The 55,492-nt window shown below is 65.6% G+C and carries 55 protein-coding genes, 1 tRNA gene and 1 riboswitch (1 of these 57 cut by a window edge); of the genes, 20 read left to right on the forward strand and 36 right to left on the reverse strand.

Going from position 1 to position 55,492, the window contains the following annotated elements:
• Positions 1–312 precede the first annotated feature (312 nt).
• From C7I84_RS23760 to C7I84_RS23770, 3 genes are all read right to left on the reverse strand, one after another.
• A complete protein-coding gene (locus tag C7I84_RS23760) occupies positions 313–1,470 on the reverse strand; it encodes an ABC transporter substrate-binding protein (protein WP_106774708.1) in 1,158 nt (385 codons plus the stop codon).
• Positions 1,471–1,534: 64 nt separating this feature from the next.
• On the reverse strand, positions 1,535–2,380 hold the full coding sequence (locus C7I84_RS23765) for an ABC transporter permease (RefSeq protein WP_106774709.1): 846 nt from the start codon (positions 2,378–2,380) through the stop codon (positions 1,535–1,537).
• A gap of 12 nt (positions 2,381–2,392) precedes the next feature.
• Entirely contained in the window at positions 2,393–3,205 is an 813-nt protein-coding gene (locus tag C7I84_RS23770; protein WP_106774710.1) for an ABC transporter ATP-binding protein, read from the reverse strand.
• 304 nt (positions 3,206–3,509) lie between these two features.
• Here C7I84_RS23770 and C7I84_RS23775 point away from each other — a divergent pair, with 304 nt between their 5' ends.
• Complete coding sequence (locus tag C7I84_RS23775; protein ID WP_106774711.1) at positions 3,510–4,451, forward strand: MurR/RpiR family transcriptional regulator; 942 nt, start codon at positions 3,510–3,512, stop codon at positions 4,449–4,451.
• A 20-nt stretch (positions 4,452–4,471) separates the two neighbouring features.
• Here C7I84_RS23775 and C7I84_RS23780 read toward each other — a convergent pair whose 3' ends face one another.
• Complete coding sequence (locus C7I84_RS23780; RefSeq protein WP_106774712.1) at positions 4,472–4,981, reverse strand: GcrA family cell cycle regulator; 510 nt, start codon at positions 4,979–4,981, stop codon at positions 4,472–4,474.
• Between the two features lie 334 nt (positions 4,982–5,315).
• Between C7I84_RS23780 and C7I84_RS23785 the strand changes: the two genes are divergently transcribed.
• The 4 genes from C7I84_RS23785 (at position 5,316) to C7I84_RS23800 (ending at position 9,427) form a co-directional block, all read left to right on the forward strand.
• Positions 5,316–6,503 (forward strand): aspartate aminotransferase family protein, encoded by a 1,188-nt coding sequence (locus C7I84_RS23785; protein ID WP_106774713.1) that lies wholly within the window; start codon positions 5,316–5,318, stop codon positions 6,501–6,503.
• Positions 6,504–6,516: 13 nt separating this feature from the next.
• A complete protein-coding gene (gene argF / locus C7I84_RS23790; protein ID WP_106774714.1) occupies positions 6,517–7,434 on the forward strand; it encodes an ornithine carbamoyltransferase in 918 nt (305 codons plus the stop codon).
• A 102-nt stretch (positions 7,435–7,536) separates the two neighbouring features.
• Positions 7,537–8,532, forward strand: coding sequence for an Hsp33 family molecular chaperone (locus tag C7I84_RS23795; protein ID WP_106774769.1), 996 nt, complete (start codon positions 7,537–7,539; stop codon positions 8,530–8,532).
• Positions 8,533–8,800: 268 nt separating this feature from the next.
• Positions 8,801–9,427 carry an antifreeze protein gene (locus C7I84_RS23800; RefSeq protein WP_106774715.1) on the forward strand — a complete coding sequence of 209 codons (627 nt, stop codon included), beginning with the start codon at positions 8,801–8,803 and terminating at the stop codon, positions 9,425–9,427.
• A gap of 212 nt (positions 9,428–9,639) precedes the next feature.
• On the opposite strand, the gene apaG is transcribed toward C7I84_RS23800, so the two are convergent.
• Positions 9,640–10,032: a Co2+/Mg2+ efflux protein ApaG gene (gene apaG / locus C7I84_RS23805; protein WP_106774716.1), complete on the reverse strand. Its 393-nt coding sequence runs from the start codon at positions 10,030–10,032 to the stop codon at positions 9,640–9,642.
• 73 nt (positions 10,033–10,105) lie between these two features.
• Positions 10,106–11,296, reverse strand: a complete 1,191-nt coding sequence (locus C7I84_RS23810; RefSeq protein WP_106774717.1) for an O-succinylhomoserine sulfhydrylase — start codon at positions 11,294–11,296, stop codon at positions 10,106–10,108.
• A 57-nt stretch (positions 11,297–11,353) separates the two neighbouring features.
• Positions 11,354–11,431, reverse strand: a riboswitch (SAM riboswitch).
• Between the two features lie 73 nt (positions 11,432–11,504).
• On the opposite strand from C7I84_RS23810, the gene C7I84_RS23815 reads away from it, so the two are divergent.
• The gene (locus C7I84_RS23815; RefSeq protein WP_106774718.1) at positions 11,505–12,593 is read left to right on the forward strand and encodes a 2'-deoxycytidine 5'-triphosphate deaminase; all 1,089 of its coding nucleotides are present in this window, start codon (positions 11,505–11,507) and stop codon (positions 12,591–12,593) included.
• Positions 12,594–12,683: 90 nt separating this feature from the next.
• Here the strand turns inward: C7I84_RS23815 and C7I84_RS23820 are convergent, their stop codons facing one another.
• Positions 12,684–13,121 (reverse strand): hypothetical protein, encoded by a 438-nt coding sequence (locus tag C7I84_RS23820; protein ID WP_106774719.1) that lies wholly within the window; start codon positions 13,119–13,121, stop codon positions 12,684–12,686.
• A 27-nt stretch (positions 13,122–13,148) separates the two neighbouring features.
• Positions 13,149–13,943, reverse strand: coding sequence for an ion transporter (locus C7I84_RS23825; RefSeq protein WP_106774720.1), 795 nt, complete (start codon positions 13,941–13,943; stop codon positions 13,149–13,151).
• Between the two features lie 440 nt (positions 13,944–14,383).
• Here C7I84_RS23825 and C7I84_RS23830 point away from each other — a divergent pair, with 440 nt between their 5' ends.
• From C7I84_RS23830 to C7I84_RS23860, 7 genes are all read left to right on the forward strand, one after another.
• Positions 14,384–15,208 (forward strand): hypothetical protein, encoded by an 825-nt coding sequence (locus tag C7I84_RS23830; RefSeq protein WP_106774721.1) that lies wholly within the window; start codon positions 14,384–14,386, stop codon positions 15,206–15,208.
• Between the two features lie 174 nt (positions 15,209–15,382).
• Positions 15,383–17,839, forward strand: coding sequence for a DNA ligase D (gene ligD / locus C7I84_RS23835; RefSeq protein WP_106774722.1), 2,457 nt, complete (start codon positions 15,383–15,385; stop codon positions 17,837–17,839).
• Between the two features lie 25 nt (positions 17,840–17,864).
• Positions 17,865–18,740 carry a non-homologous end joining protein Ku gene (gene ku, locus C7I84_RS23840; protein WP_106774723.1) on the forward strand — a complete coding sequence of 292 codons (876 nt, stop codon included), beginning with the start codon at positions 17,865–17,867 and terminating at the stop codon, positions 18,738–18,740.
• Positions 18,737–19,813 carry a tetratricopeptide repeat protein gene (locus C7I84_RS23845; RefSeq protein WP_106774724.1) on the forward strand — a complete coding sequence of 359 codons (1,077 nt, stop codon included), beginning with the start codon at positions 18,737–18,739 and terminating at the stop codon, positions 19,811–19,813. Before ku ends, C7I84_RS23845 begins: the two co-directional genes overlap by 4 nt.
• A 1-nt stretch (position 19,814) precedes the next feature.
• Positions 19,815–20,456: an alpha/beta hydrolase family protein gene (locus C7I84_RS23850; RefSeq protein WP_106774725.1), complete on the forward strand. Its 642-nt coding sequence runs from the start codon at positions 19,815–19,817 to the stop codon at positions 20,454–20,456.
• Between the two features lie 72 nt (positions 20,457–20,528).
• Positions 20,529–20,819: a hypothetical protein gene (locus C7I84_RS23855; protein WP_106774726.1), complete on the forward strand. Its 291-nt coding sequence runs from the start codon at positions 20,529–20,531 to the stop codon at positions 20,817–20,819.
• Positions 20,820–20,842: 23 nt separating this feature from the next.
• Positions 20,843–21,622: an exodeoxyribonuclease III gene (locus C7I84_RS23860; protein ID WP_106774727.1), complete on the forward strand. Its 780-nt coding sequence runs from the start codon at positions 20,843–20,845 to the stop codon at positions 21,620–21,622.
• A 111-nt stretch (positions 21,623–21,733) separates the two neighbouring features.
• Here the strand turns inward: C7I84_RS23860 and C7I84_RS23865 are convergent, their stop codons facing one another.
• From C7I84_RS23865 to C7I84_RS23920, 11 genes are all read right to left on the reverse strand, one after another.
• The gene (locus tag C7I84_RS23865; RefSeq protein WP_120785128.1) at positions 21,734–23,923 is read right to left on the reverse strand and encodes a tetratricopeptide repeat protein; all 2,190 of its coding nucleotides are present in this window, start codon (positions 23,921–23,923) and stop codon (positions 21,734–21,736) included.
• A gap of 86 nt (positions 23,924–24,009) precedes the next feature.
• Positions 24,010–24,924 (reverse strand): Hint domain-containing protein, encoded by a 915-nt coding sequence (locus C7I84_RS23875; RefSeq protein ID WP_106774730.1) that lies wholly within the window; start codon positions 24,922–24,924, stop codon positions 24,010–24,012.
• A 251-nt stretch (positions 24,925–25,175) separates the two neighbouring features.
• A complete protein-coding gene (locus tag C7I84_RS23880; protein WP_106774731.1) occupies positions 25,176–25,736 on the reverse strand; it encodes a hypothetical protein in 561 nt (186 codons plus the stop codon).
• Between the two features lie 60 nt (positions 25,737–25,796).
• Positions 25,797–26,798, reverse strand: coding sequence for a DUF2950 domain-containing protein (locus C7I84_RS23885; RefSeq protein WP_106774770.1), 1,002 nt, complete (start codon positions 26,796–26,798; stop codon positions 25,797–25,799).
• A 19-nt stretch (positions 26,799–26,817) separates the two neighbouring features.
• The gene (locus C7I84_RS23890; RefSeq protein ID WP_106774732.1) at positions 26,818–28,230 is read right to left on the reverse strand and encodes a DUF3300 domain-containing protein; all 1,413 of its coding nucleotides are present in this window, start codon (positions 28,228–28,230) and stop codon (positions 26,818–26,820) included.
• Positions 28,231–28,259: 29 nt separating this feature from the next.
• Positions 28,260–29,051: a DUF481 domain-containing protein gene (locus C7I84_RS23895; RefSeq protein ID WP_425351391.1), complete on the reverse strand. Its 792-nt coding sequence runs from the start codon at positions 29,049–29,051 to the stop codon at positions 28,260–28,262.
• A gap of 68 nt (positions 29,052–29,119) precedes the next feature.
• Complete coding sequence (locus C7I84_RS23900; protein ID WP_106774771.1) at positions 29,120–29,884, reverse strand: hypothetical protein; 765 nt, start codon at positions 29,882–29,884, stop codon at positions 29,120–29,122.
• A gap of 138 nt (positions 29,885–30,022) precedes the next feature.
• Positions 30,023–30,985, reverse strand: coding sequence for a formylglycine-generating enzyme family protein (locus tag C7I84_RS23905; protein ID WP_245428587.1), 963 nt, complete (start codon positions 30,983–30,985; stop codon positions 30,023–30,025).
• A 206-nt stretch (positions 30,986–31,191) separates the two neighbouring features.
• Complete coding sequence (locus tag C7I84_RS23910; protein WP_106774734.1) at positions 31,192–32,166, reverse strand: HAD family hydrolase; 975 nt, start codon at positions 32,164–32,166, stop codon at positions 31,192–31,194.
• An 80-nt stretch (positions 32,167–32,246) separates the two neighbouring features.
• Positions 32,247–33,857 carry an arylsulfatase gene (locus C7I84_RS23915; RefSeq protein ID WP_245428590.1) on the reverse strand — a complete coding sequence of 537 codons (1,611 nt, stop codon included), beginning with the start codon at positions 33,855–33,857 and terminating at the stop codon, positions 32,247–32,249.
• Positions 33,858–34,107: 250 nt separating this feature from the next.
• Positions 34,108–34,353 (reverse strand): hypothetical protein, encoded by a 246-nt coding sequence (locus C7I84_RS23920; RefSeq protein WP_106774735.1) that lies wholly within the window; start codon positions 34,351–34,353, stop codon positions 34,108–34,110.
• 173 nt (positions 34,354–34,526) lie between these two features.
• Between C7I84_RS23920 and C7I84_RS23925 the strand changes: the two genes are divergently transcribed.
• Positions 34,527–36,323: a tetratricopeptide repeat protein gene (locus tag C7I84_RS23925; protein WP_120785129.1), complete on the forward strand. Its 1,797-nt coding sequence runs from the start codon at positions 34,527–34,529 to the stop codon at positions 36,321–36,323.
• Positions 36,324–36,501: 178 nt separating this feature from the next.
• Here C7I84_RS23925 and C7I84_RS23930 read toward each other — a convergent pair.
• Positions 36,502–36,575: transfer RNA gene (locus C7I84_RS23930), tRNA-Gly, on the reverse strand.
• A 127-nt stretch (positions 36,576–36,702) separates the two neighbouring features.
• On the opposite strand from C7I84_RS23930, the gene C7I84_RS23935 reads away from it, so the two are divergent.
• A complete protein-coding gene (locus tag C7I84_RS23935) occupies positions 36,703–36,966 on the forward strand; it encodes a DUF6460 domain-containing protein (RefSeq protein ID WP_106774737.1) in 264 nt (87 codons plus the stop codon).
• 60 nt (positions 36,967–37,026) lie between these two features.
• Here C7I84_RS23935 and C7I84_RS23940 read toward each other — a convergent pair whose 3' ends face one another.
• From C7I84_RS23940 to C7I84_RS23955, 4 genes are all read right to left on the reverse strand, one after another.
• The gene (locus C7I84_RS23940; protein ID WP_106774738.1) at positions 37,027–37,929 is read right to left on the reverse strand and encodes a histone deacetylase family protein; all 903 of its coding nucleotides are present in this window, start codon (positions 37,927–37,929) and stop codon (positions 37,027–37,029) included.
• A gap of 103 nt (positions 37,930–38,032) precedes the next feature.
• The gene (locus C7I84_RS23945; RefSeq protein WP_165816193.1) at positions 38,033–39,223 is read right to left on the reverse strand and encodes an ATP-grasp domain-containing protein; all 1,191 of its coding nucleotides are present in this window, start codon (positions 39,221–39,223) and stop codon (positions 38,033–38,035) included.
• A 176-nt stretch (positions 39,224–39,399) separates the two neighbouring features.
• Positions 39,400–40,476, reverse strand: coding sequence for a quinone-dependent dihydroorotate dehydrogenase (locus tag C7I84_RS23950; protein ID WP_106774740.1), 1,077 nt, complete (start codon positions 40,474–40,476; stop codon positions 39,400–39,402).
• Positions 40,473–40,817, reverse strand: a complete 345-nt coding sequence (locus C7I84_RS23955) for a DUF952 domain-containing protein (protein ID WP_106774741.1) — start codon at positions 40,815–40,817, stop codon at positions 40,473–40,475. Before C7I84_RS23955 ends, C7I84_RS23950 begins: the two co-directional genes overlap by 4 nt.
• Before the next feature lie 112 nt (positions 40,818–40,929).
• Here C7I84_RS23955 and C7I84_RS23960 point away from each other — a divergent pair, with 112 nt between their 5' ends.
• Entirely contained in the window at positions 40,930–41,364 is a 435-nt protein-coding gene (locus C7I84_RS23960; RefSeq protein WP_106774774.1) for a hypothetical protein, read from the forward strand.
• A gap of 232 nt (positions 41,365–41,596) precedes the next feature.
• Here the strand turns inward: C7I84_RS23960 and C7I84_RS23965 are convergent, their stop codons facing one another.
• From C7I84_RS23965 to C7I84_RS23980, 4 genes are all read right to left on the reverse strand, one after another.
• Positions 41,597–43,375 carry an NAD(P)/FAD-dependent oxidoreductase gene (locus C7I84_RS23965; protein WP_106774742.1) on the reverse strand — a complete coding sequence of 593 codons (1,779 nt, stop codon included), beginning with the start codon at positions 43,373–43,375 and terminating at the stop codon, positions 41,597–41,599.
• A 279-nt stretch (positions 43,376–43,654) separates the two neighbouring features.
• Positions 43,655–44,368: a phosphate signaling complex protein PhoU gene (gene phoU / locus C7I84_RS23970; RefSeq protein WP_106774775.1), complete on the reverse strand. Its 714-nt coding sequence runs from the start codon at positions 44,366–44,368 to the stop codon at positions 43,655–43,657.
• A 194-nt stretch (positions 44,369–44,562) separates the two neighbouring features.
• Positions 44,563–45,828, reverse strand: a complete 1,266-nt coding sequence (locus C7I84_RS23975) for an ATP-binding protein (RefSeq protein ID WP_106774743.1) — start codon at positions 45,826–45,828, stop codon at positions 44,563–44,565.
• Between the two features lie 160 nt (positions 45,829–45,988).
• Positions 45,989–46,609, reverse strand: coding sequence for a glycosyltransferase family 2 protein (locus C7I84_RS23980; RefSeq protein WP_106774744.1), 621 nt, complete (start codon positions 46,607–46,609; stop codon positions 45,989–45,991).
• A 198-nt stretch (positions 46,610–46,807) separates the two neighbouring features.
• Between C7I84_RS23980 and C7I84_RS23985 the strand changes: the two genes are divergently transcribed.
• Complete coding sequence (locus tag C7I84_RS23985; RefSeq protein WP_106774745.1) at positions 46,808–47,344, forward strand: hypothetical protein; 537 nt, start codon at positions 46,808–46,810, stop codon at positions 47,342–47,344.
• Positions 47,345–47,536: 192 nt separating this feature from the next.
• On the opposite strand, the gene C7I84_RS23990 is transcribed toward C7I84_RS23985, so the two are convergent.
• On the reverse strand, positions 47,537–47,761 hold the full coding sequence (locus C7I84_RS23990; protein WP_342587180.1) for a helix-turn-helix domain-containing protein: 225 nt from the start codon (positions 47,759–47,761) through the stop codon (positions 47,537–47,539).
• A 97-nt stretch (positions 47,762–47,858) separates the two neighbouring features.
• On the opposite strand from C7I84_RS23990, the gene C7I84_RS23995 reads away from it, so the two are divergent.
• A complete protein-coding gene (locus tag C7I84_RS23995) occupies positions 47,859–48,836 on the forward strand; it encodes an IS1595 family transposase (RefSeq protein ID WP_106774746.1) in 978 nt (325 codons plus the stop codon).
• On the opposite strand, the gene C7I84_RS29810 is transcribed toward C7I84_RS23995, so the two are convergent.
• From C7I84_RS29810 to C7I84_RS24010, 5 genes are read right to left on the reverse strand one after another with little or no spacing between them, the layout of a single operon-like run.
• A complete protein-coding gene (locus C7I84_RS29810; RefSeq protein ID WP_133170146.1) occupies positions 48,769–49,248 on the reverse strand; it encodes a hypothetical protein in 480 nt (159 codons plus the stop codon). The two genes, C7I84_RS23995 and C7I84_RS29810, sit on opposite strands and share 68 nt — an antisense overlap.
• Positions 49,241–49,621 (reverse strand): helix-turn-helix domain-containing protein, encoded by a 381-nt coding sequence (locus tag C7I84_RS24000; protein WP_165816194.1) that lies wholly within the window; start codon positions 49,619–49,621, stop codon positions 49,241–49,243. The genes C7I84_RS29810 and C7I84_RS24000 overlap by 8 nt, the downstream gene beginning before the upstream one ends.
• Positions 49,599–50,090 carry a hypothetical protein gene (locus C7I84_RS29815; protein WP_133170147.1) on the reverse strand — a complete coding sequence of 164 codons (492 nt, stop codon included), beginning with the start codon at positions 50,088–50,090 and terminating at the stop codon, positions 49,599–49,601. Before C7I84_RS29815 ends, C7I84_RS24000 begins: the two co-directional genes overlap by 23 nt.
• Positions 50,091–50,143: 53 nt before the next feature.
• Positions 50,144–50,605 (reverse strand): hypothetical protein, encoded by a 462-nt coding sequence (locus C7I84_RS24005; RefSeq protein WP_133170148.1) that lies wholly within the window; start codon positions 50,603–50,605, stop codon positions 50,144–50,146.
• A 56-nt stretch (positions 50,606–50,661) separates the two neighbouring features.
• Positions 50,662–52,005, reverse strand: a complete 1,344-nt coding sequence (locus tag C7I84_RS24010; protein ID WP_106774749.1) for a glycosyltransferase — start codon at positions 52,003–52,005, stop codon at positions 50,662–50,664.
• A 355-nt stretch (positions 52,006–52,360) separates the two neighbouring features.
• On the opposite strand from C7I84_RS24010, the gene C7I84_RS24015 reads away from it, so the two are divergent.
• Positions 52,361–53,209, forward strand: a complete 849-nt coding sequence (locus C7I84_RS24015; protein ID WP_106774750.1) for a transporter substrate-binding domain-containing protein — start codon at positions 52,361–52,363, stop codon at positions 53,207–53,209.
• A 60-nt stretch (positions 53,210–53,269) separates the two neighbouring features.
• Here C7I84_RS24015 and C7I84_RS24020 read toward each other — a convergent pair whose 3' ends face one another.
• Complete coding sequence (locus C7I84_RS24020; protein ID WP_106774751.1) at positions 53,270–53,683, reverse strand: tellurite resistance TerB family protein; 414 nt, start codon at positions 53,681–53,683, stop codon at positions 53,270–53,272.
• Positions 53,684–53,839: 156 nt separating this feature from the next.
• Here C7I84_RS24020 and C7I84_RS24025 point away from each other — a divergent pair, with 156 nt between their 5' ends.
• Positions 53,840–55,492 carry a lysine--tRNA ligase gene (locus C7I84_RS24025; RefSeq protein ID WP_106774752.1) on the forward strand — a complete coding sequence of 551 codons (1,653 nt, stop codon included), beginning with the start codon at positions 53,840–53,842 and terminating at the stop codon, positions 55,490–55,492.
• Positions 55,455–55,492, reverse strand: the end of a protein-coding gene (locus C7I84_RS24030) for a thermonuclease family protein (RefSeq protein WP_106774753.1). It continues 862 nt past the right edge of the window; the window shows 38 of its 900 coding nt (coding positions 863–900); its start codon lies off the right edge, out of view — the gene reads right to left on this strand; the stop codon is at positions 55,455–55,457. The two genes, C7I84_RS24025 and C7I84_RS24030, sit on opposite strands and share 38 nt — an antisense overlap.

Below are 55,492 nucleotides of genomic sequence, written 5' to 3' on the forward strand. Positions count from 1 at the left end.
GCGACGCCCCCATGTTGCCGAGGCCGACGACGAGGATTTTGACTTTGTCAGGCATGGTGCCCTCCCGATAGCGCTATAGTTCCATGAAGGTCGGCGCTTCCCACCCCCCTCTGTCCTGCCGGACATCTCCCCCGCAAGGGGGGAGATCGGCTATCACCTCCGATTTCGCCAACCGTCGGTGCCGCAGTATGGGCGCCAGCAAAGCGGCCGGCCAATCTCCCCCCTTGCGGGGGAGATGTCCGGCAGGACAGAGGGGGGTGCGAAGAGGCACCAACCGAGCCGCCAGACATCAGTGCCGCTTCAGCGCTCCGATCACACCGCGTCGTCGAACATATGCGCCCGCACGTTCTCGACATCGATCGCCGCGAACGCGTCGCTCAGCTTGTAGGCGTCGGCGTCGGCCTTGACCTTGGCGTGGTCGAAGTCGTTGGCACCCTTGATCAGCTCGTTGGTGCAGACGTCCTCGACCTTCACCGCCTCCTTGATCTGGCCGAGCTTCAGGGTCAGGTCGAAGAAGCTCTGCCAGCTCGCCATGTCGTGCGAGCCCCAGCCCTCGCGCTTGTCCATGTCGCCGCGGAAGACGTTGTCCTGCTGGAGCAGCGAGGTGGTGCCGAGTTCGGGTCCCGTGTTCTTGGCAAAGGCCGGGAACTGCTCGAACACGGCTTCGACCGCCGCGCGTGGGTTCTGGTGGCCGAATTCGAGACCCATCGCCCAGCCGCGCAGGTATTTTTCCAGGAACGCCTTCCTATCCGGGTCCTCCAGATCGGCGGCGCGCACGACGAAGGTGTTGGCCGGTAGCTTGGATTTCTGCACGCCCAGCCAGTAGTCGAATTTCAGGCCGGTGGCGATCCATTCGGCGCGCAGGCCCTCCCAGGACAGCGCCGCGTCGCCCTGGCCGCCGGCCAGCGCCGTGCCCCAGGTCGGCCAGCCGGCCTCGACATATTTCACCTTGCTGACGTCGACGCCCTGGGCGGCCAGCATCGGATCGGTGATGGCCTGCCAGGCGGCCGAGCCGAGCAGCATCGTCTTGCCCTCGAGGCCCCTGAGGTCCGTCATGCCCTCGCCCTTGCGGAAGGCGATCGAGAAGGTGTCGCGCGCGCCCATGTGGAACACGGATTTGAGCTTCATGCCGTTCTGGAGGGCGAAGGAGAACACGCCGGGCGACGGAAAGCCCATGTCGGCCTGGCCGACGTCGACGAACTTGACCGTCGCCGTGCCGTCCGACGGGCCGGGCTGCATGTCGGTGTCGAGGTCGCCGAAATAGCCTGCCTTCTTGGCCGCCCAGTAGGGATAGTCGTCGAGCACCTCGAGCGTGCCGCGCGGCGATATCCAGGTGAATTTTTCGTAGGGAGCCGCCTCGGCGCGGCCGAACAGGCCGGAGGTGCCGAGCGCGGTCGCCGTCACCAGGCCGGTGCCGGTCACCTGCAGGAAATAGCGGCGGCTCATCGCGCCGGCAAAAGGTCTCGTCATGTCATTCTCCCATTGTCGTTGACGCTCGTGTTCTTGTCTTCTTCGCGCCGGTGGCTCCTGTCGGTCAGGCCTCCCAGCTCGCCCATTTCTTCCCGATCAGGAAGAACAGCACGTAGATCAGGATGCCGAGGATGGAGAGGATCAGCACCACGGCGAAGAACTGCGGCATCTGGATCATCGAGGAATAGGTGGTGAGGCGGTTGCCGAGACCGAAGCCGCCGCCCACCATCTCGGCGCCGACGGCGGTCAGCAGACCGAAGATCGCGCCGATCATCAGCCCGACCAGGATCATCGGCAGCGCCATCGGCGCCCTGATCTTCCAGAAGATCTGCAGCGTGCTCGCGCCATAGGAGCGGGCGAGCGCGATCTTGGCGCTGTCGACGCGGCGGAAGCCGGTGGCGGCGTTGATCATCACCATCGGCCCGGCGGCCAGCGCCACCGCGATGATGCGCGGCGTGTAGCCGAAGCCGAAGCGCAGGATCAGCAGCGGCACCAGCGCCAGCATCGGCGTGGTGACGAGCAGCAGGATGTAGGGTGCGACGATCTTTTCGGCGAAGGGGAACTGGGTCACCACCGCCGCAAGGATGAGGCCGACGACCGCGCCGATGGCGAAGCCGGACAGCAGCTCCACCAGCGTGTAGCCGAGATGCGGCGCGATCAGCGGGAACTCGTCGAACAGCGCCCAGGCGATCAGGCTCGGCGGCGGCATGATGTATTGCGGCACCTCGAAGAAGCGCAGCGCGAACTCCAGCCCGCCGATGACGATCACCGCCACCACGACGATCGCCGCCACCTCGCGGCCCGACTTCACGCCCGGCCCGCCGGAGAAGGCGGAAAGGTTGGTCAGGCTGACGTCCCGCCCGTCGCCCGCCTTGGCCTTGTGGAACTCCGGAATGGCGTCGCTGCTCACGTTTCGGATCCCTCAAGCCGCGGTTTCGGCCGGCCGGCGCGCCTTGGTGCCGGCGCGGCCGCCGACGATGTCCATCTTGATGGCGTTGGTGAGATCGAAGACCTCTCTGGTCGCCATGATCTCCATGGAGCGCGGCCGCGGGAACGGCACCGGATACTCCTTCGCCACCCGCCCCGGCCGCGGCGACAGCACGATCACCCGGTCGGACAGGAAGATCGCCTCCTCGATCGAATGGGTGATGAAGACGATGGTGGTGGGTGCGTCCAGCCAGATCTCCTCGACCAGCCGGTTCATCTCGTCGCGGGTGAAGCTGTCGAGCGCGCCGAACGGCTCGTCCATCAAGAGCACCGACGGCTTCAGCGACAGCGCCCGCACGATGGCGGCGCGCTGCTGCATGCCGCCGGACAGCTCGCGCGGGAATTTTCCGCCGAAGCCGTCGAGGCCGACGCGGTCGAGCAGGTGCGCGATCCAGGCGCGGTCCGGCTTCTCGCCCTTGATCTCGAAGGGAAAATTGATGTTGGCGTCGAGATTGCGCCAGGGCAGCAGATTGGCTTCCTGGAAGACAAGACCGATGTCGGGATGCGGGCCGGTGACCGGCTTGCCGTCGAGCAGGATCTCGCCGTCCGAAAGGCCGTGCAGGCCGGACATCGACCACAGCAGCGTGGTCTTGCCGCAGCCGGACGGGCCTACGACCGAGACGATCTCGTTGGCGGCGACGTGGAGGGTGCAGCGGTCCAGCGCCAGCAGGTCGCCCGACGCCGTGTGGTAGATCTTGGTCGCTTCCCGCACGCCAAGCTTCGGGGTCTTTGCATCGCCCGTGTTCATCCGCCCCTCGGAGAATGCGCGACGACCTCATGGATCGTCCGTCCGCGAAAATCAGTGTGTAACTATCCTACTTCCCTGTCAAGGCGCCAACCGCTGCCGCGACGCGCAAGGCCCCACGATATCCATTATCTATTTGATTTTGCATATCTATCCGTTTCTTGAAAAGCATGTTACTTTCCTACATACTGATTGCGCGACAGCGCCCTACGCTGCCCCTCCCCTTCCCGCCGTCGCGACGATCGCGGCCGGACATGGTAGGGCTCGGCAACGGCGCGACACGCGCGGCAATGAACGAGGCGCACCGATGACCGAAGCTCAAGGCGATGTCCGGCGGAGCGCAAGCGACGCCGCGGCCGGCCACGCGCCGCGCATTCCCGACATCATCTCGCAGGTGAAAGATTCCTACGCCGATCTTCGGCCGGCGGAGCGTCGCGTGGCGGACGTCGTGCTCGACGATGTCCAGTTCGCGGTCGACGCCTCCAACGCGGCGCTGGCCGCGCGGGCGCGCGTCAGCGAGCCGACGGTCACCCGCTTCTGCCGCGCCATCGGCTGCGACGGCGTGCGCGACTTCAAGCTGAAGCTGGCGCAGAGCCTGGTGGTCGGCTCGCTCTATCTCGCCAAGCCGCCGGCCACCGCCGGCAGCGACAACGGCATGCCGTTCTGGAGCGCCGTGTTCGGCGAGGCGCAGCGGGCGCTGCACGAGGTCGAGCGGCAGCTCGACCCGGCCGAACTGCAGAAGGCGGCCGAGCTGATCGCCAGGGCGCGCCAGGTCGCGGTGTTCGGCCTCGGCGGCAGTTCCTCCGCATTGGCGCAGGAGACGCAGTACCGGCTGTTCCGCTACGGCGTCACCGTCAGCGCCCACAGCGACCCCTACCTCATGCGCATGACCGCCTCGACGCTGAAGCCGGGCGACCTCGTCATCGCCATCTCGGCGACCGGGCGCACGCGCGAGGTCATCGAGGCGGTCGAGCTGGCGAAGCACTATCGCGCCTCCGCCATCGGCGTGACCGCGCCCGACACCGAGCTGGCGCGGGCCTGCGACGTCCGCCTGACCGCATCGATCCCCGAATATCCGGACACGCTGAAGCCGACGGCGTCGCGCTACGCCTTCCTGGCGATCGTCGACCTGATGGCGGTGGCCGCCGGCTACAAGCTCGACGCCCCGGCGCGCGAGACGCTGCGGCGCATCAAGTACACGATCCAGTTGCACCGCGCCGGCAAGGAGATGGAGCCGCTGGGGGATTGAGGGCGTCGCCGCGAGAATGCCTACCGCACCCGCCGCCGCTCCGAGGCCGGCTGGAAGGCGATGCGCGCGTGGTAGCGGCAATAGGGCCCGTTCTCGGCGCAGTCGTTGCCGCAGAAGTGGAAGCCTTCGGCCAGCGGATCGCCGATCGGCCATTTGCAGGTCCGCTCGTTGAGCTGGATGAGCTGCAGGTTGCGCGAGATCGGAACGACGACGTTCTCCTCGTTGCGGACGCGCTCGCGCACCAGCGGCTCGGCGTCGAACTGCGTCTGCAGGGCGGTGGCGCCGAACGAGGAGGGAGCGGGCCGCGGCGCGGGGGCCGGGCGCGGCGCCTTGACCGTCGGCTGCGCGGGCTTCTTCTGCCGCGGGGTGGCCGTCTGCGTGCGGCCGCGGCCCGACAGCTTCAGGCGGTGGACCTTGCCGATCACCGCGTTGCGGCTGACCCCGCCAAGCTGGGCTGCGATCTGGCTGGCGCTCAATCCCTCGGCCCATAGCTTTCGGAGGGTCTCGACACGCTCGTCCGTCCAAATCATGGTCTTGCTCCTGCGCCGCCCGTGCGGGCGTCCGAATCCGTCAACACCCCGGCCACCGCCGGGTCGACACCACATATATATGTGTGGGTAGGCCGCCGCACGAAATCTAGTTATCTCGTAGTCTTTAAGTACCGTATTGACTGACTCCGTGACAAGAGTCCGTCATGCAACACGAATCAGAAAATTGGGTTTTCCCCAACTTGCCGACAAGTTGGCGGAACGGCCGACTCCACTGCGGCCGACGTTTCCGTTGACTTCACGGCCGAAAACTCCAATATGCTCGGCGAGGCCGCCGTTTTGGCGGCTTTTTTGATTTCTTCGAGGACGCATGCCCATGAGCGGATCGGCGCTTTTCGAGACTTTCGCCCGCGCTCCCCTGTCGTTCGAGCGCGGCGAGGGATGCTGGCTGATCGACGAGCGCGGACAGCGATATCTCGACTTCGCCGGCGGCATCGCCGTCAACTCGCTGGGCCACAGCCACCCCGCTTTGGTAAGCGCGCTGACCGAGCAGGCGCAGAAGCTCTGGCACGTCTCCAATCTATACGAGATCCCGGGCCAGCGCCGGCTGGCCGAGCGGCTTGTGGCCAACAGCTTCGCCGACAAGGTGTTCTTCACCAATTCCGGCGCCGAGGCGCTGGAATGCGCCATCAAGACGGCGCGCCGCTACCAGTATGTCTCCGGCCATCCCGAGCGCTTCCGCACCATCACCTTCGAGGGCGCCTTCCACGGCCGGACGCTGGCGACCATCGCCGCCGGCGGCCAGGCGAAATATCTGGAAGGTTTCGGCCCCAAGGTGGACGGCTTCGATCAGGTTCCGTTCGGCGACATGGAAGCCCTGGAGAAGGCGATCGGGCCCGAAACGGCGGCGATCCTGATCGAGCCGGTGCAGGGTGAGGGTGGGGTGCGCGAGGTGCCGACGGCCATGCTGAAGCGCCTGCGCGAGCTGTGCGACCAGCACGGCCTGCTGCTCGTCTACGACGAGGTGCAGTGCGGCATCGGCCGGACCGGCAAGCTGTTCGCCTATGAGCGCGCCGGCGTCGCGCCCGATCTGATGGCGATCGCCAAGGGCATCGGCGGCGGTTTTCCGATGGGCGCCTGCCTGGCGACCGACGACGCGGCCTCCGGCATGACGCCCGGCGTGCACGGCACCACCTTCGGCGGCAATCCGCTCGCCATGGCGGTCGGCAATGCCGTGCTCGACGTGGTGCTGGCGGACGGTTTCCTCGACGAGGTCGCACGCAAGGCGCTGCTGTTCAAGCAGGGCCTGGCCGGGCTTGCCGACGAGTTCCCCGAGGTGATCGAGGAGGTGCGCGGCGCCGGGCTGCTGCTCGGCATCAAGTGCCGCCAGCCCAACGCCAAGGTGTCGGCGGCGCTGCGCGACGAGAAGCTGCTCACCGTCCCGGCGGGCGACAACGTCGTGCGCCTGCTGCCGCCGCTGATCGTCGGCGACGAGGAGATCCGCGACGCGCTCGGCCGCATCCGCGCCGCCGCCGCCCGGCTGTCCACGTCTGCCGCCGCGTGACGGGACGGCGCCCATGACCAGCGACATCAGGCATTTCACCGACCTGTCGGCCGTCCCGGCGGCGGAGCTGCGCTCCATGCTGACCGACGCCGGCGCCCGCAAGGCCGAGATCAAGGCCGGCCGCCGCTCGCGCCCGCTGGAAGGCAAGGTGCTCGCCATGATCTTCGACAAGCCGTCGACGCGCACCCGCGTCTCCTTCGACGTCGGCATGCGCCAGCTCGGCGGCGAGACCATCATGCTGACCGGCACCGAGATGCAGCTCGGCCGCAGCGAGACCATCGCCGACACCGCAAAAGTGCTGTCGCGCTATGTCGACGCCATCATGATCCGCACCACCCAGCACGAGCGGCTGCTGGAGCTGACCGAGAACGCCACCGTGCCGGTGATCAACGGGCTGACCGACGATACCCATCCCTGCCAGCTCATGGCCGATATCATGACCTTCGAGGAGCATCGCGGCCCGGTCGCCGGGAAGACCTTCGCCTGGGTCGGCGACGGCAACAACGTGCTGCATTCGCTGCTGGAGGCCTCGGCCCGCTTCGACTTCAACCTGCGCATCGCCGTGCCGGAAGGCAGCGAACCGGCGGACCGATATGTCGACTGGAGCAAGGCCAATGGCGGCGACATCCGCCTGACCCGCTCGGCCGAGGAGGCGGTGGAGGACGTCGACTGCGTCGTCACCGACTGCTGGGTGTCGATGGGCCAGGAGCACCGCGCCCGCGGCCACAACGTGTTCCTGCCCTACCAGGTCAACGAGCGGCTGATGCAGCGGGCCAGGCCCGACGCGCTGTTCATGCACTGCCTGCCGGCGCATCGCGGCGAGGAGGTCACCGACGCGGTGATCGACGGGCCGCATTCGGTGGTGTTCGACGAGGCCGAGAACCGGCTGCACGCCCAGAAGGCGGTGCTCGCCTGGTGCCTGCGCGCTTGAACGGTCTCGCCGGCGCGCCTATCTCTGCGGCATCACCCCGAAAGTGAACGCAATGCCTGCGGCGGCCATGACCGGCACCGCATGGCCAAGGGATTTGGTGCGATGACGGACAAGCAGCGCAGGCTCGGCGAGATCGGCTTTGCCGGCGACGACGACGTGGTGCCCTTCGAGGTGGAGGCGCTCGACGTGCGCGGCCGCGTCGTCCAGCTCGGCGCCATGCTCGACCGGATTCTTGCCCGCCACGCCTATCCCGAGCCGGTGGCGCGGCTGGTCGCCGAGGCCTGCCTGGTCACCGTGCTGCTCGGCACGTCGCTGAAATTCGACGGAAAATTCATCCTGCAGACGCGCAGCGACGGGCCGGTCGACATGGTCGTCGCCGACTTCGCGACGCCGTCGTCGCTGCGCGCCTATGCGCGTTTCGACGAGGAACGGCTGGCCGCGGCGATCGCCGCCGGCGAGGATGCGCCGGAAAAGCTGCTGGGTGCCGGCGTGCTGGCGCTCACCATCGACCAGGGCGACCACACGCAGCGCTACCAGGGCATCGTGGCCCTCGACGGCACCGGCCTGCAGGAGGCGGCGAAGGCCTACTTCCGCCAGTCCGAGCAGATCCCGACCGACGTGAAGCTGTCGGTCGGCAAGCTGGTGCTGCCCGGCGAGGGCGGCAGCCGCGAGCATTGGCGGGCCGGCGGGCTGCTGGCGCAGTTTCTGCCGAAGTCGGCCGAGCGCAGGCACGCGCCGGACCTGCCCGGCGGCGACGGCGATCCGCTCGCCTCGCCGCAGGAAGTCGCGGACGCCTCCTGGCAGGAGCTGCTGGCGCTGGTCGCCACCGTCGAGCACGAGGAACTGCTCGACCCGAAGGTCGGCTCCGAGCGGCTGCTCTACCGGCTCTTCAACGAGCATGGCGTGCGCGTCTTCGAGGGCACGGCGGTCGAGGACCGCTGCTCCTGCTCGGAAGAGCGCATCCGCGGCATCCTCGCCGGCTTCACCGCCGAGGAGATCGAGGAGTCCGTCGAGGACGGCGTGATCCGCGTCAACTGCGAGTTCTGCTCGAAGGCCTACGCGTTCCAGCCGTCGGAGTTTTCTTCGGCGGAGGCGTGAAGGCCCACCAGGCCGTCCGGGGCGTATCGCCCGCTTACGCCTGGGCGGCCTGGCACTCGCGCAGCTTCTCGAAGGCTGCGTTGGTGCCGGTGAGGTTCAGGACGAGCGAGTGCGGCATTGCCGCCCAGGCCGGACGGCTTGGCGTGTCCGGTATTTGACGAGAAGTGTAATTTACCCGCTCAATCACCGTTAAGCTTGACGCGAGTGAGCGCTTTCGCTGGCGCAAACCTTTGATATCGTTTGTGCTTCTCATCAACGGAGCACTTCGATGCCTGTTGCCCGTCTCGCCGCCCTGGCCGGCCTCGCCGCGGCCGCCGCGTTCCTCGCCGCCCCTGCCAATGCGCTGACGATGCAGGAATGCAGCGCCAAGTACAACGCCGCAAAGGAAGCTGGTACGCTCGGCGACGTGAAATGGAACGATTTCCGCAAGTCCCAATGCGGGTCGGACGACGAGGCGGCAATCGCTCCGCCAGTCGAGAACAAGCTGAAGACTTCCAGCGTAAAGCCCGCCGCTGCCGCCGCCATGCAAGAGGCCAAGGGCCTGACGATGACCGAGTGCAGCACCAAGTACAAGGGCGCGCAGGAAGCCGGCGTGACGGGGTTGAAATGGAACGATTTCCGCAAGGCCGAATGCGGCCCCGGATCCGATCCGGTAGCGCTCAGCACCGACGGCGCGGCGGAGCCGGCCCCGGTCAACTTCGCGGCCCCGCGCGGCGTGACCTTCCCGCGCGGCGTCCCGGCAAAATATGCTGGCGAGACGCCGGCAAAGGCACGGATGCGTACCTGCCTCGACGCATACTACGCGAACAAGACCAACGACACGCTCGGCGGTCTGAAATGGGTGCAGAAGGGCGGCGGCTACTACAGCCTCTGCAACACCAGGCTGAAGGGGTGACACCACCCGGCGCCGGCGCGGCTTTCCTCGAAGCGCAAGCCTTCGCGGGACGTCAACGCAGTGCCTTCGAACTCGGCGTGTTCGAGCGTCAGAAACCCTGACGCGTTCGCAGGCTTGGCTCAGGGGACAGTTTACTTTCTTTCGGCAGAAAGCCGCAGCGGTTCAGAAGTCGCGCGGGCCGAAAAAAGTAAACTGTCCCCGGCGCTTATTCCTCAATTCACCGTGCGCCTGCCATCCGGCAGGTCGAGCGAGAAGGCGGGGATGGCGATGTCGAACGTGTCGCCGCGCGCGTTGCGCATGGTGTAGCGCCCGACCATGATGCCGGACGGCGTCGAGAGCGGGCAGCCCGACATGTACTGGTAGCTGTCGCCCGGATCGAGTTCCGGCTGCTCGCCGACCACGCCCGGCCCGCGCACTTCCTCGACGCGGCCGGTCCCGTCGGTGATGTGCCAGTAGCGCGACAGGAGCTTTACGTGCTCGTCCGACTGGTTGTCGATGGTGACGCGGTAACCCCAGACGTAGCGGCCCGCCTCGGGGTCGGAGCGGTCGGCCAGGTAGAAGGGCTCGACGCTCACTTCGATGTCGTGCGTCATGGTCCGGTACATGATGCGCTCCATAACGCCGTCAGGATCAACCTTGAAGACGGCGAGGTCAACCCGTCCTTTGGGTCTGGGAGGCCTATGCCGCCTTCAGCGCCCGCTCGATGTCGGTCACAAGGTCGCCGGCGTCCTCCAGCCCGACCGACAGCCTGACCGTGCCGGGGCCGATGCCGAGCTCGGCCCGCGCCTCGTCGGTGAGGTTCTTGTGCGTGGTCGTCGCCGGGTGGGTGATCAGGCTCTTGGCGTCGCCGAGATTGTTGGAGATCAGCACGATCTTCAGCGCGTTCTGGAAGGCGAAGGCCGCCTTCTTGCCGCCCTTCAGCTCGATGCAGATCAAAGTGGAGCCGCCGCTCATCTGCCGCTTCACCACGTCGGCCTGCGGATGGTCGGCGCGACCGGGATAGATGACCCGGGCGATTTCCGGGCGCTCCGCCAGGAAGTCGGCGATCTTTGCGGCGCTCTCGGTCTGCTGGCGCACCCTGAGCGGCAGCGTCTCCAGCCCCTTCAACAGCGTCCAGGCGTTGAACGGCGACAGGCTGGGGCCTGTATGGCGGAAATAGTCGTGAAGGTTCTCGTCGATCCACTTCTTGTCGGAGAGGATGACGCCGCCGAGGCAGCGGCCCTGCCCGTCTATGTGCTTGGTGGCGGAATAGACGACGACATGCGCGCCGAGCTGCAGCGGCTTCTGCTGCAGCGGCGTGGCGAACACGTTGTCGACCACCAGTCGCGCGCCGATCTCGTTGGCGAGCTTCGCCACCGCGGCGATGTCGATCACCTCCAGCGTCGGATTGGTCGGGCTTTCCAGGAAGAACAGCTTTGTGTTCGGCCGCACCGCCTTGTGCCAGTTGGCGATGTCCGTGCCGTCGACCAGCGTCGCCTCGATGCCGTAGCGCGGCGCCAGCGTCTCCACCACCCAGCGGCACGAGCCGAACAGCGCGCGCGCCGCCACGATGTGGTCGCCGGCGCGAAGACCGCACAGGATCGCCGAGGTGACGGCGGCCATGCCCGACGAGGTGGCGCGGGCGTCCTCGGCGCCTTCCAGCGCGCACATGCGCTTTTCGAACATGTCGACTGTGGGATTGGCGTAGCGCGAATAGATGAAGCCCGGCGTCTCGCCCTTGAAGCGGGCTTCGGCGGCTTCCGCGCTTTCGTAAACATAACCCTGGGTGAGAAAGATCGCCTCCGACGTCTCGCCGTGGTCGGAGCGCAGCGTGCCCCCGTGGACGAGGCTCGTCGCCGGCTTCCAGTCGCGTTCAGCGTCATGCGTCATGGGCGTTCCCCAAAAAACAAAAAAACCGGCCGCGACGTCGCAACCGGTCCATATGGCCTTGGCGGCCCGACGGTCCTTTAGCGACTTGTTTAACGTGGCTGCAAGCCGACCGGCCAAATCACCACGGGATAAACCTCCCCATAAACCCGCCACACGCTTGCGTCAATCATGCGGTTGGCTAAAGCAGGATGTCCAACCGGAGCCGGCCGTGCGCGAAGAGGGAATATTAGCCGATCACCAGATCGCAGCCTTGTTCCAGGGCGGCGCTCTGGCCGCCGCCCGGCCGCTCGACGCCGACCAGATCCAGCCGGCCAGCCTCGACCTGCGCCTCGGCGAAAAAGCCTACCGCGTGCGCGCCAGCTTCCTGCCGGGGCGCGAGCATCGCGTGGCCGACAAGCTCGCCCGGCTGAAGCTGCACGAGATCGACCTCAGCAACGGGGCGGTCCTGGAGACCGGCTGCGTCTACATCGTGCCGCTGCTGGAGAGCCTGAAGCTGCCCGCCGACGTCGCCGCCTCGGCCAACCCGAAGAGCTCGACCGGTCGCCTCGACATCTTCACCCGGGTGATGACCGATTTCGGCCAGGAGTTCGACAAGATCGCCACCGGCTATGCCGGGCCGCTGTGGCTGGAGGTCAGCCCGCGCACCTTCCCGATCGTCGTGCGCACCGGCTCGCGCCTGTCGCAGATCCGCTTCCGCAAGGGCAATGCGGTGATCGGCGAGTTCTCGCTGCAGATGCTGCACGACACCGAGACCCTGGTCGCCTCCGAGGAGCCGAACATCTCCGGCAGCGGCATCGCGCTTTCCATCGACCTGATGGGCGATGCCGATGGCCTGGTCGGTTATCGCGGCAAGCACCACACCGGCATCGTCGACGTCGACAAGCGCGCCGCCCACGACGTGTTCGACTTCTGGGAGCCGCTCTACCGCCGCGGCGAGCCGGGCGAGCTGGTGCTCGACCCCGACGAGTTCTACATCCTGGTCAGCCGCGAGGCCGTGCACGTGCCGCCGTCCTACGCCGCCGAGATGACGCCGTTCGACCCGCTGGTCGGCGAGTTCCGCGTCCACTATGCCGGCTTCTTCGACCCCGGCTTCGGCCATTCGGCGGCCGGCGGCACCGGCAGCCGCGCCGTGCTGGAGGTGCGCAGCCACGAGGTGCCCTTCATCCTCGAGCACGGCCAGGTGGTCGGCCGGCTGGTCTACGAGCACATGCTGTCGCGGCCGAAGACGCTCTACGGCACCGACCTCGGCTCCAACTATCAGGCGCAGGGCCTGAAGCTGTCGAAGCATTTTCGCTGAAGGTGCAGGGGACAGTTTACTTTTTTCGGCCCGCGCGACTTCGGAACTGCGGCGGCTTTCTGCCGAAAGAAAGTGAACTGTCCCCGGCGCCTAGCGGAACATCGCCTCCTTGGCCGCGCCGAGGCAGTTATAAAAGCCGCCGATGAACAACAGTTCGCGTACCGTGAATTTCGACCTGCCCCAAAGAACGTGATTCTTCTGCGCGTCGAGATCGTTTGATCCTTTAAGAAGCCCTGGCATCATGCTTCGGGTACATCCAAGAACATGAGCGCGGGCGGAGTCGATCCCGCATTCCTTGGCTTGCGCGTTCAGGCGGCCGGACTGAAGAACACGCACTTGCCCATGGGCGTTTCTCATCAGGAATTGAATCTGCGGTTTCGAATAGCCCTGGCCCGATAGATATCGGCTGAGCTGCGATTTGCTCGCTTGATAGGAAACCTTGCTGCATTGCGCGGCCTCCGACGCGTCGAGGGCCGCAAACAGTAACATGCCTAAGGTCGACCCGAAGATCGCTGGGCAGCGCTGCACGATTCCCTCCCTGCAGACCTAACGCCGCTATCGTCCTTGTTCGTATACCGTCCGCAACTCCCGCAGTTCCGCGCGCAACGCCTTGAGCTCGGCAAGAATGCTCTCCTGGTCGTCCTGCAGCGCCTGGCGCTCGGCGGTTTCCACCGCCTCGTGCTCGGCCTCCATGGCCGAGACGATGACGCCGATGAACAGGTTGAGCACGGTGAAGGAGGTGGCGACGATGAAGGGGATGAAGAACAGCCAGGCATAGGGATGGATCTCCATCACCGGCCGCACCACGCCGTCCGACCATCCTTCCAGCGTCATCACCTGGAACAGCGTGAACAGCGATTCGCCGACGTCGCCGAACAGCTGCGGGAATTGCGGGCCGTAGAGTTTCGTCGCCATCACCGCGAAGACGTAGAAGACCAGGCCGAGCAAAAGCACGATCGAGCCCATGCCGGGCAGCGCGGCGATGAAGCCGGTGACCACGCGCCTGAGCGACGGCACGATGCTGATCAGCCTGAGCACGCGCAGGATGCGCAGCGCCCGCAGCACCGACAGGCCGCCGGTCGCCGGCAGGAGCGCGATGCCGACGACGAACAGGTCGAAGATGCGCCAGGGGTCGCGGAAGAAGCCGGCGCGGTAGACGATGGCGCGCGCCGCCAGCTCCGCGACGAAGATCGCCAGGATCACCCGGTCGATGGCCGCCAGCAGCCCGCCGAACCGCTCCACCGCCGCCGGCCACGTCTCCAGCCCGAGCGTCACGGCGTTGAGCAGGATCAGCGCCGTGATGGCGAGCTCGAAGCGGCGGGATTCGATCAGGGACTTCAGCGCGTTCATACAATCCTCGACGGTGTCGGAGCGCCGCAGATGTGGCGAGCGGCGGCTGCCGCGTCAAGCGCCGATCTCCGGCGCTGCGCAGAAAGGCGGCGGCGCGCGTCGTGGGAAGGAACAGGCAAGCTCGCCACGGGGCGATCGCATGAAGAATACCCCCACCCCTGACCCCTCCCCTCAAGGGGGAGGGGGACTTTGCGGCCGTTGTGCCGAGCGAAATCATCGACGATGGCGGCTGGCGGAGACGCAAGCCGGGTCCCCCTCCCCCTTGAGGGGAGGGGTTAGGGGTGGGGGTAGGAGACGACGGAAAGCCGCCGTTTGTCATGCGCGATACTCTGCGCATGGCGGGGCCCTGTCAGCACCTGTCAGGATTGTTTTCCTCGAATTTATCCCCCTCCTCCCGTTCGGAGCGACAATCCCCCGCCTGTGCTGGAAAGGAGGCGGCGGTGGACTGGGATGCGGCAATCGAGAAGAATCGCGAGGCGCTGAAGCGCATCCTCGCCATGCTCGTCGCCATGGCCGGCCTGGAACTCGAGGAACTCAGGGGACAGTTTACTTTCTTTCGGCAGAAGGGCACAGCCGCTTCAAGGTTTTCGCGGGCCGAAAAAAGTAAACTGTCCCCGGCCCTTACGCCGGCACTTGACCCGGCACTTACCCTTCCCCGCCGCCTCCACCGCGCCATACTCCGGCTCCTGCGCCCGGCCGAAGCGGCGGTGCGGCGGCTCATCGTCGTGGCCGCGCGCGGCCTCGTGGTGATCTTGCCGCCGCCCCGGCAGAAACCGCAGCCGAAATTCCGGCCCGGAGCCGGCCCCGTCCGCATGCCGGCGCGGCCGAAAACCCGCGCCCGGCGCGCGACCCTGCCGCTGCTCGACCCGCTGAAACCCTGGAACCGCCGCCGGCGGCGGGCGCCCAGGGGCGTGCCGCGCATCTCCTGTCCCGGCTACAGCGAGCCGTTCCGCATCCCCGCCTGGTCGCCCAACGATCCCATCGACGCGTCACGGCTGGACGCGCGGCTATGGGCGCTGGCTGCGGCGCTCGACGACCTGCCCGGCCAGGCAAGGCGCTTCGCCCGCTGGCGGGCACGCCGCGACGCCGCCCTCGCGCGCGAGCGGGAATCCGGCTGCCTGCGCCGGTTCGGCCGCTTCTCGCCGCTGAAGCCCGGCCGCCCGCCGGGCTGGCGGCGAAAAAAGCCCGTTCATGAGGTGCACGAGGTTCTGGACGTCGTGCACGGCCTTGCCCAGTGGGCACTGGAGCCGCCCGATACGTCCTGACGGGGCCAGGCTGGCGGACCCGACCAGCGGAGGACCGACGCCCTGCGGATTTTTCGCGGCGTGGCGACGACGAGTGCTGTCGGCAGGTACCAGATGCAATCGCTTGAAGCGCCAGGGCGACGAGCACCGTCTCATCTGTTGGCGAAGCCGGCCAAACCTGCTTAGCTTGCGCCGATGGCGCGCGGGAAACTCCAGACCTATCGGCAGAAGCGCAACTTCGCCAGGACCGGCGAGCCGGCGGGCGGTTCGTCGGGCGGCCCGGGCAACCGCTTCGTCGTCCACCAGCATCACGCCACCGCCAATCATTACGACCTGCGGCTGGAGCTCGACGGCGTGCTGAAGAGCTGGGCGGTTCCCAAGGGGCCGTCGCTCGACCCGGCCGACAAGCGCCTGGCGGTCGAGACGGAAGACCATCCGCTCGAATACATCGATTTCGAGGGGGTGATCCCGGAGGGCGAGTATGGCGGCGGGCCGATGATCGTGTGGGACACCGGCGTGTGGGCGCCGATGGAGGACGCCGAAGAATCGCTGCGCAAGGGCGCCTTCAAGTTCCGCCTGTTCGGCGAGAAGCTGAAGGGCGGCTGGATGCTGGCCCGCATGAAGCCCAGGCCGGGCGAGGAGGATAGGAACTGGATCCTGTTCAAGGAGCGCGATCCTTTCGCCGACACGACCGTCGACATCCTGGCGAGCCGTCCCGAAAGCGCCAGGTCCGGTCGCCGGATCGAGGAGCTGGTCGCAAAGCCGAAGAACCCCGCCCCCCGCCCGGCCAGGCTCGCTCCGGGCAGGATCGAAGGCGCCGTGGCGGGTCCGGCGCCCGAGCGCATCCCCCCGCAACTCGCCTCCCCGACGCCGGCGCCGCCGGACGGCGACGGCTGGCTGCATGAGATAAAATTCGACGGCTACCGCACGGCTGCCCACATCGCCGGCGGCGCGGTGCGGCTCGTCACCCGCGGCGGCCTCGACTGGACGAAGCGTTATGCCGACCTGCCGGCCGCCCTGGCGAAATTGCCGTGCCGCGAGGCGATCCTCGACGGCGAGATCGTCGCGACCGACGACAAGGGCATCCCGCGGCTTTCGGCCTTGCAGGACGCGCTCTCCACTGGCGCGGCCGGAAAACTGACCTTCTACGCCTTCGATCTCCTCCATCTCGACGGATGGGACCTCAGGAACGTGCCGCTGATCCAGCGCAAGGCGCTGCTCAGCCAGTTCCTCGCCGGCAGCGTCACGGCGAATTCGGCGATCCAGGTCAGTGATCACGTCGAGGGCGACGGCCGGGCGCTGTATGAGCGTGCCTCGGAGATGGGGCTGGAGGGCATCGTCTCCAAACGCGCCGACGCACCCTACCAGTCCGACCGGTCGAAGACCTGGCTGAAGGCCAAGGCGTTGCAGGCCGACGACTTCGTGATCGCCGGCTACACGGTCTCCCAGGCCGCCGAAGGCCTGGCTTCGCTGGCGCTGGCCGAGTGGGTCGACGGCGAACTCCAGTACCGGGGCAAGGTCGGCACCGGCTTCGACACGGCGACCCTGGAGGCGCTGCTGGCCCGGCTGGAGCCGCTGCGAAGCGGCGCCGAGCCGCTCGACGGCGCGCCGCGCGACATTATCTGGGTGCGGCCGGTGCTGTCGGCGCGCATCCATTACGGCGCCAGGACGACCGACAATCTGCTGCGCCATTCGGTGTTCAAGGGACTGCGCGAGGTCGAGCTCACCTCGGCCGCCTCGGCGCCGGCATGCAAGCGGTTGATCTCGGACGCCGACCTCGCCACCATCTGGGTGACCAATCCGACCCGCCGCCTGTTCGGCAGATCGGGGCCGACCAAGCTGGACATCGCCGTCTACTACGCCGCCATGGGCGACTTCATGCTGCCGCACCTGCTCGGCCGGCCGGTCTCGCTGTTCCGCTGCCCGACCGGCAGGCCGCAGGACTGCTTCTTCCAGCGCCACCCCTTCACCGGCATGCCGCCGACCATCGCGTCATTCGACACTAAGAATTCCGAAGGCGAGACCAAGGGCTACATCTCGGTCGAGGACGTCAAGGGGTACCTTGCCCTGGCGCAGTTCGGCGTCGTCGAGTTCCACAGCTGGGGCACGCTGCGCAAGAATCTCGACCGGCCGGACCGGGTCGTCTTCGATCTCGATCCGGGCGAAGGCATCGCCTGGCGCGAAGTGGTCGAGGCGGCCGTGCATGTGCGCGGCGCGTTGCAGGGCCTCGGCCTGGAGCCTTTCGTCAAGACTTCGGGGGGCAAGGGCATCCACGTCGTCGTGCCGACGACCAGGAAGCTCGGCTGGAAGCAGTTCCACCAGGCGGCCAGCGAAATCTCGGCGGGGATCGCGGCCACGGCGCCGACGGTCTTCACGACGGTGATGGGCAAGGAGAACCGCCGGAAGCGCATCTTCATCGACTTCCACCGCAATGCGCGGGGCGCCACCGCGGTCGCCCCCTATTCGCTGCGCGGCCGCGCGCACATGCCGGTATCGACGCCGCTGAGCTGGAGCGATCTCGAGTCCATCGACGCTCCCGAGGATTTGAACTACTCTTCCGTGCCGGGCCTTCTGGAGACGACGGGCGATCCTTGGGCGGACATTAACGACTTTGCCCGAGAATTGCCGCCTCCGTTGCAGGTCAAGAGATAGTCGCGTCGTCGCGTAGGAGACAAACATGGCGCCAAGGGCAAGTTGGAAGGGCTACCTGAAGCTGAGCCTGGTGAGCTGTCCGGTCCGGCTCTATCCGGCCACCAGCTCGAGCGAACGCATCAGCTTCAACCAGCTCCACAAGAAGACCCATAACCGCATCAACATGAAGCCGGTGGACCCGGAGCTCGGTCTGATCGAGCGCTCCGATCTGGTCAAGGGCTATGAGTACGAGGACAAGAAATACATCATCATCGAGGATTCCGACCTCGAGAGCGTCAGGATCGAATCCAACCACACGATGAACATCGAAGCCTTCGTCGACCAGGATTCCGTGGACGTCATCTACCAGGACGCGCCCTACTATCTCGCCCCGGACGGCGCCATGGCGGAGGAGACCTTCATCGTCTTGCGCGAGGCGCTGCGCCGGACCAACAAGCTCGCCATCGCCCGCCTGGTGCTCTCCAGCCGCGAGCGCGTCGTCACCATCGGCGCGCGCGACACCGGCATGTTCGTCTGCACGCTGAGGAATCCCAACGAGGTCCGCGGCACGTCCGAATATTTCGGCAACATCCCGGTCGGCAAGCCCGACCCGGAGATGCTGCAGCTCGCCGAGGCGCTCATCCAGCAGAAGGCGACGACCTTCGATCCGCAGAATTACGAGGACCGCTACGAGATCGCGCTGATGATGATGATCCGCGAGAAGCTCAAGGGTCACAAGCCGATCATCGCCGCCGCACCCGAGCGCGGCAACGTCGTCAACCTGATGGATGCGCTGAAGGCCAGCCTGTCGCAGAGCAAGCCGCCGGCGAAGAGCAAGACCAAGGCGGAGCCGCCGGCCAAGCCTGCCCTCAAGGTCGCGGCGTCCGGCGGCGGAAAGGCATCGGCCAAGGGCAGGAAGTGAGTGCGCTCGCCGGCAACACCATCTGCCTGATCGGGGCGCTCGCGTCCTTCCCCCGGCGGGCCGTCCGGCGCGAGGTCGAGCGCCAGGGCGGCGTGCTGCGGGGCAGCGTCACCCGCGGCACCACGCATGTCGTGTTCGGCCACCGGCTGATCGAGAGCTGGGACGAGTCGCGCATCGAGGCCGCCGTCGAGCGGGAGAGGAGCGCCGGACGGCAGCTCCTGAGCGAGAACGGCTTCCTGCGCCTGCTGGGCCTGGCGCAGCCGGCGCCGGCGACGGTGGCCCGGCAGGTGCTGATCGAGCAGGCCGGGCTGCCGCCGGCCATTTTCGATCTCCTGGCGCTTTTCGACGCGTTCGAGCGCGACGTCGAGCCCTTCACCTTCCGCGACCTGATCCTGGCCAAGAAATACGTCATGCTGCTGGTCGGCACGTCGTGGAGCACCATCGTCAGGTCGATCCGCCGCTCGCCCTCCGTCGGCGCGCTTGCGTCGCTGGCGCTGCATGCGGAGCGCAGCGACGCCATCTATGCGCAGCACGCGCAGGGAGGCGTCAGCGAGCTTGACGGGCAGGTGATGCTGCCGCTCGCCACCGACGACGTCGAGCTGGAGGCGCTGCGCGCCCTGGCCGACGAGGCGGAGGCGCAGGAACGGCACGAGCAGGCCGCCGCGATCTATCGGGAGTATCTGGCGCACAGGCCCGGCAACGCCGTGGTGCATTTCAACCGCGGCAACTGTCTGCGCCATCTCGGCCGGCTCGCCGAGGCCGGGCAGGCCTATATGGGCGCGATCAAGCGCGACCCGAAATTCGTCGAGGCGTGGTTCAACCTCGCGGCGATCGACGCCGAACAGGGCAGGACCGACGCGGCCCGCCGCAGCCTGAGCAAGGCGATCGCCCTCGACGCGGGTTATGCCGATGCGGTCTACAACCTGGCGAGCCTGGAATACGAGGCCGGCAACCTCGCCGAAGCACGCCGCTGGTGGCTGCGCTACCTCGAGCTCGATCCCCACTCGGAATGGGGACGCATCGCGGCGCGCGGCATCCAGTTCGTCGACCTGGCGCAGAAGAACGCGAGCTGAGATGACATCGTTTCTCTTCGACGGACCGGACTCCGCGCCGACGACTATCCTGCTCGGGCACGGCGCAGGCGCGCCGATGGATTCGGCGTCGATGACCGCCGCGGCCAGGGCGCTCGCCGCAGCCGGGTTTCGCGTCGCCCGCTTCGAGTTCGGCTACATGGCGGCGCGCCGCAGCGGCGACGGCCGCAAGCCGCCGCCGCGAGCCGAAACCCTGCAGCCCGAATATCTGGCCGCGGTCGAGGCGCTGGGAAAGAACGGCCAGCTCGTCATCGGCGGCAAGTCGATGGGCGGCCGCGTCGCCAGCATGGTGGCGGACGATCTCCATGGCGCCGGCCGGATCGCCGGGCTGCTCTGCCTGGGTTATCCGTTCCACCCGCCGGCCAAGCCCACGCAGCTGCGCACCAAGCATCTCGAAACGCTGCGCACGCCGACCCTGATCTGCCAGGGCACGCGCGACGAGTTCGGCACACGCGAGGAGGTATCGGGCTACGCGCTGTCCGAGGTGATCCAGATTCTGTGGCTCGACGACGGCGACCACGACCTGAAGCCGCGCAAGTCGGTTTCGGGCTATTCGGCCGCCGATCACCTCAACACCATGGCGCAGATGGCCTGGGCCTGGGCGGAGCGGATCGCCGCCGGCTGAGACGACGCGGACGATTCCGGCTTGCGGCGGGAAGCCAACTGTGCGTTGATCCAGGCAGTTCGGAGTTGCGTCATGGACAAGCGTAAAAGCTCCCTGCCTAGGCCGCCGGCCGGCCTTCCCTCTTCCGTTCAGGCCGCCGTCTCGGAGCAGGTCCGCAAGCGCCAGGCGGTGCGCGAGATGCTGCAGCGGCGCAACATCCGCATCGTCCGCGAAGTCTATTCCACCGACCGTCCGACGGTCTCCCGCGTTTCGGTGCGCGGCGAACAGTACGATGTCGGCGAGACCGACCTGGCGCTGCTGGCGTCGGGCCGCAGCCCGACCTGGCTCGGCCTCAGCCCGGTGCCGCAGGACGACGAAGCGTAGGCGGGGCGGCCGTTGCCTCGCCCATGCTGATCGCCACCTACAACGTCAACAACGTCAATCGCCGCCTTGCCAATCTCCTCGGCTGGCTGGCGGCGCGGAAGCCGGATGTCGTCTGCCTGCAGGAACTGAAGGCCGCCGACGCGGACTTTCCCGCCGCTGCGATCCGCTCGGCCGGCTATGAGGCGGTCTGGGCGGGGCAGCGGACCTGGAACGGCGTCGCCATCCTGGCGCACGGCGCGATGCCGGTCCTGACCCGGGCCGAGCTGCCGGGCGACCCCGACGACCGCCAGAGCCGCTACATCGAGGCGGCCGTCGGCGGCATCCTGATCGCCAGCATCTACGCGCCAAATGGCAATCCGCAGCCCGGCCCGAAGTTCGACTACAAGCTTGCCTGGCTGGAGCGGCTCGCGCGGCACGCGACGGCGCTGCGCAGGACCGGCGCGCCGGTGGTGCTGGCCGGCGACTACAACGTCGCGCCGACCGAACTCGACATCTATCCGACGCGCTCCTGGGACGACGACGCGCTGGTCCAGCCGGAAAGCCGCGCCGCCTTCCGCCGGCTGGTCGGGCGAAGCTGGACGGACGCCATCCGGACGCTGCACCCGGACGAACGCATCTATTCCTTCTGGGACTACAAGCGGAACCGCTGGCCGCGCGACGCCGGCCTGCGCCTCGACCACCTGCTGCTCTCGCCGAACCTCGCCGGCCGGCTGGTCGCCGGCGGCGTCGACCGCGAGACCCGCGGCCTGGATGGAGCGAGCGACCACGCACCCGCCTGGATCGAGCTGTCGGATTCCGGTTGAGGCCGCGCGCGGGTCCGTACAGGCAGGCCTCTCGAGCGGGTAGCGGGAATCGAAACCGCGCGTTCAGCTTGGGAAGCTGGTGTCAATCGAACGGCATCGGACGTGACAATGTCAGGCGGCCCGTATCCAATGCCGTGCATCTGCCTTGTAGGAAACCCGCCGGTGCGGATGGACGACGCCGTGGAAAATTCGGAGCGGCAGGACCGTCAGGCCGGGTGAAGGGCGCAGATCCGGCGTCCAGGCGATCGAATTGGCGACGACGCGCGACATCAGACCCGGCCCGGTGACCAGCCATAGCGACTCGGTGGCGCCTTCGATCACCGATTGCGCCGCCTCGCGCAACGCCGCACCGATGAGCGGATGGCGCGGTGTCGCTGCCAGGAAATTGTTGCCGATGGAGCAGAATTCGTCCTGGTAGCAGCAGAACGTGACATCCGGAGAAAGCAGGGTGCTCAACGGCGCGGCGCAATAGTCGTCCGCGTCGAGATAGACGCCTCCCTCGGCATAAAGCACGGCCAGCCGGAACAGGTCCGCCTTCATGGCGGGATGACGCGCCAGCTTGTAAGCCCGCAGCGGCTCGGGACGGCCGAACGCCGACAGGAAGCGTCGCACGGCGGCGTCGTTCCAGCGCCGATAGGACAGGTCGCCGTTCACGGCCTTCGCCCGCTCCATCAGCAGGTCCACGTCCTTGGGCGGCGTGTCCGTGTCCCAGAACTGGTGCAGTATTTTTGGTATGCGGCAGTTGGCTTGCAACCCTTCAGAGGGCGGCGTGAACACTCCGGCGCGGGCCAGTCCTATAAGCACACCGAGCGCCGCCGCGAAATTGCCGGGACCCGAGCGCAGTAAAGCGCCAGCGGTTTCGATCAATGCTTGCGTGCCGAGCTCGGCCGCGGCCGAGAGTTGCGCCGTCTCCTGCGGCCGCAGCCGGAGATCGTTCACGATCTGGCCGATAAGGCTGCGCAGCGCGCCGGCGCCCCGGCGCGGCGGCCCTCCGTTGGGCGATTTCCGGGGGATGTGCACCAGCGCCTTCCAGGCAAGCTCGGGCTGGAAGGCGGCCGCTGCCGCCCGAGTAAAGCCGATGCCGGCGCTGGCATTGTCCGGGGCGACGGCAAGCATCGCCTTTGCGTGCTCCAAGGCAGTGCCGTGCTCGAATCTCAGGATTGCCAAGCGCATTCGAAGCCGCATCTTGACCAGCCAGTCTTCGGGCCTGCCCGCGTCCGGCCAACAGTCGAGGAGTCTTGGGACCTCCTCCCATTGGCCCGCTTCCAGCAGGCATTCGATCCGCAGCTTGCGCTCGGCCGTGGTCGGCTGCGCCTGCCCGGCGAGTATTTCGAGCGCGTCCTCGATGCGCCCCGATTTTCGCAGGCTGTTTGTCCAGCGGACGCGCCGCGCCGCATCGTGCGGGTGCGCCGCCGCATCGGCGGCAAAGATGCGCTGCGCTTCGTCCAGGTCGCCGGCAGCCTCGGCCTGGGTGCCGCGGAACTGCGATATCTGCGGATGATCGGGATGGTGTTCCGCCAGCAGCCGAAGGCTGGCCTGCGCCGCGTCGAGTGGCCCGGTCTTGCCGAGCAGGAAGGTCTGCTGCGCCAGCAGCTCGGCCGAATCCGGGGTTTGCGCAAGCCCATCCGACAAAACCGACAACGCCTCGTCATAGCGGCCAAGCCCTCTCAGGTGGCGCACCAGGCGCAGGCGCGCCGCAATGTTCCGCGGGCGGGCTTCGACAGCAGCGGCATAGGTCCGCTCTGACGTGGGGGCATCGCCGCCAAGCTTCTTCGCCATCCGCCGCAGCCTGGGCAGCAGCGGATGATCAGAAGCCTGCCTTTCCAGCGTCTGCAGTCTTGCTTGTGCCGCCTCGGCCTGCCTCATCCGGCAATACAGCAACGTTCGTTCAGCCAGCAAGTCGGCGGACGCCGGCTCCAATGCAAGGCCCTCCGACAGCACGGTTTGTGCCTCGATCTGGCGGTCGAGCCGCACCAGGCAGCGAACCCAACGCAGGCGCAGCTGTTCGTCCCCGGGTCGCGCAGCGACGCCGGTGGCGTAAATTCGCTCCGCCTCTGCGACATCACCGGTCGCGATGGCCTGGGCTGCGCGAAGCTGCGGCAGGCGGGGATCGTCGGGATGGTGCTTTGCAAGGACCTGAAGGGTCTTCTGCGCGGCCTGGAGCCGACCTTGTCTCCGCTGTTGGCCCGACAGTTCGGCCAGCAGGCGCGGCGCGTGCGGCACGAGCGCCAGCCCTTCCTTCAAAACAGCCTGCGCCTGCCGGTGACGGCCAAGCCCGGCGAGTTCGCGCGCCCACTTCAACCGACGTCCTATGTCGGTCGGGTGTTTCGCGATGTCCGCGGCATCCGGGTCTGAAGGCCGCGGAACGCCGGCATGGGTCCGAGAGGTCAGGCTGCACGCTCCCCGGCGCGTCGCAGCGCCGCCGCGGCCATCGCGATCCGGCTGCGGATCGAAGCCGGAACCTGGCGGGAGCTCATGGCGCGGGGTTGCTGCAACTCCTCCATCGCCGCGGGCGCAGACCCGTAAAGCGCCTTGTATTCGGCGTAGTTGTCGAAGCGTTCGCGCGAGACGTTGTCGATGAAAGTCTCAGCCGCCATGCCTTCGGCGAGCACGATCTCGTGGTTCTCCGTCTCGATATGGTAGACGACGAAACGCTCGCCGAGCTCGCTCGACGGAATGCGCCGGATCGTCGTGCCGTTCACCAGCGCGCCGGCATGGACCAGCACGCCGTCGATCAGCAGGGCGTGCGTTGCGGTAACACGCAGATCGCGGACAGGCAGGTCGTTACCCAGCGCCCCGGCGGACACGCAGACGGGCCGCCGTCCGTCAGGCATGCCGAATACCGTCGACAGCGTCTGCCGGCCGATCCATTTCACCGGCACTGAACGCCCGTCCGCCGTCATGACAAGATCGCCGATGGAAAGCGTCTCGACCGCGTGATCCCCATCCGGCGCCGCGATCAGCGTTCCCGCAGCGAAGCAAACGGGGAAGGGATCATCGGTATCGATATCCAGTGGTTCGCCTGAGGTGTATCCCGTGTTGGAGAAAAAATAGTAGTCGCTGCCCTGCTGGACGAGGAAGCCGTCGCCGGAGAAGCCCACATACTGGCCGCCCCCTGAGAGTGGGCCGCCGGTGATAGTCATATTGTCCCCGGTCTCAAAGGTAGTTTCGCCCGGCTGGCCGCTGCCCTCGTTGTCGCTAGCGTGGTGGTCAGCTTCTTCGCTATCAGCGGTGGGGGTGAAGATGCCAGTGCCAGGGTCGTAGGTGCCTACGGTGTAGAAACTGCTGTCGTATTCCGCCATGATCGGTTGCTCCAGCTACACGCTCATACAACGCGCGTGAAAAGTGGCCCCTCCCCCAAAATCATCTAAACAGCATAGCCGCAAGGTGGTCAACAAATAATAGATAAGTATTTAACTATAAAATTTGCTCATAAAAAATCGATGCGAGACTTCTACCTCGCCAGCTCAGTAACAGATGATACATCCCCTAACTTATCTTTCGACTTCCGATCCGATCTTTCCTTCTATGTTTTTCGGCAGGTATTCTCACCTCAGATCCTGAATGCGATGCCGCCCTGAATTTCGGCTGTTTCGTCGAAATGCAGCCTGAGCGGCTGGAAGTCGTCCGCTGCCGCTGCGTGAAACACCGCACGGTCGGTTCCCTTGTGGATCGCGAAAGCCGCCGACCAGATGCCGATCAGGAAACCGTTGCGGTCGCGAAGCTCGATGCCGTGGCCGACCAGATCGCGCACGTCCAGCCCCGCCGCATCCTTGCTGGCGACGAGTTCGAGGCAGATCAGGCCATTTTGGTAGAAGCGCCAGCACACCTTGTGAAAGGTGCAATCATCGACCTGCAGCGCCGGCCACTCGAACTGCACCCAGCGCAATGGTTTGCCGTCGTGATCGCGCTCGCCGCGCTCGACCGAGGCGGATTCGCCCCGCAACTGGGTCTTGACCGGCAAGGTCGCCTGCTGGCGGGCAAGCGGAATCCAGCTTTCGCCCGAGCCGCCAGCCAGCAGCTGGTTGACGCTGGCCATCTTGTCCTTCGCCGCTTCGGGAAGCGGCAGCTTGCCGAGAATCGGCCTGGCGAGAAGGGCCGCCAGCTGGATCATGCTTCACACCTCTATCAGGCGATTGGGACCGTATCGGATAGGAGGGGCATCGGCTCTTCCTCAGTCGGCGGTGACGCTCCAGCTGTCGTCCGGGTTGAAGCGGTCGATATATTTGACGATCGCCTCGGTCGCGGGACCGAGATCGGCCTCGTAGACGATGCCCTGCTGGTTGACCGCGAAGGTGTGCACGCCCGTTTCGGCATATTTGACCGGCCAGGCGACCAGGGCGAAGCCGCCGATCATGTTGCCGTTGATGACGTAGTCGTAGGCGCCGCCGGCGATATTGTCGCCCTGGCCGGTGAGGATCTTGAAGCGATAGCCGAAGTAGCCGTCGCCCTCGGCGGCGTCGGTCAGCTCCGCCTGGCTGAGGTCGCCCGCCGGGCTTTCGCCGTTCACCTCGTCGGCCGGCCAGTAGAGGCCGTCGGTCGCGCCCTCGCTGCTGATCAGTTTTTGCGCGAACTCCTCCACGCCATCGGCGTCGCGGTCTTCCATGGCGTAGTCGTTCTGCGCCTCGACATAGGCCAGCATCGCCGCCAGCACCTCAAGCTCGTTCTCGCCGACGCGCCGGTTGACGATCTCCTCCAGACCGGCCTGGGTATCGAACGCCCATTTGCCGTCGTCGTCGCCCTTCAGCAGCGGAAACGGAAACGGCCAGAGCTTTTCGCCGATCTGCAGGCTTTTTCCGTTGTCGATATCGGCGACCACCAGTGTTTTCGCCGCGCCCTCGCGGATCTGCGCGAACGTGTCCATCACACCGTCCGCGCTTCTTAGCTTGGCGGCATCGAGGCCGAGCAGCTTCGCCAGTCCGTCGAAGTCATCGTCGGCCAAGGTCTTCTTGAAAGCATCGATCGCGGCCTCCGCATTGTCGAACAGCGGCGGGTCTTGTTCCGATTCGAAGGCGAAGATGCCTGGGTCTTCAGCCTCGCTTGCCGCGCCTGCCGCCGCCTGATCCGCCGGGGCTTGTTCCTGCGCCGATGTCGCCGCCGGCAGACCCGTTGCGAGCCCCGCCATAAGCGCGGCCATGGAGAGCGTGCGGAGCATGTTGTGAAGGGTGGTGTTCATGGTTTCCTCCTCGCTCTTCTCAACGCCTGCGGCCGCCGTGATGTCCGCCGCCCATGTGTCTTCCTCCTCCGCCGCCGCGATGCAGCTGGCGTCCGCCGCCGCCGTGGTGAATGGCCCGTCCACCACCGCGGTGCCCGCCCCCCATGGCCTGGCGGCCGCGGTTGGAATGGACTCTCGATATCTTGCCGCGATCGACGTTTCCCAGCGCCGGGTGGTGCTGCGGCCTGTGATCGACCTTGTGACCCATCTTCGGCTTGCCGGCCGGGCGGTGGATGTTGGCGGGTCGGCGATCGGCATTCGGACGCGCCGCCGCGCGCCGGTCGCCGGCCGGGCGTGCTGTCGGCCGCTGGCCATCCGGACGGCGGATCTGGTCGCCGCCCGGCCGGTTCTTCAGACCGTCCAGCGTGCTCTTGCGGATGTCATGGGCCTTGGCGTGGCGGGCCGCGTTGTTGCCCGGATGGCTGCGCTTGATGTCGGCCGCGCGGTCGCGGATCGAATTGCCGCGATTGGCCTCCACGCGGTTCTTGATGTTGGTGCGGTCGAACTTGTTCAGTTGATCCCGGTCGAAATTGAGCTTCGAGCGGTCGACATTCTTCCAGTCGATGTCATTGAAGTTGATCTTGCCGTCGAAGTCCCGATTGTTGAAGCAATGGTCGCAGTCGATGTCGATGTCGTTGCCGTCCCAGTGGCCGCCCCACACGTCCCAGTCGTCCCAGTCGACGGCGGCGGCCCACACCGCGCCGGTCACCGCCGCGGCGAAGAACGTCGCGCCCGGATACCAGTAGGTGGGATAGGGATCGGGATAGTAGGCGATCGGCGCCGCCACATAGTCCGGCTCGTAGAGCATCTCAGGCTCGTAGCGCGGCACATAGACGACTTCCGGGTTCGCCGGCTGGATGACGATGTTGTCGCCCTGCGTCTCCACCTTGACCTTGTCGTCGGTCTTGATGATGTCCTTCGCCACCGCCTCCTCGCGCAGCTGCTGGATGGCGATCAGCACGTCCTTCTGCTGGTAGGCGATGGCGTCGCCGAGCGCCTGCGTCCATTCGAGGTCGTCGCTCATCATCTTAACGACCTCGGGATAGTTGAGCAGCGAGATGACGCTGCCGTCCCAGCTTTCCTTCGGCTTCAGGCTCTTGTCCTTGGCGTAGTCGTCGAGATAGCGCGACGCCTCGACGATCTGCAGCGGATAGAGCGAGGCCGCGGTGACCACCGCGATCAATTCGTCCGGATAGAGCGCGATGCGCGCCACCAGAACCTCCAGTTCGTCGGCGCTGAGCGGCTCCGGCGCCTGCGTGGCGGCCGCGCCCGGATCGGCCGCGGCTGCCTGCTCCTGGGCAAGGGCGGATGTCGGACCGGCGGTTGCCAACAGGATGGAGGCAAGCGTGGCCGCAACGGCGAGGCCAAGTCTTCGGGTGCTCTTGCTACTCATATCGGTGACCTCCCGCTGTTCACAGTCCTTTAGAAATGCACGACGAGGCCCATGATCGGGCCCTGCTGGACGGCGTCGAAGACGAAACCGTCCTTGCTGTAGTCCACGCCGAGCGCGCGGTAGCCGGCGACGGCGGAGAAGGTGTCGTTGAACTTGTAGCCGAGGGCGGCCGCCACATCCCAGTCGAGATCGGCCTGGCCGGCGCCGACCAGCCCCCAGCCGGTCACGTAGATGGCGTCGGTGAAGGCGTATCTGGCGCGAATGCCGGCCAGCCCGTCGACCCAGGTTTCACCGTCGCTGACGTCGGCGCCGTCGAGCAGGCCGCCGTTCACCGAGATTTCCGTGTTGACGCTCCAGACCCGCGCGCCGGCGACCACGTCGAAATAACTGCGGTCGTCCTTGAACAGCGAATAGCCGGCGCCGACCAGGCCGGCGAACGTCTCCGAGGTGACGTCGACGCTGTCGGCAACGATGCCCCTCGGCGTTCCGGAACCGACCGTCAGCTTCGTGTACATGACGTCGCCGAAGATCGAGAAGCGGTCGTAGCGGGCCTCGCCGATCGCCATCGCGGCGAAGTCGAGATTGTTGAATATGTCGCCGAAATCCGCGTCGATATGGATGGTTGCCGGCAGGCCGAACTGGGCGATGTCGCCGGAAAGGCCGGCCGCCCAGAAATACGGGCTGACGGCGAAGGTCCAGCCATCCGCCTCCGCTTCGACTTGCTCGGGCGACATCGGTATCGGAACGTCCGCGGCCTGGGCAGGGACGGCCGCCAGGAGACCGAGCGTAAGAACAGTTTCAAGCCGGCTAAACATCTTCATTCTGCGTCCCACCTTGATAGCCATGCACGGGAGCGAAACTATCTGCTTTCATTCGCGAAATCTCGCCTTCATTTCTTTGGAAACAGGAAGGTAACCGAGGCGCGCACGCCAAAACCGTCCGGTCCGGCCTCGGGGCTTTCGGCCCAGTAGCGGATGCCTGCCCCCAGGCTGACCGGCTGCTCGCCGAACTTCACCAGCTTGCTGACCATGAAGTTGACCGGCACCGACCAGGATTCGCTTTCCCAGTCGTAGGTCGACTCGGTGTTGAGCGCGAAGGTCCAGGCGTCCGCAGTCGTGTAGGAGATGAAGGGCTGCAGGAAGGTGGAACTCACGTCCGCACGCGCGTCGTCGCCGGCAAACGACCAGATGTGATTGGCGAGGATGCCATAGGTCCAGGGACCCGACTGCTTCAGCACCACGGCGGTGGGCCCGGCGCCCCATTTTTCGCCGCCGAGCAACGGATCGGTGCCGGTCGGCAGCATGATGACGGGGCCGGCGCCCCAGATGATGCCCCCCGGGCCCGGCGCCTTGGGCGAGAAGAACAGGCTCTGCACGGTGTCGCCAAGCCCGAACTGGGTGCCGGACGGGCCGGCGACGTCCTCCTGCCAGATCACCGGCACGATGGTCCGCGAGATCAGGTTCCAGTCCTCGTTGAGCGAGATCGGAACGACCGGCTGGATGTTCATCGTCACCCGGTCGCCGTCATTGGGACCGTAGCCGGAATCGTAGTTGAACTGGAACGGCACGCTGATCAGCGAGGCGATCGGATTGGAGAGCTGCTTGGCCAGGTCCGCATCCTGGGCGGAGGCGGGAGTCCTGTCGGCCAAAGCCATGATCGATGCCGCGAGAACCAATATCCGGCTCAGCTTCATCATGATCTGTCCAGTCTCCTGCAAAGGATCTCGAATCGGACTTCGAAGTCACAAGTATTGCCCGCCCAGATTGACTCAATTCCGGGCATCTGTCGGCAGCTAATTCTCCTCATCAACATCCCTGACGATCCGGAAGCCGATATGGTTGGTGCCGAGGCTGCGTTCCGCGCGTTGTCTGGCGGCAGGGCGATAGCGCAGGCAGTAGGACGGCGCGCAGAGCCATGAGCCGCCCTTGGCCACATGCAGGGCGCCAACGGCCTCATCGGCGAAGCTGGCGGCGATCGCCTCCGGCGGGCCAGTCGGGTCGGCCTCATCCCGCGCCGGATGGCCCGGCAGCCACCAGTCCGAGACGTGCTCCCACACGTTGCCCGCCATGTCGCTGAGCCCATACCCGTTGGCCGGATAGGAGCCGACCGGCGCGGTGCCGTGGTGGCCGTCCGCGGCTTCATCGACAGCGGGGAACAGGCCCTGCCACGTATTGGCCTTCCAGCCCTGCGACGGATCGTAGTCGTCGCCCCAGACATAGTCGGCGCCGTCCAGCCCGCCCCGGGCGGCAAACTCCCATTCCGCTTCCGTCGGCAGGCGGCCGCCGGCCCATTCGGCATAGGCCGCCGCGTCTTCCGGCGACACCTGCACCACCGGATGGTTTTCCAGCCCCTTGATGCCGCTGCCCGGTCCGTTCGGATGGCGCCAGTCGGCGCCAGGCACATAACGCCACCAGTTGGTCAGATCGCTGATGTCCACCTGTCCGGCCGGCTGCGCGAAGACCATCGACCCGGCCTTGAGCAGCTCGGCCGGCATGTCGGGGTACTTTTCCGGATCGAGGTCCTTTTCGGCAGTCGTGACGTAGCCGGTCGCCTCGATGAAGGCGGCGAACTCGGCATTGGTCACCTCGGTCTTCTTGATCTCGAAGGGACCGACCGTCACCTTTCGGGTATGCTTCTCCTCCGGATAGTGCTTCTGCGATCCCATGGCGAACGTGCCGCCGTCGAGCCGGACAAAGTCGCCGTCGCCGGCGACGACGAACGGGACGGCCAGTCCGAAGGCAGCGATTGCAGACAAGAAGGCCAATGCACGCAAATTGCTGTCTCCCGTCTTAGGATCTGTTGATATTCAGGCCATGGCGGACTGCAAATCGCGCCTTTCTGCGCTTCCAGTACTCATTCATGTACCAGAACACACACTCCGTTCCGGTTCTCGACATCCGCCATTTCGACTCGCCTTGACCTGAACCTCAACACAAACCTAGGTGACCGCCGGAAAACAATCTATTCCGGAAATACCTGCTTCCAGTCGTTCTTCATGCTGACGATGGTCCAGCCGCGCTTCGGACCTTCGTCGAGGCCCTTGGCGAGCTTGCCGAAATGCGAGTCGCGGTCGTAGGCGACCTCACGCTCCCCGTCGTCGTGGTGCACGATCAGGCCGAAGCGGCGGCCGTCACCGGCCGTCGTCCATTCCAGCATCTGGAAGTCGCCGTCCGAATTGCCGAAGGCGGCGATCGGCCGCTTGCCGATGAACTTGGCGATGCCGACCGGCTTGCCTGCCTCGTCGTCGATGAAGTCGATTTCCGGAAGCCGGACGACGGCCGGCTTGCCGTCGCGCATTTCGTACTTCGTCTTGATCGACGAGCCGACCACGTTCTCCGCAGGGATGGAGTAGACCCGCTCGGTCCAGGGCCGCATGAACTCGATGCCGCCGCCCGATACGATGAAGACCTTGAAGCCGTTGTCCTTGAGATAGGAGACGAGTTCGCGCATCGGCTGATAGATCATCGAGGTGTAGGGTTTTCCCGTCGTCGGATGTTTCGCCGAGGCGATCCAGTCCGTCGCGATCCGCGAGAACTCGTCGCTGGTCATGCCGGAATGGGTCGCGGCGACAATCTCGACCAGGCCCTTCATGCCCGCCGCCGCGACGCCCTTCATGTCTCCGGCCAGCACCGACTTGAAGGGCTCGGTGTCCTTCCATTCCGGATGCTCGGGCGCCAGCGCCTTCACCCGGTCGAGGACGAAGGCCAACTGCACATACATCGGCTGTTCGCTCCACAGCGTGCCGTCATTGTCGAAGACGGCGATGCGGTCGGCGGGCTCCACGAAATCGCTCCCTCCCTGCGTCGTCACCGCGGTGACGAAGTCGACGATGCTCTTCTTCGCCGCGCCGTCGTTCCACGACGGCAGGTCTTGCGCTGCCGTTGGCAGGACGGATGCCAGCGCCAGCACCGTCATGGCCGCAAGTGTTCTAACCATTCGCCCAGCATCGAACATCGATCGTCTCCGTTGCGAGGTTCGATCGCCGGGGCGGTGCCCGGCGACCGCACTTGCAGCACTCAGTTCCCGGACGGCATCCCGATCTTGAAGCCGTCCTTGGCCAGTTCGTCGCGGATGTATTGGAACCGCTGGTACTGTGTCAGGGTGATCGGTCCGGAATAGCTCTCGCTCTGCAGCTTGCGGGGCGGGTATTGCACGTAGGTCTTCATCAGGTTGGTGAGTTCTTCATTGATCACCGGCGTGTACCACGTGCTCTCGGTGAAGTTGTTCATGAAGATGTCGTAACGCTCCTGCGGGTCGGCGAGAATGTCGAATACCTGAGGCACCGTGGCGACATAGCTTTCCGCGCCCTTCCACCCGAGATTGCTGTCGACGGCCAGGCCGCCGGTGGCCGCGCCGTCATCGCCGCGCAGATTGAAGACGGCCTTGTAGTTGCCGACCCGGGCCGCACCGGGCGTCAGCTCGTTCTCGGTGAAATAGAACCAGGCCTTGCGTTCCGACGGGCCGGTGCCGGTCCAGACCGGGGTCATGTCGTAGCTGTCGAAGATGATCGGCTTGCCCTCGCGATCCTCCTTGGGCAGGTCTACCCCCGCTACGGACGCGAAGCTCGCCATGAGGTCCAGGCCGCCGACGATGGCAGCGCTTTTGGTGTTTGCCTCGACCTTGCCCGGCCAGCGCACGACCGCCGGGACCCGGTTGCCCCCTTCGCGAACGGTTCCCTTGGTGCCGCGGAACGGGGTGTAGCCGGCATCGGGATAGACGTCCTGCCAGGCGCCGTTGTCGGTCGTCCAGAACACGACCGTGTTGTCGCGCAGGCCGAGATCGTCGAGCTTCTTCAGGATGTTGCCGATGCGGGCGTCGAGTTCGACAACGGAGTCCGCGTATTTCGACTTGGAGATCGACTTACCCTGAAAATCCGGATGCGGCAGGTTGGGTTGGTGGACCTTCATGAAGTTGACGTTGATGTAGAAAGGCTCGTTGGGCGCTTTCGCGGCCTCTTCGAGAAACTCGATCGCCGCCTTCTCGACATAGCCGTCGAAGTAGGGAATGCCGACCACGCCCTTGTCCGGCGTATCCACGTACTGGCCGTTGATCTTGAAGTCCTCGGTCGGCTTCTCGCCGGCCTTGCCGGACAACGAGCCCTTGGTGACCTCCTTGAACATCTTGCGCAGTTCCGGGTCCATGCCCGGGAACCAGGTATCGTCGGCGTAGGTGTAGGCGTTGAGGTGATAGAGGCCGACATATTTCATCACGTCGTAGCCCTGGGCGTTCGGCATCGCGTAGTCGTCCTCGCCAAGATGCCATTTGCCTGTGAAATAGGTGCGATAGCCCGCCGTCTTGAGAACCGACCCAAGCGTCCATTCGGCGGCCGGCAGACCGCCGCCCTGGCCCTGGAAGGCCACGGTGGTCATGCCGCTGCGGTTGGGTATGCGCCCGGTCTGCATGGCGGCGCGGCCGGGCGTGCAACTCGGCTGCGCGTAGAACGAGGTGAACATCATGCCGTCCTTCGCCAGCTGGTCGATGTTCGGCGTCGGCATGCCGCGCGTCTCGCCGCCCAGATATGGCCCGGTATCGCCGTACCCGGTATCGTCGGAGACGATGAACAGGATGTTCGGCTTTTGCTGCTGCCCCTGAGCCTGTTGCTCCTGCGCCGATGCAGGCAATGTCATGCCAATGCCCAGCGCGGCCATGGCGAAGACGCTGTTTAACAAGGTCTTGACGGTCATTAATGGGTTCCTCTCTGCTCGTGCCGGCGAAAGGTCGGATGTCGGCACGACGCCCTTTCCTTCCTTCCGTCGATCTTGCGTTCGCTTTTCGAAGCAGTGCCATGCAGCTTGTGCCAACCTCGTCCGCAGCATCGGCTTCGGCAGCGCAGGTGCGATGCTCCGCGCTACGTCCGACCCGAGGGTCGCGCGTTCCTCAGTCCGACCTGGCAGTCGATCCCATCGGCTTCCGAAGGTGTTCACGGATTTCGTCCTCCAGTTCGAGCAACAGCTGGCGGTAATCTTGTGCCTTCCTGCGGTCGCCCTTCCAACGTTCCAGCGCTGTCGCGGCGGCCGCATAGTCCTCGCAGATCGCGCTGAACGCCGGGTCGGATGCGCAGCGGCGGCGTATTTCGAATTCGTGGCCCGCGAAATGGCGTAGAACCGGCGCCAGGTCGAACATCCAGCAAGACCTTCAATGGTTTCTGGTCGTCTGAATGCAACGCACCCTCACGCGGACGCGTCACAAGAGGAAGGTGCGAACAGGTACGAACGGTAGCCGCGGGGCTTTGCCCGCAGCCGAATCTGGCGTAAGGATTTCCAGTTCTGTCGCCAAGCAGATGTCGGCGTGTCCGTATGAATTCGGTCCGTAAAATCTTCTCGACCGATCGTGGCGGCCATGTTTCGCCGGATAGAGTTCGCGAAGAATTATCCCGAATACTGGGCAGCCCGGATTTCAAGGCATCGGCGCGGCGCCGGGAAATGCTGGTCTTTCTGGTCGAGGAACTGCTCGCCGGCCGAGGCCACGAACTCAAAGGCTATACGATCGGCGTGGCGGTGTTCCGGCGAGGCGAAGACTTCGACGCCCAGTCGGATCCGGTCGTACGCCTCGAGGCTCGGCGGCTGCGGCGGGATCTGGACGGCTACTACGTGGCGGCAGGTCGTGGAAATCCCCTGCGCATCTCCATCCCCACGGGGAACTACGCTCCCGATGTTCAGCTGGCGCAATCCGAAGCGCCGGGACCCCTGGAGAGCCTTTCGGACGGAGGGCCGACCGTCGCCACGGATCAGCCCGCGTCAGGGCCCATCGCCGGCGCCGAGACCGCAGGACGGTTTTCCGGAAATGGCCGCTGGCCGGCCGTCTGCGCGGTTGCTGCCGGTCTGATGCTCGTTGCAAGCGCCGCTTATGTGCACTTCGCCGGCTGGCGCGATAGTGCCGCCAGCCAGCCTCGCGGCTCGGCGCTGTTGATGCTGCCCTTCAAGGTTTATGGCGAAAGCTCCGACGCCGCATTCCTGGCCGCCGGAATTTCCGAGCAGCTCATGGCCGATCTCAGGCGCTTCCCCGATATCTTGCTGTATCTGCCGACCGGGCAAGGCACGCTCGACGATCCGGTAGGGGCGGGAGACCGCGCGGGTGCGTCGTTCGTGCTGACCGGCAGCGTCAAGGCGGCGGCATCCCGCATGATGATCGGCGCCCAACTGGTTCACGTGGACTCCGGCAGGATCGCCTGGGCGGAACAGTTCGACCGGTCGCCGAGCCCGGGCACTCTCCTTTCGGTTCAGAGCGAAATCGGCGCGGCGATATCCACCGCGCTGGGGCAGCCCTATGGCATTCTCAGAACGGAGATCACCAGCGCCTTGCCCGCGGGGTTCGAACCGAGCATGTCGAGCTACGAATGCGTGCTTCGCGCCTATGCCTACCGGCGAAGCTTCGCGACGGCGCTTCACGCACCAGTGCTGGCGTGCCTCGAAGCCGCCGTGAAAAGCGATCCCGACTATGCGGAAGCCTGGGCCATGCTTGGATGGCTGTATCTGGATCAGGGACGGTTCGATCTCAATCCGGAGGGGAGTGCCACGCTTTCCTACGGCCGCGCCCTCGACGCCGCGTCGCATGCCGTTGCGCTCGACGGCACGAACGTGCTCGCGCTCAAGGCGCTCGCCTCGATCAACCATTACATGGGCAGCTACGACGAAGGGGAGGTCATCCAGCGACGGGCCCTGGCGCTCAATCCCAACGATCCGGATACGCTGGCGCAGCTCGGCTGGAGGATGGCGGTGCGCGGCAAGTTCGAGGAGGGAATTCCCTATCTCCAGCAGGCGATCGATCGGACGGTCAACGCGCCCGGCTGGTATTTTCACCTTGTTGCAGTCGACCACTACCTGCACGGCAGGTACGCGGAAATGCTCGATGCGGCCAAGCGAAGCGCCGTTGACGGCTCCGGCATAAGCTGGTCCTTCATCGCAATAGCACATGGCGCGCTCGGCAATGATGCCGGCGCGCACGAGGCGCTTGCCAGGATGGCTGAAATATCGCCCCTGTTGGGGAGTGATCCCGCCGCCGCCTACCGGCGGCACCACGCAACCGACGAGATCGTCAACGCGCTGGTCGCGGGCCTGCGCAACGCTGGCTGGACCCCGCCGGGGACGAATTGATGCCGTGCGTCGACAAAAGAAGGGTCTGGGAAGCTCCTTCAGGGGCGCGAAAAGTCGCTTGGCCGAAAGGCGACGATCTTCACTTCATGACCTGAATGGAACTGCTGCCACACGGTTCTGCATCGCCGGCCTCGCGCGTGACACCGTCAAATCATGGCTTGGGAGGAGCGGCAAGCGGTGGAGCGGGTAGCGGGAATCGAACCCGCGCGTTCAGCTTGGGAAGCTGACAGGCTACCATTACATCATACCCGCGCGGCAGCCTCGATAACACGGCCGGCCGCGCTTCCGCAATCGGCTTTGACGGGCTTTCCGCGGCGACTGCGGCCTTGAAGTAGCCGGCGTCAGCGCCTATGCGGTGCTTCATGCAAGGAGGCGAATCGTGTCCAGCCTGACAAAATTCCTCGGCGACACGCCGCTGCGCGTGTTCCTGAAGCTGCTGGTGGTGTCCTTCCTCGTCGGCGTCGTCATGAGCGCCTTCGGCTGGTCGCCGCTCGACGTGCTGGACTGGGTACGCGACACACTGCTGCGCATCTGGAATCTCGGCTTCGCCACCGTCGACCGCTTCTTCGGCTACCTGCTGCTGGGTGCGGCGATCGTCATCCCCGCCTTCGTCATCCTCCGCCTGCTGAGCTACCGGCGGTAGGGCGGCCGTCGCAGCTGAGGCCGGCGATAGTCTTGGACAGGACAGCCGAGGCGCCTGCGATCAGGCGAACTCGGCCGCCACCTCGAACAGGATGGCGTGACGCGCCGCGAGCGCGGCGATGTCGCGCGAATATCCGCCGCCGATGACGCCGCAGACGGGAACGCCGAGCGCCCGGAAGCGCGCGACGACCATGCGGTCGCGCTGGCGCAGACCGTCATCCGACAGCGACAGCCGGCCGAGCCGGTCCTCCGCATGCGGGTCGACCCCTGCATTGTAGAACACGACGTCCCACGCGGCAGCGGTATCGATCCTGGCAAGCGCCGCCGCCAGATGCTGGAGATACTGGGCGTCGCCGATACCGTCGGGCAGCGCGACGTCGAGGCTCGAGGCGATCTTGCGTACCGGATAGTTCTTCTCGGCATGCATGGAGACGGTGAACACCCGCGGCTCGCCGCGAAAAATGTCGGCGGTGCCGTCGCCCTGGTGGACGTCGAGGTCGACCACCAGGATTTTCGCCTGCGGCCGGTCGGCAAGCAGGTCGAGCGTCGCCACGGCGACGTCGTTGAAGGTGCAGAAGCCGGCGCCATGCGCGCGCCGCGCATGATGGCTGCCGCCGGCGGCATTGCAGGCGATGCCATGTGCCAGCGCCAGGCGCGCGGCGAAGACCGTGCCACCGGCGGCACGGCGGGCACGCCGCGCCACGCGTTCGCTGACTGGAAAGCCGATCTCGCGCTCGATCTTTTCCGGCACCCGAGCCGCCAGCACCTGGTCGACATAGGCCGGGTCATGCGCCCTCTTCAGCGCCGCTTCCTCGGCAGGTCGGGGCTCCACATGAATCGAGCGGGCGAGCAGACCGGTAGCCTCCAGCCGCTCGACCAGCGCGCGGTACTTGCCCATGGGAAAGCGATGGTCGGCCGGGAAGTTGGCGTCGTAGTCGGGATGGCTGACGATGTGGAGGCTCATGGTGGGAGCATCCCTAAGCGATTTTCCGTAAGGATGAGGGACAAGAGGCGCCTTCGGCTTTCCTTCCGTGCAACCGACTGATTCCGACTGATGCCCGGCGGGATTATCGCACATTGGCCGCATATTTTGCCGATTCTTCTGTATCGACGGCGCGGACATAATAGCCGACGACTTCGAACTTGCCGTTGACCGGCTTGATGACCTCGCCATCATGGTAGCGGTACTCGCTGTAGAGCGCGTCTTTGGGAATGGGGTGGTTGGCCGCAGCGAATAGGGATCCGGTGGGGGCACGGTAGAAGATCAGTTCGCATCGGGGCGCTTCGCCGTTGCGTGGACGTGGAAGGGGAAGCGGCTCCCGCAGGAGGACGCGCATCGTAAGGTCGATGTAGTCGGGATGGCCGGCGGCGGCGAAAAGCCGCCACAGGTGCCCTCCGTCGACGCGCGGGCCGATCTCGACCACCTTCGGGCCGTCCTTCGTGACCATGACCTGGACGTAGAGCGGACCGTCCTTGATATGCAGAAGCTCGATCAAGGCGCGCACCAGCTCGTGCGCGGCCTGCTGCTGCTCGGCGGGCACGTTGTAGCACGGGTGAACGTGTCCGCCGGCGAGACCGATGAACGCCTCGCTGATGAACAAACGCTCGTTGGGCTCGCAGAAGACGATCCCTCCATCCTTCACCAGGACATTGAACGGGATTTCGATACCGGCGAGAAATTCCTCGATGATGACCGACGAATTTGCGCCGCCGACCGCCTTTGCGGCCTGGAACGCCGCCTCCAGATCCTCGCGCCGGTCGACCTTTGAGATGCCGCGCTGGCCCTGCGACGCATCGGGCTTGACGAAGCACGGATAGTGGCTCCAGCCACTGGCATCCTCAAGCGTCGCGGCGTGCCTGAACTTGACGACGCTGATCCCGTGCTCGTTCAGAATCTCGCGCAGCTTATGTTTGTTGTCGAGGATCCGGATGAGCTCGGAGGAATGGAAGTGCGGCAGGCCGAGTGCCTCGGAGACCTTTACGGCGGTTCCGTTTGTCGTATCGGAAGACACCGAATAGACCAGATCGACGTCCTGGGCGCGGGCAAGCGCGACGACGCGCTCCACATCCCTCACGTCCACCTGGAAGAATTCGTCGCAGAGTTCCCGGCCCGGTTCGTCCGCCAGTTTCGAGCAGGCGAGCACCCTCCACCCGCGCGTGCGCATGTAGCGGATCAGGTCGGCCTGCCCCGCGTTCGTGCCGACGACGAGGATCGTCTTCCGGCTCGCCTCCGTCGAGGCGCTGTCCTGCTGGTGCATGTGCCCCTCCGACCGCGATGCCTGCCACGGCAGTCTCGGCTTGGACATCGACGGCCTTGCTGCTCACGGCGTGCGCAAGCTAGCGGCAGATGCCGATGCCGCGCAATCCTGCGGTTCGTGCCCGCCGCCCAGCGGCCTGAGTTGCTGGCGCGCGGCGCGCCCGCATATGCTGAGAGTCAGATAGCCTTGCCCGCCCAGTGCTCCATGCGGGTATCGCGCAGCACCGCGACCGACGGGATGCCTTCCCGGTCCAACACGGCGCTCATGCCGCGCAGGATGCGTCCCGGCAGCGCCGGCCCGCCATAGATCAGGCCCGTGTAGAGCTGGACGAGGTCGGCGCCGGCGCGGATTTTTTCCAGCGCCGTTTCCGCCGAATCGACACCGCCGACACCGATGATCGCCGCCTTGGGGCCGAGCAGTCGCCGCATCTTGGCGAGCACGATCGTAGAGCGCGCGAACAGCGGCTTGCCCGACAGGCCGCCGGCTTCCCGGGTAAGCGTCGCGTCCTGCAGCCCGTAGCGCGACAGCGTCGTGTTGGAGACGATCAGTCCCTCGATCGGATGCGCCGAAAGCTCGGCGGCTATGTCCTCCAGTTCCGCCTCGGTCAGGTCGGGGGCGATCTTCAGGAAGATCGGCGTGTCGCGGCTGAGCGCCTGCCGCGCCGCCGCCACCCGCCCCAGCAATTCGGCAAGCTCGCCGCGCGCCTGCATGTTGCGCAGGCCCGGCGTGTTGGGCGAGGAGATGTTGACCGTCAGATAGGTGGCGAGCGGCGCGAACAGCCGCACGCCAGCCTCGTAATCGGCGATGCGGTCGGTGCTGTCCTTGTTGGCGCCGATGTTAACGCCGACGATGCCGGTTCGTCCCTGCCGGGCGGCAAGGCGCTCCGCGCAGCGCGCGTGGCCCTCATTGTTGAAGCCGAGCCGGTTGATCACCGCGGCGTCGCGCGTCAGCCTGAAGATGCGCGGTTTGGGGTTGCCGGCCTGCGGCCGCGGCGTGATCGAGCCGATTTCGGCGAAACCGAAGCCAAGCGAAAGCAGCGCGTCGGGGATCTCGCCGTTCTTGTCGTAGCCGGCCGCCATGCCGAGCGGATTCGGAAATGCGAGGGCGCCCATACGCACGGCCAGGCGCGGGTCGGCGGGCGGCTTGGGCAGAGGCAGGCCGCATCGCAGCGCCTTGATCGACAGGTCGTGCGCGGTTTCCGGGTCGAGGCCGAACAGCAGCCGCCGGCCGACCTGCTCGAACAGACCGGTCATGCGCCGAGGTCCGGAAAGACGTGGCCGTTCGCGCCGAGCGGCAGCGGCTTGACCCATCTGACCGCGGAAAGGTCGAGCGGGCCGTAGAGATGCGGGAACAGGTCGCCGCCGCGCGACACCTCGTATATCAGCGCCTCGCCCAGCCGCGCCGCATCGACCGCGACCAGGAGAAGATCGTCCTGCCCGGCAAAGTGCCGCCGCGCGGTCTCGGCCGCCTGCGCGGCGGTGGAGAAGTGGATGAAGCCATCGGCGACGTCGACCGGCGCGCCGGTGAAGACGCCCCGCCGCTCGGCCTCGGCCCACAGCGATCTCGGACTGATCTTGTAGATGGTCTGGTGCATGAGCGCGCTATAGGCCGAACGGCGCCGGGCGAAAAGGGAAGAGGCGCGCCTTCTTCGTAATTCCGGCGTAAACTTGTGGCAGTTTTCCGCGGTGAATCCGACGGAGGTCGCCATGCGCCTTTATGCCATCCCCGCCGCCTTGCTGCTTGCCGCGCTCGCCTCGACCGCCGCGCTCGCCCAGGACGGCCGCTACGTGCTGGAAAAATCCGGCGACGGTTTCGTGCGCATGGACCGTGAGACCGGCGAGATGTCGACCTGCGCGCAGGAAGGAGCGGCGCTGGTGTGCAAGCTCGCGGCCGACGAGCGGGTGGCCTACCAGGACGAGATCGACCGGCTCCAGGATGACCTCGCGGCCCTCGGCACCCGGGTGGAGAAGCTGGAGAACTCGCTCGCTGCCAGGATCGAATCCACCCTGCCGACCGAGGAGGAGTTCGGCAAGACGCTGGGCTATATGGAGCGTTTCCTGCGCAGCTTCATGGGCATCGTCAAGGATATGGAAGAGGACAAGCCGGCCGAAAACGGCCCGGCCGTGCCGCAGAGAACGTAAGAGCGGCGTGGACTGTGGGCATGGCTTTCTGTCCTGCCCTACCTTGGCACATTCCCCCTCTCCGTCTCGGGCTACGCCCTCGACACCTCTCCCCCGCCTTGCGGGGCGAGGAACCGCTGCCGCGAGGGCGGCGCCTCTCCAGCCTGGGTTCCTCGCCCCCACGGAGTGGGGGAGAGGTGTCGAGGGCGTAGCCCGAGACGGAGAGGGGGCCTTATCGAGGCTCCCGGCCAGCTTACCCAGGCGCCCCATACACCGGCGTTTCCAGCCCTTCCATGCGCGCCTTGAGCTGCAGCGCCACGAATTTCGAATAGAAGCGCGACAGCGCCAGGTTGCCGCCGTGGAACCACAGCGCCTCCTGCGCCGTCGGCTTCCACATGTTGCGTGGCTCGCCCTGCCAGGGGCCGGGGTCGCCGCGCACGCCGGAGCCGAGGCCCCAGCACGGCCCGACCGCGTCGGCCACCTCGCGCGACACGATCTCAGCCACCGTCTCGTGCATCGACTGGTAGCCGGTGCAGGCGATGACGGCGTCGGCCGCGAGCTCGCTGCCGTCGTCGAACAGGATGCCGGTCGGCGTCAGCCGCTCGATCGAAACGCCGCTGCGCACGGCGATCTCGCCGTCGATGATGAGCTGCGAGGCGCCGACGTCGATGTAGTAGCCCGAGCCGGTGCGGTAGGCCTTCATCATCAGCCCGGTCTCGTCGTCGCCGAAATCGATGGCGAAGCCGGAAGCCGAGAGCCGGTCGTAGAAGCCGGCGTCTCGCGCCCGGATCCGGTCGTAGAGCGCCTTTTGGCCTTCCGGCAGCAGCGCGAACGGCATGGAGGCCACGATCATGTCGGCCTTGTCGACGGAGATGCCCTTGGCCAGGGCGTCCTCGGAATAGATGTCGAAGGCGAGATCCATCAGCGTGTCCGACTTCACCACGGTGGTCGGCGAGCGCTGGATCATCGTCACCTCGGCGCCGGCCTCCCACAGGTCGACGCTGACGTCGTGGCCGGAGCTTGCCGCGCCGATCACCGCGCAGCGCTTGCCGCGGAAGCGCGCGCCGTCGGCATACCGGCTGGAATGCAGGATCTCGCCCTTGAAGTCTTCAGCGCCGGGCATTGTGATCATGCGCGGCGGGCCGTAGGCGCCGGTGGCGAAGACGAGATGTTTCGGCTTCAGCGTCACCCGCTCGCCGTCGCGGTCGACCGTGACCGTCCACACTTGCCCGGCCTCGTCATAGGAAGCGGCGGTGCAGGTCGAGCGCGTCCAGTAGGTGAGCTCCATCACCCGCGCATACATCTCCAGCCAGTCGCCCATCTTGTCCTTGGGCGTGAACACCGGCCAGTGCTCGGGAAAGGGCATGTAGGGCAGATGGTCGTACCAGACCGGATCGTGCAGCACGAGCGAGCGGTAGCGGTTGCGCCAGGAATCGCCGGGGCGGTCGTTCTTCTCCAGGATGATGGCCGGCACGCCGAGCTGCTTCAGCCGCGCGCCGAGCGCCATGCCACCCTGGCCGCCGCCGACGATCAGGCAATAGGGCTGCTCGGTGGAGCCGAGCGCCGCTTCCTCGCGCCGGCGGGCCTCCGACCAGGTCTCGCGGTTGCGGTCGGCCCTGTGGGTGACGCCGAGCGGCCGGCCCAGGCCCTTGCGCTCCTCGAAACCCTTCAGCTCGCCTACGGCCGTGAAGAAGGTGCGGCAGCGGCCGTCGCGGAGCCGCAGCATGCCTTCGCCGCGCGCCACCGCGGTCTCGAAGGTGAACCATGCCTCGATCGTTCCGTCTTTCGCCGTCGCCTCCCCGGCGATCCGCCAGTTCGACGGACGGGTCGCGGGAAGCGTCGCAGCCAGCATGTCGCGGATCGCCGGCCGACCTTCGAAGGTCTTGATGTTCCAGGTGAAGGCCAGCAGGTCGCGCCAGTAGCAGTCGTCGAGGAACCGGCTCGCCGCCGTGTCGATGTCGCCCTTGTCGAGCGCCGCGGCGAAGGAGCCGAGCCAGGCCGCGGCCTGGTGGGTGGGTGTCTTGTCGAGCATGTCTTCCCCTGCTTTCAGTTCCGGTCATTTCACCCACCCCATGCCTCGCGCTGCCTCCTCCCCTGGTTGCAGGGCCGATGCGCATGACAAACCGAGGCGGGTCCGGCCGCCTCGCTCCCGGACCGGGAAAAGGCGGACGGGCGTCCGGAGACATCGTGGACACTTTTTGGGTGTCAGTCGAGGCCTTCGATGTGCACGGTTGCAATCGCTGGTGTCTGGAGAAGGTGCCGGCCGCCACCGACGGCCCTGGGGAAAGGCGAGGCGGGCGGCCGCGAGCGCTCAGGACGGCCCGATCCGCACGCGGTGGCTCTTGTCTTCCTTCGGCCGGTTCGCCGGAAGCTGCTCGCCGGTGACGATGTAATAGATCGTCTCGGCGATGTTGGTGGCGTGGTCGCCGATGCGCTCGATGTTCTTGGCGCAGAACAGCAGATGCGTGCAGGGCGTGATGTTGCGCGGATCCTCCATCATGTAGGTGAGGAGTTCGCGGAACAGCGAGGTGTACATGGCGTCGATCTGGTCGTCGCGGTCGCGCGTCGCCCCCAGGCGGTCGACGGCGCGCGTCGCATAGACGTCCAGCACGTCCTTGAGCTGCGTCAGCGCCAGGTCGGCGAGCGCCTGCAGGCCGCGGAACGGGCTCGTCGGGTCGAGACCGTCGGCGACGGCGATGGTGCGCTTGGCGACGTTCTTGCCGAGATCGCCCACCCGCTCGAGGTCGGCGGCGATGCGGATGGCTCCGATGATCTCGCGCAGGTCGACTGCGAGCGGCTGGCGCCGGGCGATCATCAAAATGGTCCTGTCGTCGATGTCGCGCTGCGCCTCGTCGAGGAACAGGTCGTCGGCGATGACCTTGCGTGCCAGGGCCGGGTCGGCATGGACCAGCGCCGAGACGGCCTGGTCGACCATGCGCTCGGCATGGCCGCCCATGGCGGCGATCTTGCGCGTCAGATGTTTCAGCTCGTCGTCATAGGCGCTGACGATGTGATGCGATGGCATGACGGTCATGGTTCTGCAACATGCTCGGACGCGTTAAGGTAGACTCCGCCAGACCCTTAGACCAGCCGTGTTACAGTATGACGAATCCGCCTATGGCACGTCACTTGAAAGAGGATTCACGCGACGTGCCATAGAATCTTGATTTCGCGCATGTCTTTATCCCGAAACCGTTGCCCGCTTTCGGGAGACATGCGCTATTCGGCCGGAAGGTGGACCGTGAAGGCCGATCCCTCGCCCAGCCGCGAGCTGATCGCCAGCCGGCCGCGGTGCCTGGTGACGATGTGCTTGACGATGGAAAGGCCGAGGCCCGTGCCCTTCTGGGCGCGGCTGCTGTCGACGTCCACCCGGTAGAAGCGCTCGGTGACGCGGGGAATATGCTCTTCCGGAATGCCCGGGCCGAAGTCGCGCACCTCGATGGCGACCTCGCCGGCCGCGGTGGGGACGACCGACACCACCACGCGGCCGCCCTGCTGGCCGTATTTGCAGGCGTTCTCCACCAGGTTCTCGAAGACCTGGAACAGCTCGTCGCGGTCGCCGGCGACCTCGATCCTGCCAGGACCCACCTTGTTCTCGATGACCACGCCGCTGTCGGCCGCGAGCGGGCGCAGCGTATCCACGACGTTCTCGACCACGCCGACCAGGTCGACCCTGGCGCCGGCCGCCGACAGCGCCTTCATCTCCAGCCGCGACAGCGACAGCAGATCGTCGATCAGGCGCGCCATGCGGGCGGTCTGGTTCTGCATGATCTGCAGAAACTGCTCGCGCGCCGCGGCGTCGTTCCTGGCAGGTCCGCGCAGCGTCTCGACGAAGCCGGCGATCGAGGCCAGCGGCGTGCGCAGCTCATGGCTGGCATTGGCGATGAAGTCGGCGCGCATGCGGTCGATGCGGCGCGCCTCGCTCTGGTCCTTGAAGACGACCACGAACAGGCCCGAGCCGTTGCCGACCGCGGTCGCCGTGACCCGGTAGACGCGCTCGATCGGGATGCGCTCGACATGGTCGACGGTCATCGACGGCGCCTCGCCGGACAGCATGCGCTCGAGCAGTTGCTGCAGTTCGGGGGCGCGGAACTTCAGCGGCAGCAGGATGCCGGGTTCGATGTTGCCGAAGGCCGTCGCGGCGGCGCTGTTGGCGAGCACCACCGCCCCCCTTTCGTCGAAGACGATCAGCGGGTCGGCGACGGCGGCGGCCAGGTTCGCCGCCGAGAGGTTTTCCGGCAGCGGCGCGCGGGCGCCCGCCGTCTCCGCGGCGATCCGGCCGGATGCGAGGCGGCGCGGCACCAGCGCCGCGACGGCGACCAGCGCGGCGATCGCCGCCAGCACCAGCGGCAGCGAGCCGCCGCCCGCAGCATGCAGCAGCAGGATCGCGGCGACGCCCGCCGCAAGCAGCCAGCGCGCCTGGCCGAGGCGGCCCCATGCAAGCCGCGCCAGCCGCCGACCGTCCTTCGCTTGGTTTTCCGCCATCGACCGTCGCTCGATCCTCTCCCGCCGCGGGCCGCGCCGCCGACGGTATCATGCCACCCAATATCGCTGAATCGGGCGAAAGTGCACGGAAAGAGAGCCGACCCGCGTAAAGGGTCGATGACACCGCTGGGGATAAGGCCGGCGGCCTGCCCCGCTCCGGCTATGCGGCGGTCCTGACATGCGGCGTCTTTTCCCAGTGATGCGGGCGCCGCCAGAGCTGCCAGACCGCCCGCCAGGCGGCCCACGACATCATCATCCAGTAGGGCGGCGTGAACAGCAGGATCCTCCAGAAGCCGCGCCGATCCCGTTTCCCCAGGCTGTGCCAGCCGAGCAGCAGGAAGGACAGGTAGCCGCAGACGATGTTGAGCGCGTCCATGGTCAACAGCAGCACCGGCCATCCGGACACCGGCTCCGCAAGCAGCAGAAGCCCGGTCAGATAGATCGCCGCGACGATCAGCAGGGGATGGATCAGCACCGAGAGCGCCAGCCCGGCATAGAGGATCTGCGCGATGCAGAACGATCGCACGCCGAGATCGCGGTGGAGGGCGACGGGGTCGCGCATGTGGACGAGCCAGGTCTGTAGCCAGCCCTTGAACCAGCGGGTGCGCTGCGGCAACCACACCGACCAGGCGACCGGCGCGTCCTCCAGGGTGGGCAGGCTTATCGTCTCGCAGCGGTAGCCGAAGCGGGCCAGCCGCAGCCCCAGATCGGCATCCTCGGTGACGTTGTAGGGATCCCAGCCGCCCACCGCCTCCAGCGCCGCCACGCGAAAATGCGGCATTATCTAGCAAACTCACCTAAAATCGTTGAGGTCAGCGAATAGGGCGTGTGAGTTATGCTCATGATTCACAGGCAGGGATTTATTCCACGTCGCGAACAAAAGCGGCACATTTGATCACAGCAAAGTCATCCCCGCGCCTTCACTCCCACCCATAACTTACTGCTTGCCAACCATGCCATGTGGGATTAGGAGTCCCGCATGACCGACATGACCTTGATTCTCAACCGCCGCCGTGAAGTCGAGCAAGAGATTGCCCGGCTTAAGGATGCGTTGTCCGTGATGGAGGCTGAGCTTGTAGAGCTTGCCACCGCCGAGCGCGTTATGTCGCGCCTGACCGGTGCAGAGCGGCCTTCGGCTGGCGCGACAGATCAACCGAAGCCGCCGGCAACTGCTCGCCCAAGCGCGCGAAAGGCAACGATGCCTGAAATGATCACCAAGGTTCTACAGAATGCCGACTACGAGGCCGGCATTTTCGGGGGCGTCGCCTTGGAGCCGAAGGAAATCGGCCGGCGGATTGAGCAGCTATACGGTGTCATCGTGCGAGGCGAGGCCGTTAGCTCAATCTGCTGGCGAATGTGGAAACGCGGGCAATTGGCGAAGGACGAAGGCTCCTCATCCTACCACCTGCCCACAAATAACAAGTCCGCGAAGGAAGCTCAGGGGAGCGCTTTCGCGGACTTGTTGGGTTCACCTAACATGCAGGACCGTGAAGCCGGTCCGGGAGGTGGTACATGAGAAGATAGTTCTTCCCTTTAGTTCCGGCGGCTCGGGCGTTGGCGCGCTCGGGCCGTTTGGAGGGGGCGGCTAGGCCGGTGCCAGGGAACGATTTGCAGCGTCTCCCCCTGGGGTTCGACTCCCCCCGCCTCCACCGAAGGGAACTAGACAATCTTTAGCAGAATCGGCCGAATCCGTCAAATCGGGCCTGTGCTACGATACAGGCCCGATTAAGCCGTTTTCCGTCAACTGTATCCCTTTTGCTTCAAGTGCTGCGCGCATCGCGGTCAGATTGTTGCCAATTGGAACGCGTCTTCCCTTTTCAAAATCCCTTACAGTCGAAAGCGAGACGTGCGCCGCTTCCGCAAGGTCAGACTGCGATAAATCAAGCCATCCGCGCGCCGCGCGGCACTGTTCCGGTGTCATGCCATGAGCCATAACCCAACAAGCATTTTTCGTCAACACCAACGATTTTTGTTGACGTCTTGCATTTCAACCATTATCACTAAGGTCAACGAAAATTGTTGGCATAGTGATGGCCCAGCACTTCCTCCTTTCCTCCCAAGCAAAGACGCTCACACTGGCGAAAGTTGCCCGCATGAGCGCCGAGGAAGCCTATGACACCTTCCGTCTCATTCGGTGGGTTAAGACGGCTGGTGAGCCGGTTTGCCCGATCTGCGGCGGCGTTGAGTGCTACACCTTCACCACGCGCAAGCTGTTCAAGTGCAAGGCGTGTCAGAAGCAATTCAGCGTCACAAGCGGAACCATCTTCGCCAGCCGTAAGCTTCCCATCCGTGACTATCTCCTAGCCATTGCGATCTTCGTCAACGGGGCGAAGGGATATGCCGCCCTGCAATTGAGCCGCGACCTAGGCGTGGCCTATCAGACCGCCTTCGTTCTTTCGCACAAGCTGCGCGAGGCCGTTGCCGCCGAACAGATGGTCAAGGAACAGCTTTCAGGCCACGTTGAGGTTGATGGTGCCTATTTCGGCGGTCACGTCCGCCCGGAGAACCGCAAGGAAGATCGTAAGGACCGCCGTCGCGCCGAAAACCAGACAGGAAAGCGCCGTGTCGTGGTTGTCATGCGCGAGCGCCAGGGGCGCACGATGCCGCTGGTTTTTAAGTCGGAAGCCGTGTCAGTTCCGGTGATCTTCAATCACGTCCGCCACGACGCGACCGTGTACGCTGACGAAGCGACGCATTGGGATGCGCTACACGCCCGCTTCCTGACGAAGCGTATCAACCATCAAGAGGCGTATTCGACTGACGAAGCCTGCACCAATCAGGCGGAAAGCTTTTTCTCCCGCCTTCGCCGCGCGGAGATCGGCATTCACCATCATATCAGCGGCAAGTATCTCAGCGCCTATGCGTCGGAAATGGCGTGGCGTGAGGACAATCGCCGGATTAGCAATGGCGAACAGTACCTTGCCACGACTGCGGCTGCCCTCAATCACCCCGTTTCCCGGATTTGGAAGGGGTATTGGCAGCGCCAGAAGAGTCAGCAAGGAATTTGATCGGAAGAACGCCGAGCTTTATTTCAAGGTCGTCGAAGTAAGCTCGCGAAGCTAACAGACAGTCATTCTCGACAGGGAACGGCGACATCGAAACCATTTCGATGTGTTTTGAAATCTTACCTGGGATTTCAGATCGGTTTTTAGGCTCCCATTTTCGCTCTATGAGCAAATCGTAGTCTTCAGAATTGAGATCGTCTTCCTTGGCGTATTTTTTTAGTGTATAGACCATTGTAGAAAATTTGAATTCATTCGGAACCACCAGCGTTGCGGCAATCGAAACCGACGGGAGAATCACTGGTTTAGATTGTGTGATTATGAGGTTGGCTCCATACACTCCAACAAAAGTATGCTTCCCGCCAATCTCACTTCTTATGTCGTCACAAAATATTGTGACGCCGTACGGCTTAAACATATTCAGGCTCTTTTGCCATGTTCGGCGTAATCGTTCGAGCGCCGATATACGACAACTCCCCAGACTCCTCGGTCTGCGTCTCGGAAACGCCGTCGCAAAAACTTCTTTTCACGTCATGAGCTTCGTCATGGCCCATTGAAAAAGAGATTGGTGTATTTAGCGCCCACGCCAGATCAGCAATCGATCTCAGCGTCAGATTTGTCTGGCCTAGAAGCTGCCTGTTGACGACCGATCGGTCAACGCCCATCTTCTTTGCTAGGTCATTCTGCTTCAACCCAGATGCGACAAATGCCTTCTGTACCTCAGAGTGGACCCGCGCGATGAAACGCCCTGCTGTGCGCGAACGAGCGCTAATGCGCATTTGATAAGACATCGTGATACTCCGCGCTTGCGATATGGGTTGGCTGCAGGCCCATCTGTGTTCTGACATAAACCGTTTTGGCGATGTAGGTTCCATAACTGCGCATTAACTCAATCGTGTCCTTGGCATCGCCAAAAGTGCATATGAAATGATCTTTCCTAGGTACCCATCCGAAGATTCTGACGTCCAATGTCTTGAATTCCCAGACGAATTGATCGGGCGTGCATGAAAGTTTTTTGAATCTGGAGTCGGGGGGCATATACAAACCTGAAACATACTCATGGAAAACCGCGTCCACCTGCTCGATTGGTTCGATCTCACAGCCGATGATTGTGGTTTTCAGGGTCACCAACTTGTTGTCCAGCCATGCTATGAAATCAGGTGTTCCATAGAGGACTCGCCACGCCTTCTCACCCCGGTCGAGGGGCACCTCGATGGGGATCAGTTTCCCTTGCATTTCCAAAGTGGCGATTGTTGCCATTTAAGTCAACAGAAATCCAAGCCTCTCCGATTAAATTCATGTAACACGCGCTCCTATTTAGGGTCAAAATGCCGCCCTTGATCGACCGACCACACGAACTCCCCTCGTACTTTCTCCGCAGTCCGCGTCACGATTCCGCTGTCTCGCATTTGCCGCAACGCCTTACCCATACGCTTCACGATATCGTTCATCATACGCCGGTCCCGAGCGTCCTTGCCCTCCAAATGCACAAGCCGCTCGGCAAGCTGACGGGAGGTAGACGGGCCGTATTCCTGTAGCGATTGGCGAAGGAACTGGCGAAGCTCGCCACGATAGAACAGGACGATGCGCGGCGCTCGCGTGGCCTTCGTTGGCAAGTCACCTTGGTAGCCAAGCGTTTCCAGAATGCGCTCTATCGCCTCTATATCGTTCGACAGCACGGCAAGTTGCTCGCGTAGGTCCGCGAGGCTGGCGAGCATTTCTCCGCGCTTTCGGAGCAGCCCGGCTATGGTGTGTTCGTACGTCTCGTCGGTCATACCTAATAGCATACGCCAACGTTTATCGTTGGCATAGCGCTTTTTAGGTGAGTTTGCTAGATAATGCCGCGAAAATGGTTGGACGTGCCGCCGAGGGGCAACGGCGTGCGCCGGCCCGACAGCCACGGCAGCAGTCCGCGGAAAAGCGCGGTATATTCGAAGGCGAAAAGCAGCGGGATGACCCCCTGGCCCCCATTGGATATCTGGAGCGGCGCCTGCAGGCAGGCGAGCTCGTCGCCCGCGCTCGCGAACCGGTGCCAGGCCTCGCGCAATTGCAGCCGGTGCGGCCGGTCTTCCGCGTCATAGAGCACGACGAAGTCACCCTTGACGAGCGGCAGCGCGTAGTCCAGCGCCTTGGGCTTGGTGCGCGGCAGGCTCGGCGGGACGCGCACCACCTCGACATGATGCGGCAGGCGCAAAGCGGAGAGCGCCGCCAGCGTCTCGAAATCGTCGGCCTCGCAGACCAGCTTGATTTCCAGCTTGCTTCTCGGCCATTCGAGGCGCTCCAACGCCTCGACAAGCTGGGACACGACCTCCGATTCGCGATGCAACGCCACGAGAACCGAGTAGAACGGCAGCGTGTCGGCGGGAATCCGCTCCAGCCCGGACGGTGTGCTGGCCGGCTGCACGGTGGCGGCGGCGAAGCGCAGACCGACGCAGGCGAGGAAGAACAGCGACGACAGCACATGCAGAGCCAGCAGTGCCTCCCAGGTCGCAACGACCAGCGACAGCGGCACGGTGACCAGCAGCACGGCCAGCATCGCGGCCTGCCAGGGGCTGATGACGTCCTTGGCGGAAAGGGCGGGAAACCGCTCGTGCAACCCGTTCCTCGCCTTCTTCACCAGCGCCATGGAGGCGCGCGCCAGGATGGCGCGACGCAGGGCGGAGGGCGACGTCAGATACAGGATCGGCTTCAGCCGATTGGAGCGCAGCAGCTTGCCGAGTTCCGTCAGGCGCATGCCCGACGGCGCGATCACCGGATGCGTGACGCCGTTGCGTCCCATCACCCAGGCGTGCAGATGCTTGCTGCGCGAGCGCAGGAAGAGGGCGCGGTCCTCCGGCTTCATGATCAGCCGATCGGGATCGATCTCCTCGAGGAAGCCCACGTCGAATTCGTCGGCTATCGTGGCAAACAGGTCGCGCTCGGAAACCAGATCGGACGCCAGCAGCTCGGACTGGAAGTCGGTGCCGTTGGCCGTGGCCCGGCTCGCCAGCTTCAGCACAATGCCGGGCGCGATCCGCAGCCTTGCGAGGATGGGGCGCCAGATTTCGAACTCGGGAAAGAAGTACCCGATCAGCTCGTCGCTCGGGTCCGGGCCGGCCGGCTTCGTTTCTTTGGGCCGAGGCGCGCTACCGGCAGCGTCCCCTGCCCGCCGCGAACCCGTGATTTCACCGTCCATGTCAGGCGGTCCCCGCCGGCTTGGCCGGCGGTCTTTCGAGCTCGCGCGAGCCGGCGAGACCGGCGCGGTCCCGGCCGGTCCGGCGCCGAACGCGATCAATCCTGCCGCTTCCGATGTGCGATCGGATATCCCCCATGGCAACGTCCCCAGGTTGCCGGTCCCGCGGCAATCCTATGCGCGCGGAATTTGCATTTCCAGCGGATTTGTCGGAATTTCTCATACCGGACTGTACAAGATGCCCGGATAGGAACAGGGGGTGCAGTCGACCTGGTTTTCGCGGAAGACAAGGGCGGTAGCCTGCACGTCATTGCTGCCGCTTCGGAGCCGTTCACTTGAGTTGGGAGCCACCGGTCCGATGAAATTCTGGGCTCTGCTTGCCAAGGTCGCGCTTGCGGCAGTCGTCCTGCTGGCCGGTCTCCATCGGCCGGCATGGACGGCCGAACCGCCTGTCTTCTGGGATGCCAGGGAGCGGCTGGCCAAGCCCGACCTTTCGACCTTGCAAAGGCTGCGCTTCCTCACCGCGACCGATTTTCCGCCGTTCAACTATCTCGATGCGTCCGGCCGGCTGTCGGGCCTGCATGTCGATCTGGCGAGAGCGATATGCGCGGAGCTGGCGATCGCCGAAAAATGCCAGATTCAGGCGCTGCCCTGGGACGAGCTCGAAACGGCGCTGGCCAGGGGCGACGGCGAGGCGATCATCGCCGGCCTCGCGGTCACGCCGCAGACACGCGCCAAATACGCCTTCTCGCGGCCCTATCTGCGGCTGCCCGCCCGTTTCATCATGGCGAAGGACAGGGTCTTGACCGAACCGCTCGCCCGCAAGCTGCAGGGCCGGCGCGTCGGCGTGGTCGCCGGTTCGGCGCATGAGCAATTGCTGCGCGATGCCTTCGCCGGCGTCCAGGTCGCGGCCTACGACACGCCGGACGCGCTGCTCGCCGACATGAAGGGGGCGAAGATCGACGCGGCCTTCGGCGACGGCATGCGGTTCGCCGCTTGGCTCGCCGCACCCGACGCCGCCGATTGCTGCCGTTTCGCCGGCGGTCCCTATCTGGCCCCCGACTATCTCGGCGGCGGGCTGGCGATCGCAGTCATGCCGGCCAACGAGGATCTGGCCGCGGCATTCGACGCGGCGCTGCAGCAGATCTCCGCGAAGGGTGTCTTCGCGGAGCTTTACCTCCGCTATTTTCCCGTCGGTTTTTACTGAGGGCGGTATCTTGTCTAACCACGAGGGCGCCAGACACTGGCGGCCCGCTCCGCGCGGTCTCTACGTCAGCGTGCGGTGCCGCGCTTTCGTGGCGCGCTCGATCGCCGCGGAGGTGGCATCCTCGACGGCAAGGTTCTGCCGCAGCATCTGCAGGATGCGCCTCTCCTCCATGCGCATTTCCAGGTCCGCCGTCGCCACCTCGAAGGCCGCGGCATAGGCGGTGTCGTGCAGGTGCACGGGTATGACCGTCACGGCCAGGTGGATGACGCGCTCCAGCCCGCCCTCCTCGTGCAGCAGCCGCTGGCACGCCTGCGCGACCGGGATCAGCCGCTCCTCGTCGAAATCCTCGAAGATCGGCCAGGTGCGGATGACGGCGCCGATGCGCGCCAGTTCGACATCGGTCATGTCGCGATCGGAGGCCGAGGTGACCACCATCAGATAGATCAGCGCTTCATGCGTGCTCGGCCTGGCCATCCCGTCTCTCCGCTTGTCGGCGACGCGGACCCTAGGCACCGCCGCGATCGGCCACAAGCGGAATCGCCCAAAAAGTTGACGCTGCCCGCCCTGCCGAATAGGGAAGGCGCATCTCCGGCGGGCGCCGGCTTATTCAGATACCAGGACCAGCGGAAAATGTCGGGATCCAACGTGATCGATCTCAGCCCCGAAGTGCTTGCGGCAGCGGCCGACAGCAAGGCGTGGCCGTTCGAGGAAGCACGCAAGATCATCGAGCGCTACAGGAAAACGGGCTTTCCCGACACGGTCCTGTTCGAGACCGGCTACGGCCCGTCCGGCCTGCCGCATATCGGCACCTTCGGCGAGGTGGCGCGCACCACCATGGTGCGGCACGCCTTCCGCGTGCTCACGCAGGACAAGGTCAAGACCAAGCTGCTGTGCTTCTCCGACGACATGGACGGCATGCGCAAGATTCCGGACAACGTCCCCGACCGCGCCTTCCTCGAGCCGTATTTGCAGATGCCGCTCACCGTCGTGCCGAATCCCTTCGGCGGCGGCTACGAAAGCTTCGGCCATCACAACAACGCGATGCTGCGGCGCTTCCTCGACACGTTCGGCTTCGACTACGAGTTCGCCAGCGCCACCGAATATTACAAGTCCGGACGCTTCGACGCGGTGCTGCTGCGAGCCGTCGAGCGCTACGACGCCATCATGAAGGTGATGCTGCCGACGCTGGGCGCGGAGCGGCAGGCGACCTACAGCCCGTTCCTACCGATCTCGCCGAAGAGCGGCCGCGTGCTCTACGTGCCGATGAAGCATGTCGATGCCAGGAACGGCACCATCACCTTCGACGACGAGGACGGCACGGAGACGACACTGCCGGTGACCGGCGGCCGGGTGAAGATGCAGTGGAAGCCGGATTTCGGCATGCGCTGGGCGGCGCTGGGCGTCGATTTCGAGATGTTCGGCAAGGATCACCAGACCAACCAGCCGATCTACGACCGCATCTGCGAAATCCTCGGCGGACGCGCGCCGGAGCATTTCGTCTACGAGCTGTTCCTCGACGACGTCGGCCAGAAGATCTCCAAGTCGAAGGGCAACGGGCTCAGCATCGACGAATGGCTGACCTATGCGCCGACAGAGAGCCTGGCGCTCTACATGTTCCAGCGGCCGCGGCAGGCGAAGAAACTCTATTTCGACGTCATCCCGAAGGCGGTCGACGAATATTATTCGTTCCTGTCGGCCTATCCGCGCCAGGCGTGGAAGGAGCGGCTCGGCAATCCGGTCTGGCACATCCATGACGGCAATCCGCCTGACATCGAGCTGCCGGTGAGCTTTGCGCTGCTGCTCAACCTGGTCAGCGCGTCGAACGCGCATGATCGCTCCGTGCTGTGGGGCTTCATCTCGCGTCATGCGCGGGGCGTAACACCGGAGACGCACCCAGAGCTCGACCGGCTGGCCGGCTATGCCATCCGCTACTTCGACGATTTCGTGAAGCCGCAGAAGTCATACCGCGCGCCGGACGCGGTCGAGCGCGGGGCGCTGGAGAGGCTGTCGGAAGCGCTGGGCGAACTGCCGGCCGGCGCCGACGGCGAGGCGATCCAGAACGCCGCGCTCAATGTAGCGCGAAAGATCGAGCGCTACCAGGATCATACCAAGCAGAGCCCGGAAGGTGGGCCCGGCGTGTCCGTCGCCTTCTTCCAGATGATCTACCAGGTGCTGATCGGCCAGGAGCGCGGGCCGCGCTTCGGCTCCTTCGCGGCACTTTACGGCGTCGCCGAGACGCGTGCCCTCATTGGGCAGGCGCTGGCGGGGGCGCTGGCGGCGTAG

The sequence above is a fragment of the Kumtagia ephedrae genome, from assembly GCF_003012745.1.
Classification (GTDB): domain Bacteria; phylum Pseudomonadota; class Alphaproteobacteria; order Rhizobiales; family Rhizobiaceae; genus Kumtagia; species Kumtagia ephedrae.

Bases quoted from the DNA above. Each gene is read 5' to 3' on its own strand.
- C7I84_RS23780 (WP_106774712.1), bottom strand. From the start codon at position 4,981: ATGATTTGGACGGACGAGCGTGTCGAGACCCTCCGAAAGCTATGGGCC.
- C7I84_RS23875 (WP_106774730.1), bottom strand. From the start codon at position 24,924: ATGGCGGAATACGACAGCAGTTTCTACACCGTAGGCACCTACGACCCT.
- C7I84_RS23910 (WP_106774734.1), bottom strand. From the start codon at position 32,166: ATGGTTAGAACACTTGCGGCCATGACGGTGCTGGCGCTGGCATCCGTC.
- C7I84_RS24020 (WP_106774751.1), bottom strand. From the start codon at position 53,683: ATGGCCAGGCCGAGCACGCATGAAGCGCTGATCTATCTGATGGTGGTC.
- C7I84_RS23850 (WP_106774725.1), top strand. From the start codon at position 19,815: ATGACATCGTTTCTCTTCGACGGACCGGACTCCGCGCCGACGACTATC.
- C7I84_RS23810 (WP_106774717.1), bottom strand. From the start codon at position 11,296: ATGACGCATGACGCTGAACGCGACTGGAAGCCGGCGACGAGCCTCGTC.
- C7I84_RS23985 (WP_106774745.1), top strand. From the start codon at position 46,808: ATGACCGACATGACCTTGATTCTCAACCGCCGCCGTGAAGTCGAGCAA.
- C7I84_RS23950 (WP_106774740.1), bottom strand. From the start codon at position 40,476: ATGACCGGTCTGTTCGAGCAGGTCGGCCGGCGGCTGCTGTTCGGCCTC.
- C7I84_RS23920 (WP_106774735.1), bottom strand. From the start codon at position 34,353: ATGTTCGACCTGGCGCCGGTTCTACGCCATTTCGCGGGCCACGAATTC.
- ligD (WP_106774722.1), top strand. From the start codon at position 15,383: ATGGCGCGCGGGAAACTCCAGACCTATCGGCAGAAGCGCAACTTCGCC.
- C7I84_RS23940 (WP_106774738.1), bottom strand. From the start codon at position 37,929: ATGAGCCTCCACATCGTCAGCCATCCCGACTACGACGCCAACTTCCCG.
- C7I84_RS23775 (WP_106774711.1), top strand. From the start codon at position 3,510: ATGACCGAAGCTCAAGGCGATGTCCGGCGGAGCGCAAGCGACGCCGCG.
- C7I84_RS23760 (WP_106774708.1), bottom strand. From the start codon at position 1,470: ATGACGAGACCTTTTGCCGGCGCGATGAGCCGCCGCTATTTCCTGCAG.
- C7I84_RS23990 (WP_342587180.1), bottom strand. From the start codon at position 47,761: ATGGCTCATGGCATGACACCGGAACAGTGCCGCGCGGCGCGCGGATGG.
- C7I84_RS23795 (WP_106774769.1), top strand. From the start codon at position 7,537: ATGACGGACAAGCAGCGCAGGCTCGGCGAGATCGGCTTTGCCGGCGAC.
- C7I84_RS23995 (WP_106774746.1), top strand. From the start codon at position 47,859: ATGGCCCAGCACTTCCTCCTTTCCTCCCAAGCAAAGACGCTCACACTG.
- C7I84_RS23965 (WP_106774742.1), bottom strand. From the start codon at position 43,375: ATGCTCGACAAGACACCCACCCACCAGGCCGCGGCCTGGCTCGGCTCC.
- C7I84_RS23890 (WP_106774732.1), bottom strand. From the start codon at position 28,230: ATGAGTAGCAAGAGCACCCGAAGACTTGGCCTCGCCGTTGCGGCCACG.
- C7I84_RS29810 (WP_133170146.1), bottom strand. From the start codon at position 49,248: ATGTTTAAGCCGTACGGCGTCACAATATTTTGTGACGACATAAGAAGT.
- C7I84_RS23860 (WP_106774727.1), top strand. From the start codon at position 20,843: ATGCTGATCGCCACCTACAACGTCAACAACGTCAATCGCCGCCTTGCC.
- C7I84_RS23925 (WP_120785129.1), top strand. From the start codon at position 34,527: ATGAATTCGGTCCGTAAAATCTTCTCGACCGATCGTGGCGGCCATGTT.
- C7I84_RS23895 (WP_425351391.1), bottom strand. From the start codon at position 29,051: ATGAAGATGTTTAGCCGGCTTGAAACTGTTCTTACGCTCGGTCTCCTG.
- C7I84_RS23900 (WP_106774771.1), bottom strand. From the start codon at position 29,884: ATGGCTTTGGCCGACAGGACTCCCGCCTCCGCCCAGGATGCGGACCTG.
- C7I84_RS23855 (WP_106774726.1), top strand. From the start codon at position 20,529: ATGGACAAGCGTAAAAGCTCCCTGCCTAGGCCGCCGGCCGGCCTTCCC.
- apaG (WP_106774716.1), bottom strand. From the start codon at position 10,032: ATGTACCGGACCATGACGCACGACATCGAAGTGAGCGTCGAGCCCTTC.
- argF (WP_106774714.1), top strand. From the start codon at position 6,517: ATGACCAGCGACATCAGGCATTTCACCGACCTGTCGGCCGTCCCGGCG.
- C7I84_RS23955 (WP_106774741.1), bottom strand. From the start codon at position 40,817: ATGCACCAGACCATCTACAAGATCAGTCCGAGATCGCTGTGGGCCGAG.
- C7I84_RS24025 (WP_106774752.1), top strand. From the start codon at position 53,840: ATGTCGGGATCCAACGTGATCGATCTCAGCCCCGAAGTGCTTGCGGCA.
- C7I84_RS23945 (WP_165816193.1), bottom strand. From the start codon at position 39,223: ATGCACCAGCAGGACAGCGCCTCGACGGAGGCGAGCCGGAAGACGATC.
- C7I84_RS23770 (WP_106774710.1), bottom strand. From the start codon at position 3,205: ATGAACACGGGCGATGCAAAGACCCCGAAGCTTGGCGTGCGGGAAGCG.
- C7I84_RS23800 (WP_106774715.1), top strand. From the start codon at position 8,801: ATGCCTGTTGCCCGTCTCGCCGCCCTGGCCGGCCTCGCCGCGGCCGCC.
- C7I84_RS23785 (WP_106774713.1), top strand. From the start codon at position 5,316: ATGAGCGGATCGGCGCTTTTCGAGACTTTCGCCCGCGCTCCCCTGTCG.
- C7I84_RS23880 (WP_106774731.1), bottom strand. From the start codon at position 25,736: ATGATCCAGCTGGCGGCCCTTCTCGCCAGGCCGATTCTCGGCAAGCTG.
- C7I84_RS24015 (WP_106774750.1), top strand. From the start codon at position 52,361: ATGAAATTCTGGGCTCTGCTTGCCAAGGTCGCGCTTGCGGCAGTCGTC.
- C7I84_RS23915 (WP_245428590.1), bottom strand. From the start codon at position 33,857: ATGACATTGCCTGCATCGGCGCAGGAGCAACAGGCTCAGGGGCAGCAG.
- C7I84_RS29815 (WP_133170147.1), bottom strand. From the start codon at position 50,090: ATGGCAACAATCGCCACTTTGGAAATGCAAGGGAAACTGATCCCCATC.
- C7I84_RS23885 (WP_106774770.1), bottom strand. From the start codon at position 26,798: ATGAACACCACCCTTCACAACATGCTCCGCACGCTCTCCATGGCCGCG.
- phoU (WP_106774775.1), bottom strand. From the start codon at position 44,368: ATGCCATCGCATCACATCGTCAGCGCCTATGACGACGAGCTGAAACAT.
- C7I84_RS24010 (WP_106774749.1), bottom strand. From the start codon at position 52,005: ATGGACGGTGAAATCACGGGTTCGCGGCGGGCAGGGGACGCTGCCGGT.
- C7I84_RS23980 (WP_106774744.1), bottom strand. From the start codon at position 46,609: ATGCCGCATTTTCGCGTGGCGGCGCTGGAGGCGGTGGGCGGCTGGGAT.
- ku (WP_106774723.1), top strand. From the start codon at position 17,865: ATGGCGCCAAGGGCAAGTTGGAAGGGCTACCTGAAGCTGAGCCTGGTG.
- C7I84_RS23960 (WP_106774774.1), top strand. From the start codon at position 40,930: ATGCGCCTTTATGCCATCCCCGCCGCCTTGCTGCTTGCCGCGCTCGCC.
- C7I84_RS23975 (WP_106774743.1), bottom strand. From the start codon at position 45,828: ATGGCGGAAAACCAAGCGAAGGACGGTCGGCGGCTGGCGCGGCTTGCA.
- C7I84_RS24000 (WP_165816194.1), bottom strand. From the start codon at position 49,621: ATGTCTTATCAAATGCGCATTAGCGCTCGTTCGCGCACAGCAGGGCGT.
- C7I84_RS23825 (WP_106774720.1), bottom strand. From the start codon at position 13,943: ATGAACGCGCTGAAGTCCCTGATCGAATCCCGCCGCTTCGAGCTCGCC.
- C7I84_RS24005 (WP_133170148.1), bottom strand. From the start codon at position 50,605: ATGACCGACGAGACGTACGAACACACCATAGCCGGGCTGCTCCGAAAG.